This is a genomic window from Bdellovibrionota bacterium (assembly GCA_040386775.1).
Taxonomy (GTDB): Bacteria; Bdellovibrionota; Bdellovibrionia; order Bdellovibrionales; family JAEYZS01; genus JAEYZS01.
Genome location: JAZKEU010000013.1, coordinates 1 through 41,690, shown reverse-complemented (window position 1 = coordinate 41,690; position 41,690 = coordinate 1). Strand labels below are relative to the sequence as shown.

Annotated in this window: 43 protein-coding genes, 1 tRNA gene and 1 other RNA gene; 19 read left to right on the top strand and 26 right to left on the bottom strand. The window is 38.4% G+C overall.

Going from position 1 to position 41,690, the window contains the following annotated elements:
• From V4596_08220 to V4596_08200, 5 genes are all read right to left on the bottom strand, one after another.
• A partial coding sequence (locus tag V4596_08220) for a cbb3-type cytochrome c oxidase subunit I (protein MES2769115.1) occupies positions 1-244 on the bottom strand: 244 nt, incomplete at its 3' end.
• Positions 245-257: 13 nt separating this feature from the next.
• Positions 258-1,178 (bottom strand): cytochrome c oxidase subunit II, encoded by a 921-nt coding sequence (gene coxB, locus V4596_08215; GenBank protein MES2769114.1) that lies wholly within the window; start codon positions 1,176-1,178, stop codon positions 258-260.
• A 15-nt stretch (positions 1,179-1,193) separates the two neighbouring features.
• The gene (locus tag V4596_08210; GenBank protein ID MES2769113.1) at positions 1,194-2,048 is read right to left on the bottom strand and encodes an SCO family protein; all 855 of its coding nucleotides are present in this window, start codon (positions 2,046-2,048) and stop codon (positions 1,194-1,196) included.
• A gap of 9 nt (positions 2,049-2,057) precedes the next feature.
• A complete protein-coding gene (locus tag V4596_08205; GenBank protein MES2769112.1) occupies positions 2,058-2,549 on the bottom strand; it encodes a hypothetical protein in 492 nt (163 codons plus the stop codon).
• 208 nt (positions 2,550-2,757) lie between these two features.
• Positions 2,758-3,543, bottom strand: a complete 786-nt coding sequence (locus V4596_08200; protein ID MES2769111.1) for a SprT family zinc-dependent metalloprotease — start codon at positions 3,541-3,543, stop codon at positions 2,758-2,760.
• A gap of 89 nt (positions 3,544-3,632) precedes the next feature.
• Here V4596_08200 and ffs point away from each other — a divergent pair.
• From ffs to V4596_08155, 9 genes are all read left to right on the top strand, one after another.
• Positions 3,633-3,729: signal recognition particle sRNA small type (gene ffs / locus V4596_08195), an RNA gene on the top strand.
• 54 nt (positions 3,730-3,783) lie between these two features.
• The gene (gene dnaX / locus V4596_08190) at positions 3,784-5,559 is read left to right on the top strand and encodes a DNA polymerase III subunit gamma/tau (GenBank protein MES2769110.1); all 1,776 of its coding nucleotides are present in this window, start codon (positions 3,784-3,786) and stop codon (positions 5,557-5,559) included.
• 11 nt (positions 5,560-5,570) lie between these two features.
• Positions 5,571-5,894, top strand: coding sequence for a YbaB/EbfC family nucleoid-associated protein (locus V4596_08185; GenBank protein MES2769109.1), 324 nt, complete (start codon positions 5,571-5,573; stop codon positions 5,892-5,894).
• 7 nt (positions 5,895-5,901) lie between these two features.
• Complete coding sequence (gene recR / locus V4596_08180; GenBank protein ID MES2769108.1) at positions 5,902-6,507, top strand: recombination mediator RecR; 606 nt, start codon at positions 5,902-5,904, stop codon at positions 6,505-6,507.
• Positions 6,507-7,097, top strand: coding sequence for an ADP-ribosylation factor-like protein (locus V4596_08175; protein MES2769107.1), 591 nt, complete (start codon positions 6,507-6,509; stop codon positions 7,095-7,097). The genes recR and V4596_08175 overlap by 1 nt, the downstream gene beginning before the upstream one ends.
• Before the next feature lie 28 nt (positions 7,098-7,125).
• Positions 7,126-8,070 carry a quinolinate synthase NadA gene (nadA, locus tag V4596_08170; protein MES2769106.1) on the top strand — a complete coding sequence of 315 codons (945 nt, stop codon included), beginning with the start codon at positions 7,126-7,128 and terminating at the stop codon, positions 8,068-8,070.
• 115 nt (positions 8,071-8,185) lie between these two features.
• Positions 8,186-8,620 (top strand): hypothetical protein, encoded by a 435-nt coding sequence (locus tag V4596_08165; GenBank protein ID MES2769105.1) that lies wholly within the window; start codon positions 8,186-8,188, stop codon positions 8,618-8,620.
• Positions 8,621-8,652: 32 nt separating this feature from the next.
• The gene (locus V4596_08160) at positions 8,653-9,369 is read left to right on the top strand and encodes a hypothetical protein (GenBank protein MES2769104.1); all 717 of its coding nucleotides are present in this window, start codon (positions 8,653-8,655) and stop codon (positions 9,367-9,369) included.
• 17 nt (positions 9,370-9,386) lie between these two features.
• Entirely contained in the window at positions 9,387-10,196 is an 810-nt protein-coding gene (locus V4596_08155; GenBank protein ID MES2769103.1) for a hypothetical protein, read from the top strand.
• Here V4596_08155 and arfB read toward each other — a convergent pair whose 3' ends face one another.
• Together arfB and V4596_08145 are read right to left on the bottom strand one after the other, a co-directional pair.
• Positions 10,197-10,598: an alternative ribosome rescue aminoacyl-tRNA hydrolase ArfB gene (arfB, locus tag V4596_08150; GenBank protein ID MES2769102.1), complete on the bottom strand. Its 402-nt coding sequence runs from the start codon at positions 10,596-10,598 to the stop codon at positions 10,197-10,199.
• Between the two features lie 37 nt (positions 10,599-10,635).
• Positions 10,636-11,850 (bottom strand): hypothetical protein, encoded by a 1,215-nt coding sequence (locus tag V4596_08145; protein MES2769101.1) that lies wholly within the window; start codon positions 11,848-11,850, stop codon positions 10,636-10,638.
• A 105-nt stretch (positions 11,851-11,955) separates the two neighbouring features.
• On the opposite strand from V4596_08145, the gene V4596_08140 reads away from it, so the two are divergent.
• Positions 11,956-12,708 carry a hypothetical protein gene (locus tag V4596_08140; GenBank protein ID MES2769100.1) on the top strand — a complete coding sequence of 251 codons (753 nt, stop codon included), beginning with the start codon at positions 11,956-11,958 and terminating at the stop codon, positions 12,706-12,708.
• On the top strand, positions 12,708-13,037 hold the full coding sequence (locus V4596_08135; protein MES2769099.1) for a DUF1904 family protein: 330 nt from the start codon (positions 12,708-12,710) through the stop codon (positions 13,035-13,037). The genes V4596_08140 and V4596_08135 overlap by 1 nt, the downstream gene beginning before the upstream one ends.
• Here V4596_08135 and V4596_08130 read toward each other — a convergent pair.
• Positions 13,034-13,294 (bottom strand): hypothetical protein, encoded by a 261-nt coding sequence (locus tag V4596_08130; protein MES2769098.1) that lies wholly within the window; start codon positions 13,292-13,294, stop codon positions 13,034-13,036. The two genes, V4596_08135 and V4596_08130, sit on opposite strands and share 4 nt — an antisense overlap.
• A gap of 71 nt (positions 13,295-13,365) precedes the next feature.
• Entirely contained in the window at positions 13,366-15,588 is a 2,223-nt protein-coding gene (locus V4596_08125) for a response regulator (GenBank protein ID MES2769097.1), read from the bottom strand.
• Between the two features lie 240 nt (positions 15,589-15,828).
• On the opposite strand from V4596_08125, the gene V4596_08120 reads away from it, so the two are divergent.
• Entirely contained in the window at positions 15,829-17,880 is a 2,052-nt protein-coding gene (locus tag V4596_08120; protein ID MES2769096.1) for a TonB-dependent receptor plug domain-containing protein, read from the top strand.
• 27 nt (positions 17,881-17,907) lie between these two features.
• Complete coding sequence (locus V4596_08115) at positions 17,908-18,465, top strand: YfiR family protein (protein MES2769095.1); 558 nt, start codon at positions 17,908-17,910, stop codon at positions 18,463-18,465.
• A 5-nt stretch (positions 18,466-18,470) separates the two neighbouring features.
• On the opposite strand, the gene V4596_08110 is transcribed toward V4596_08115, so the two are convergent.
• From V4596_08110 to V4596_08070, 9 genes are all read right to left on the bottom strand, one after another.
• The gene (locus V4596_08110) at positions 18,471-18,836 is read right to left on the bottom strand and encodes a response regulator (GenBank protein MES2769094.1); all 366 of its coding nucleotides are present in this window, start codon (positions 18,834-18,836) and stop codon (positions 18,471-18,473) included.
• 204 nt (positions 18,837-19,040) lie between these two features.
• Positions 19,041-19,460: a hypothetical protein gene (locus V4596_08105; GenBank protein ID MES2769093.1), complete on the bottom strand. Its 420-nt coding sequence runs from the start codon at positions 19,458-19,460 to the stop codon at positions 19,041-19,043.
• Positions 19,461-19,483: 23 nt separating this feature from the next.
• Positions 19,484-19,559: transfer RNA gene (locus V4596_08100), tRNA-Val, on the bottom strand.
• A 141-nt stretch (positions 19,560-19,700) separates the two neighbouring features.
• Positions 19,701-20,192 carry a hypothetical protein gene (locus V4596_08095; GenBank protein MES2769092.1) on the bottom strand — a complete coding sequence of 164 codons (492 nt, stop codon included), beginning with the start codon at positions 20,190-20,192 and terminating at the stop codon, positions 19,701-19,703.
• 2 nt (positions 20,193-20,194) lie between these two features.
• Entirely contained in the window at positions 20,195-21,319 is a 1,125-nt protein-coding gene (locus V4596_08090; GenBank protein MES2769091.1) for a winged helix-turn-helix domain-containing protein, read from the bottom strand.
• 37 nt (positions 21,320-21,356) lie between these two features.
• A complete protein-coding gene (locus V4596_08085; protein MES2769090.1) occupies positions 21,357-22,118 on the bottom strand; it encodes a protein-glutamine glutaminase family protein in 762 nt (253 codons plus the stop codon).
• 118 nt (positions 22,119-22,236) lie between these two features.
• Complete coding sequence (gene lon, locus V4596_08080) at positions 22,237-24,684, bottom strand: endopeptidase La (GenBank protein MES2769089.1); 2,448 nt, start codon at positions 24,682-24,684, stop codon at positions 22,237-22,239.
• Between the two features lie 43 nt (positions 24,685-24,727).
• Positions 24,728-26,029 (bottom strand): ATP-dependent Clp protease ATP-binding subunit ClpX, encoded by a 1,302-nt coding sequence (gene clpX, locus V4596_08075; protein ID MES2769088.1) that lies wholly within the window; start codon positions 26,027-26,029, stop codon positions 24,728-24,730.
• A gap of 25 nt (positions 26,030-26,054) precedes the next feature.
• The gene (locus tag V4596_08070) at positions 26,055-26,657 is read right to left on the bottom strand and encodes an ATP-dependent Clp protease proteolytic subunit (protein ID MES2769087.1); all 603 of its coding nucleotides are present in this window, start codon (positions 26,655-26,657) and stop codon (positions 26,055-26,057) included.
• Between the two features lie 267 nt (positions 26,658-26,924).
• On the opposite strand from V4596_08070, the gene V4596_08065 reads away from it, so the two are divergent.
• The 3 genes from V4596_08065 to V4596_08055 are packed head-to-tail and all read left to right on the top strand — an operon-like array spanning position 26,925 to position 29,367.
• Positions 26,925-28,484, top strand: a complete 1,560-nt coding sequence (locus V4596_08065) for a leucyl aminopeptidase (GenBank protein MES2769086.1) — start codon at positions 26,925-26,927, stop codon at positions 28,482-28,484.
• Complete coding sequence (locus V4596_08060) at positions 28,484-28,909, top strand: SufE family protein (protein MES2769085.1); 426 nt, start codon at positions 28,484-28,486, stop codon at positions 28,907-28,909. Before V4596_08065 ends, V4596_08060 begins: the two co-directional genes overlap by 1 nt.
• A 56-nt stretch (positions 28,910-28,965) precedes the next feature.
• Positions 28,966-29,367 (top strand): hypothetical protein, encoded by a 402-nt coding sequence (locus V4596_08055; protein MES2769084.1) that lies wholly within the window; start codon positions 28,966-28,968, stop codon positions 29,365-29,367.
• On the opposite strand, the gene V4596_08050 is transcribed toward V4596_08055, so the two are convergent.
• Entirely contained in the window at positions 29,368-30,594 is a 1,227-nt protein-coding gene (locus tag V4596_08050) for a clostripain-related cysteine peptidase (protein ID MES2769083.1), read from the bottom strand.
• Between the two features lie 196 nt (positions 30,595-30,790).
• On the opposite strand from V4596_08050, the gene V4596_08045 reads away from it, so the two are divergent.
• Positions 30,791-32,272, top strand: a complete 1,482-nt coding sequence (locus tag V4596_08045; protein MES2769082.1) for a hypothetical protein — start codon at positions 30,791-30,793, stop codon at positions 32,270-32,272.
• Between the two features lie 96 nt (positions 32,273-32,368).
• Positions 32,369-33,004: a hypothetical protein gene (locus tag V4596_08040; protein MES2769081.1), complete on the top strand. Its 636-nt coding sequence runs from the start codon at positions 32,369-32,371 to the stop codon at positions 33,002-33,004.
• A gap of 66 nt (positions 33,005-33,070) precedes the next feature.
• On the opposite strand, the gene gshA is transcribed toward V4596_08040, so the two are convergent.
• The 5 genes from gshA to V4596_08015 are packed head-to-tail and all read right to left on the bottom strand — an operon-like array spanning position 33,071 to position 38,105.
• Complete coding sequence (gene gshA / locus V4596_08035) at positions 33,071-34,306, bottom strand: glutamate--cysteine ligase (GenBank protein ID MES2769080.1); 1,236 nt, start codon at positions 34,304-34,306, stop codon at positions 33,071-33,073.
• A gap of 23 nt (positions 34,307-34,329) precedes the next feature.
• Positions 34,330-35,073 carry an EI24 domain-containing protein gene (locus V4596_08030; GenBank protein MES2769079.1) on the bottom strand — a complete coding sequence of 248 codons (744 nt, stop codon included), beginning with the start codon at positions 35,071-35,073 and terminating at the stop codon, positions 34,330-34,332.
• A complete protein-coding gene (locus V4596_08025; protein MES2769078.1) occupies positions 35,054-36,091 on the bottom strand; it encodes a tetratricopeptide repeat protein in 1,038 nt (345 codons plus the stop codon). The genes V4596_08030 and V4596_08025 overlap by 20 nt, the downstream gene beginning before the upstream one ends.
• Complete coding sequence (locus V4596_08020) at positions 36,088-37,176, bottom strand: ArsA family ATPase (protein MES2769077.1); 1,089 nt, start codon at positions 37,174-37,176, stop codon at positions 36,088-36,090. Before V4596_08020 ends, V4596_08025 begins: the two co-directional genes overlap by 4 nt.
• On the bottom strand, positions 37,173-38,105 hold the full coding sequence (locus V4596_08015; protein MES2769076.1) for an ArsA-related P-loop ATPase: 933 nt from the start codon (positions 38,103-38,105) through the stop codon (positions 37,173-37,175). Before V4596_08015 ends, V4596_08020 begins: the two co-directional genes overlap by 4 nt.
• Before the next feature lie 106 nt (positions 38,106-38,211).
• Between V4596_08015 and tig the strand changes: the two genes are divergently transcribed.
• Positions 38,212-39,519 (top strand): trigger factor, encoded by a 1,308-nt coding sequence (gene tig, locus V4596_08010; GenBank protein ID MES2769075.1) that lies wholly within the window; start codon positions 38,212-38,214, stop codon positions 39,517-39,519.
• An 8-nt stretch (positions 39,520-39,527) separates the two neighbouring features.
• Here tig and V4596_08005 read toward each other — a convergent pair whose 3' ends face one another.
• The gene (locus V4596_08005; GenBank protein MES2769074.1) at positions 39,528-40,865 is read right to left on the bottom strand and encodes a S41 family peptidase; all 1,338 of its coding nucleotides are present in this window, start codon (positions 40,863-40,865) and stop codon (positions 39,528-39,530) included.
• Positions 40,862-41,690 (bottom strand): peptidoglycan DD-metalloendopeptidase family protein (locus V4596_08000; GenBank protein ID MES2769073.1); only part of this gene is annotated, 829 nt, incomplete at its 5' end. The genes V4596_08000 and V4596_08005, both read right to left, overlap by 4 nt.

Here is a 41,690-nt window from a genome sequence, read left to right as displayed (position 1 = left end):
AGACCATCACCGATCCGTGAAGTGTCATCACCTGATTGTAAACATCAGGAGAAATGAACTGCGTCCCTGGCATCATCAATTCCAATCTCAATAATAGAGCGAACATTCCACCGATAAAAAACAAAAGCATCACTGTGATGAAATACATGATTCCAATTCTCTTATGATCGAGAGTTGTTAACCAAGACCACAAACCTTTTTCTGCATTCAGGTAATTTGTACCTTCTACGTGACCGTGTGCCATTTTAGCCTCTTCCTTATTTCAACGTCTTTAAATATTCGACAATTTCATTAATCTCATCTTCTGTAATCAAGCCTTGGAATGAAGGCATAATCACGCCTTGGAATCCGGCTACATATTTTTCCTGAGGATTTAATATAGAGCTGCGAACGTAGCCTTCATCAACCAATGCAGATGAACCATCAGAATGTTTTACCGTCGATCCCCAAACTGCTTTAAGGGAAGGACCCACTTTAATTGAGCCATCAGTTGAGTGGCAAGCCACACAGCCTTTAGAAACAAAGTGATCTTTACCAAGCTCTGCAGGAGTCATTGTTGATTTATCTTTTTTAATCCAAACATCGTATTCCGCTCTAGTCACTACACGAACTTTACCGATCATGCCTGAATGGGCAGTACCGCAAAACTCTGTACAGAATAGTTCGTAATCTCCAAGCTTATCTGACTGAAACCACATCTTAGATCTCTTTCCAGGAACCACGTCTTGTTTCACGCGGAAACTTGGAACGTAGAAGCTGTGGATTACATCGACAGAAGTCATGTTCAGAACCACTGGCGTTTCTACAGGAATAACCAATTCATTAGTTACTTTTTTCCCAGTAGAATAAGTCATGTCCCATGCCCACTGCCTTCCTGTGATACTGATCTCCATCGCATCTGCAGGGAATGTTCTCATTTTGCTGTAAACGTGCCAGCCCCAATAGAACATACCTAAGAATATAACAAGAGGTATGAAGCTCCAGATAAATTCCAGCAAGTGGTTGTGCGAAATGTGCGCTGTTTTATCGTTATCAGAACGACGCTGGTACTTAATGATGAAAAAAGTCATTCCACCTAGCAAAATTATGCAGGCAAGCACACTCGACCAAACTGTGAAGTCGAATAACAAGTCTACTTCTTTTGCGATCGTCGATCCTTGTATCGGCATGTAAGACATTACTGAATTTCTCCCTTACTTAGATTCCTTTAGCATTCTTCTCCAGTTTGGAATTAAGAAAGCTAAAAAAATGAGCAAGCAAATAGCTGCTCCATATTTCATAATATTAAATGCATAAAACGCGTATGTTCTTTTATTTGGATCGTACTTGAAGCACATCAATACCAAATGATCTACGATCTCACCGATCTTACCACTGGATGCTTCTACCATTGAAAGTCGAATTGTTTTTGGATCAAAAGATATTCCATGAAGGTAGCGAGAAATTTTGCCCTCAGGAGTAAGCACGATGGCTGCCGAAGAGTGGGCATATTGCTGAGAAGCCTCATCCCACTTATAACCAAAGCCCACTTGTTTTGCTAAAGCCTTAATCTGCGAGTCCTCACCAGTTAAAAAATGCCATCCCGATGCACTTTCTTTTCTACCGTAAGCCTCTATATAAGATTCTTTTTTTCCTGCTGCTAATTTATAGTCTTCTTTAGGCTCAATAGAAACAGACAGTACCTCAAATTTATCCCCAACAGCCCAGTCCAAACCTTTGAGCCCGTCGTTCAATCCATTCAAGTGCATATTGCAAAGACTTGGACAGTTAAAATAAACCAAAGATAAAATGATTGGCTTATCCTTATTATAATAGTCACCCAATGTTACTTTTTTGCCAGTGTCATCCGTAAAAATTAATCCTGGATCCACTGTTGCACCGTTTTGCTCTTTGATTCCAACGTTTTCTAATTCTCTTGGCACTTCATTGGATACCGCGCCAACTTGCTTCCAAGGAGCATTAGCATTTTCTGCAAATGCAAAGCTTGAAGCAGCGAGAGACACTGCTACAAAAACCTTAAAATGTTGGGCCGACGATAGTTTTTTCATGTTTTTAAATTACGCGCCTTCTTTGAAAAATTGCTTCCAGTCCGATCTTGAAGTTGAAGGAAGATTTGTATTGAGCGATCTTAAGTAATGTACGATATCCCATCTTTCGTCTTCTCTGATGTGATCAATCTTCATGATCCCTTGCTCAGTATTTCCCTTTGAAATCATTCTGAAAATTTCGAGCTCAGTTCCTTTGTTAGGGAGATCTCCGCTCTTAAACATTTCTAAAAATTTATCTGTTTTTCCCTCTTGGTAGAAGAATGCACAATTCAGTTTGTAGCTTGCTTCTCCGCGAGCGATAGCCTCAGGAGTGCTCTTGATCCAAACTTCTTTTCTCTCAATATATTGTTCTTTTGTAAGACCGATCGCAGGAGTTTTGGTTTGATCTACTGGTCCTGGCTGAAATGCTAAAACGTAAATAAAAAATACTGTTGTGGCTGCCATACATCCAATAAAAGCAATCATCCCTGTCCAGTTTGCATGTGGATTTTTTGTAATCATCGTTGCTCCTCAAAGCATAAATCTAAAATGTGCGACCCTTGTCCGCGCAAAATTGCAGTCGAAGTTATGAGCTCCGAATATGCTCTGTAAATTTGCCCTATCATTTCGTTGTCATGTAGAGATTAAGATGAAACATTCCACAATAAAATTCAAGGTTTGATTCTAAAGAGTGAAACATTTAGCAAAAATCATCCAGCGCAAAAATCAGCTATCGAAGATCGGACTTCCATTTTGTGCTGTGCAGCTCCGACGTTTCGTTCAAGTGATCAAAACTGTAGTAGTGCTTTTTAAGCCACAGCTTTAGTTGCTTATAATCTGGGCAAAATATAGCAACTTCATTCCAAAAACGCTTTGAATGATTCGGATGTTTTAAATGCGCAAGTTCATGGATTACTACGTAATCAATAACATTGATGGGCGCTGAAATGAGTTTCCAGTTTAGCTGAATACTGCCCGACGGCGAACAGCTTCCCCAAAGAGTGCGCTGTTTTCTGAGCGATACCTTGGTCGGCTTAAGACCTGTGATTTCAGCAAGTTCTTTCACTCTTTTTGGCAAAACCCTTTCAGCAGCTTCTTGATAAAATTTAAGAATGTTTTTTCGGAATTGAGGATGTGGGTATTTTGCAAAATCATCCTTCCAAATTTTTGTAGGAACTTTGAGGATTAAATAAGGTTTTTTAATTTCAACACCGAATTTTCCATCTGTTTTTTCGTACTTTAGAAAATAATTTTCGCCCAAAAATCTATAAGCTTCTCCCTCGATAAAACTCAGTTGAGGGTACTGAGATTGAATAAAAATTGTTTTTTCTAAACACTTTTTTAACCAAGCTTGGTTGCTATCAATAAAACCGTGTACGCGAGAAAGATTTTCCGATTTTCCAAGCCTCACTACTACCGTCGAATTGGGCAGAATTGAGACCTTAAAGCCCCTCATGCGAGGCACTCTTTCGAGTTTGATTTTTAGGTTGATTTTTACTTCGCTTTTAAGACTCATTTTCACCCTGATGCGCAGCTTCATTTTAACGCTATCGCATCTCTCTAATAATTAATGACAGGTCCAAATATTCTTGAATATATGTCAATTGGTTGGTCCTGTACAATGCACGACTCTATGAAACCCGCCAGGTCCGGAAGGAAGCAACGGTAATAGAGACGTCATGTGATACGGGGCCAGCCACTTACTAAACATTATTTAGTACTAAATATTAGTGGCACCAATCTTAAAAGGACAAAGATGTCTTATCAAGTCATTGCAAGAAAATATCGTCCGCAGTCCTTTCAAGATCTAGTTGGTCAAGATCACATCAGTCAAACTTTAATCAATGCTTTAAAAGCTGACCGCTTTCCGCACGCACTTTTGTTTTCTGGAACACGCGGAGTTGGAAAAACCTCTTCAGCTCGTGTTTTAGCCAAGACCTTGATCTGTCCCAATTCTCAAGATTTCAAACCTTGTAATCAATGTACTGCCTGCCAAGATATCACTAACGGCTCTCACATGGACGTTATTGAAATTGACGGAGCATCCAACAACGGTGTGGACTCAATTCGCGAACTTCGTGAGACCGTCGGATATATGCCATCGAGTGGAAAGTTTAAAGTTTACATCATCGATGAAGTTCACATGCTTTCGACGAGTGCCTTCAACGCACTTTTAAAAACTCTCGAAGAGCCTCCTGCTCATGTGATTTTCATCATGGCGACAACAGAAGCTCAGAAAATTCCAATTACAATTTTATCTAGATGCCAGAGATTTGATTTTAGAAGAATTTCTACAAGACTCATTCAAAGCCACCTTGAAAAAATATGTAAGGCTGAGAATGTGAAGTTTGATCAAGAAGCTCTTTGGACACTTGCAAGACTTGCAGATGGCTCAATGAGAGATTCTTTGAGCTTACTAGATCAAGTGATTAACTTTACAAACGCTCAAGTGACTTTAGAAAAAGTAACGGACGTGCTAGGAATCACAGATAGAAATCTTTTGGCTTCCACTCTAAAATCTTTAATCGATCGTGATCTCAGTGCGATTGTGCAAACTATCGAAAAGATTTTTTCATCTGGCTATGATCCTATTGTATTCTGTCAGAATCTCTTAGAAGAAATTAGACACTTATTATTCGTGAAAGTTTCCGAAAAGCCAACGGAGCTTTTGGATTTGTCGGATGGTGAAATTCAAAGTTTAAAGCAATTAAGTTCAAACGTTTCTCAAGAAGATGTTCATCTTCTTTTTGATATGTGCCTGAAGGGTGCTCAAGATCTTATGCGCGCTCAGAGCCCAAGAATTGTTCTTGAGATGTTACTTATGAGAATGGCCCAGGCGCCGAGAATTGAAGATATTGATAGCTTTGTTTCTGGTGGACAAGATAAACCCATCACAAAACCTTCAGGACCAACACGCGTAGAGCATAAACCTGTAGATAGTAAATCAGCGATTGCGCAGGCACTTCAGGCTACTAAGGCTTCCGCGGTCGAAGTTAAAAAATCACATTCTACTCTATCTTCGTCGACCTTGGTTTCGGACGTTAGAGTACTAACGCCCGACCTTGGGGATTCTAAAAGATCGGATGTTGGCACTCCAACATCCGAAACTTCCATCGTTTTTAACAAAGATAAATCATTGTCTGAGAATTGGATTTCTTTTGTTGAGAGATCGAAAAAAATTGTTCCTAGCGTTGGGGCCTTGCTTGAACACTCGGCTCTTTCTTATCTTGATGGGAATAGAATGGTTTTGAGTGTTCCCGAAAAAGAAAAATTCTTCTACGAACAATTGAAGGATTCAAAACAAGCACTCAAGGTGAAAGATTTAGTACAAAAAATCTGGAATTTGAATGTTCATTTGACAGTGCAAACTCATGTGGAAACTGAGGCGACAACAGTCTCCCCTCAGGCTGTGAAAATACAACAAGAGAAAACTAGCGCCCAACAAACCCGAGAACAGGTTGAAAACCATCCCGCAATTCAAAACTTACAAAAAACTTTTAAAGGCAAAATACACAACATTCGAGAATTATAGGAGATATCCAGATGAAGAATTTCCCAGGTGGAATGCAAAGTTTCATGAAGCAAGTTCAGCAAATGCAAAATAAAGCTGAAAAAGTACAAAATGAACTCAAAGAACGTGAGTTTGACGGCACCGCGGGTGGCGGAGCGGTTAAAGTAAAGGCCAATGGGTCTTACCAACTCACCTCAGTAATCATTGACCCTGCTGTTTTTAAAGACGGTGATGCCGAAATGCTTCAAGATCTCGTGATCACGGCAGCAAATGATGCTTTAAAAACTGCAAATAAAACAACCGAAGACGAAATGTCTAAACTTACTGGTGGAATGAAAATCCCAGGAATGTTCTAATACACTCATGACAGAATTAAAATCTCTTAAGAGACTCATCAATGAATTTTCAAAACTTCCGGGCATCGGCGAAAAAACAGCTCAGAGATTGGCTTACTTTGTTCTAAAGAAGGGAAATGTCTTTTCTCAATCTTTTGTAGAAGCTATTCAAGAAGTAGAAACACAGATCCATACCTGTCACCAGTGCTTTAGTTTTACGGAAAGCGAAAGTCTCTGTAACATTTGTGAAAATCAAAAAAGAGATTCTACAAAAATTTGTGTGGTCGAAGAGCCTTTCGACATCATGAAAATTGAATCTTCACAGTCTTTCCACGGTCTCTACCATGTTCTTCACGGAACGATTGCCCCCCTAGAAGGCGTGCAACCTGATCACTTGAAGATCAGAGAATTGATGGAAAGAATCGATAAATCTTCTACCAAAATCCAAGAAGTGATTTTGGCTTTAGATGCGGATATCGAGGGCGACACAACAGCTCTTTATCTCACTAAACTTTTGCACGCTAAAGAAGTTAAAGCGACAAGACTTGCCTACGGAGTTCCTTTTGGCTCCGATATTGATTATATTGATAAAAGAACTTTGGGTAAGGCCATTGAGAATCGCGTGGAGCTTTAATGTCGTTCATCAATAAGAAAGCTAAGGAAATTCACTGCAAAATAGTTTATTACGGCCCTTCTCTGGGTGGCAAAACTACTAACGTACAATGGATTTACCACAAGACTCAAACCGAACAAAAAAATAAGCTCATCACTCTCAACACAAATAATGAGAGGACTTTGTTCTTTGACTTTCTACCTCTCAATGTAGGCGATATTAATGGTTACAAAACAAGATTTCATATCTACACCGTCCCCGGACAAGTGGTTTACGATGCCTCGAGAAAGCTAATCTTAAAAGGTTTAGATGGCATTGTTTTCGTAGCTGATTCTCAAAAAGAACGCATGGAAGAGAACATTGAGTCTATCAAAAACCTCAAAACAAATCTAAAGCAACAAGGCTATGACATTGAAAAAGTTCCACTTGTCATTCAATACAATAAGAGAGACCTTACGAACGCAGTTCCAATTCAGGAGTTAAGATACGCACTCAATCTTTACAACTCTCCTGACTTTGAAGCCGTGGCCTCAACTGGAGAAGGTGTAGAAGAAACATTTGTGACTATAGCCAAAAAAATCGTCACCATCCTTAAAGGGAACGAAGCCTAGCCGGAATTATCCTAAAGATAGGTAATCTATGTTGGACATTAGACAAGAAATTTTAAATCTCAAGAAAGAAAAGGGTGCCTTAATCTTAGCGCACTTCTATGAGGATGGAGAAATTCAAGAGCTTGCGGATCATGTGGGCGATAGTTATTTTTTGGCTGAGACTGGGATGAATAGTGATGCAAATATTATTCTTTTGGCTGGTGTGGTTTTCATGGGTGAAAGTGTAAAGATCCTTTCCCCTGACAAGAAAGTAATTGTTCCAGATTTAAAGGCAGGATGTTCGCTTGTAACTTCTTCTCCTTTTGCCAAATACAAAGCCTGGAAAGATGCTCACCCAAACTCTGTAATGATGACTTACATCAACTCAAGTGCCGAAGTAAAATCAATCTCTGATGTTATATGTACGTCTTCTAATGCCGAGAAAATTTTGAAAGCTATTCCTAAAGATAAAACTATTCTTTTTGGACCTGATAAGAACCTTGGGGGATGGTTATCTAAAAAATATGGTCGGCCCATGGAGCTCTGGGAAGGGACTTGCGAAGTGCATGTTCTCTTTACAGCTAAAGAACTTTATAAATTAAAAACTGAAAATCCAGATGCCGTGGTCATTGCACATCCAGAATGCAATCCTGATGTATTGGAATACGCTGAGGTTATAGGATCCACATCAAGATTACTCAAAGAAGTGGAAACAAACCCTGCGAAGAAATTTATAGTGGCGACAGAGGATGGAATTTTCCATCAAATGAAAAAATTGCGTCCAGATGTAGAACTGATTCAAGCCCCGACAGGAACTCACTGCGCCTGTAATCAATGTCCTTACATGAAACTCAATACCTTAGAGAAAATAAGAAACAGTCTTGCAACATTATCCCCAGAAGTAAAACTAGCGCCAGAAATGATTAAAAACGCGAGGGTTTCACTTCAAAGAATGGTAGATATCACCCAAGGAAAATCAGTCACTTGGGACTGATCACCAAATCTTAACCAAATTAATCAAATCATTTTAAGACAGGCTCTTAACTTTGGTCTAGGCTGGCCGATAAGCTTTATGTGTAGAGAAACATAGTACAAGTTTGAGGTAAGTAATGAAGAAAACAGCAGCACAAAAAAAGAAGTCAACCCCACTTAACGACTCTCCTGGCAGAGTAGCCAAAAGAAAACAGGTGGGCTCAATCCCGGTTTCTAACCTTACGAACTTATCTCATTTCGAGTCGATTGCTAGGTTTGGACATCTTATAGATGCTTCCTCCACAGGGTTCTTAATACTTATTGATAGAGAAGATTTGGTGCCCAAAGGCTTAAGACAAAACCTCTCCCTTCAATCCATTGAGGGAGAGCCAATTATGCTGATGATCAATCCGATGGAACTTGAAATCAATGGCCACATTGCTAGAACAAGATATGTGGGCAAAGGAATATTTGAAATCGCCGTCGATTTTTCTCAAGACGCGCCGGAATACTGGAGAGAATGTCTTTTTGATCTTCTGCCAAGCTCTGTTGTAACTAGCGAAGAAGAATGATAGTCCTATCTCCCTAATTGGAGATAGTTCGCGTGAGCAGTCAAAAACAAATACTCGAGATGTTGTCCGTTCCCCATAAGGATAGAGATATTCAATGGGAAGCTAATTTTCTTAAAACCCTTCCAGCTGCAAATATTTCTTTGATGGCCCAAGCACCTCAAGCTGGACCCGATCAATTTCCTTATATGTTTATTGAAATCAAAGAGGATAGCACAGAGCCTGCCATCAATCTCTTGAAGTGGATTTCCGAAAATGGAATCGGCCTCGCTATCAATCCTACAAAAAGCTTTCCTGATTTCGTTCTGACTTATGGAATGATTTGGAATTATATTAAAAATGGACTTTTCCTAGAGAACTCTCTTCCAAAAGCGCACGCTCATAGTGATAGTCATGATCCAAATCACAAACACGGACCGAATTGCAATCATGGTCACTCTCATGAACAAGAACAAAGTATTGAAGCTGGCGTAGAGTTTTATATAGGCGCTCCAAGCGAAGGATTCTTACCCAAGCCTGTACGCACGGTCTTAAGAGAGTTTTTAAAACAACAGGGAGTTATGGCTCCTAAAATCATTATGATTTCTCCAGACAAGGTTAAATTTGATCTCTGCTTCTCCATTGAATCTTTTGGAAGTCCAAAGGCTGAAGAACATGAGGGAATTTTACAAGCTTTGTCATGGTTTTTACCTGCCCATTACAGCCTTGCATTCGTCTCAGAAAACGGGATACCTTCATTCGAAGAACTATAAAATAAAGGATTCTACGAATGGCTAAATTTCTTTTAATTATTCTAGCAACGATGTTTGTTCAAAATTTGCAGGCACAGAACTTGGTGGGTTATACTTTTTCTGTAGAGAATAAATCGAGTCCATTTCAGCTAGAATTAAATCCTTTCGCTACTGATGGCTGTACAAAATATAAAGATGGAACAAAAGAAAACCCTACTCTCTGGCAACATTGCTGCATAGACCACGATGCTTCTTATTGGTTGGGCGGGACAGAGGCTGAAAGATTAAAAGTAGATCAAGATTTTTTTGCTTGCATTAAGGCTACTGGAGATTCTTCTCCTGCAAGAATTATGTATTTAGGAACAAGAGCGGGTGGCGGTCCATTGGGGCAAAACACTTATCGCTGGGGCTTTGGATGGAATAGAGTTCGAGATTACAAAACTCTGACAACCGAAGAAAAAAATATGGCCTATGCGATGTACGGCGAAAACCTTCAAACTCTTAAAAAAGAAATCAGTGAAAATAAATTCCCAGTCGTTATCCCTGAAAACTATAACTATGTCTCACCATTCCCATATTCATTCTGCGAAGAAGAAATCATCAATCATTTGTCGCCCATCCTTACTCGTCAAACGACCGTGACAAAATTTGATGATTTTGAAATCGGATCAACTTACGTGATCAAAATTGGTTTAGATATCTGTGACGATGCACTAGAGTTTCATTTTACAAGCAAAACAAACCCTAAAACTTGCAAGCAAGATTATGCTTACTCTAAAAGCATGAATAAGTTTTCTGAGGTGCAAGTTTCAAACAAATGCTTAAAGAGAATCAAAGGCCTGAAGTAGTTACCAATCTTTATTGGTTCTAGATTTTTTCACTTCAGATCTAATTTTCTTGGATTTGATTCGTTTTTCTTTTTGAGACCGCGAAGGCTTAGTGGGCTTCCTTTTTTTATGCACAAAAAGAGCTTTTTCTATTAAGGAATCTAATTTTTCTAAACATCTTTTTTTGTTTTTTTCTTGGTCACGGTGTTCTTCCGAGCGAATAACAACTTCCGATTCTTGATTCAATTTGAGTTTAGTTTGTAGTTTTACTTTTTGATCTTCGGAGAAAGCAAGAGTTGCATCTACATCCCAGCGCAAGATTGCCGCAGAATTAGTTTTATTGACGTGCTGCCCTCCTGGCCCACCACTTCTGGCAAACTCGAAAGTAAATTCATTGTATGGAATTCTGCTCACCCACTTCATAACTCTATTATTAATTAATCTTTAAAAATGTCTATCTTTAAAACTCCATCACAAATTTTCCGTTACCACCTTCCCAAGAAAGGTCGTCGACATCTAAGGTTCCAGCCAACTTTAAATAAGCTTGGGAATTAAATCTAGCGGTCCAGAATACATTCCCACGATGATTGATTTCTGTATCTTTTTTCGAAACAGGATCTTTTTTATCTGTATGATGAATATCAATGTCATAGCCGAGAGACCAAAATCCCGCGGAGTCTTTGTCTTTATTAAAGTGAAAAGTGGCGTAGGGAACCACATCCAAATATCGAGCAATACCCGTTAATAAATTAGCATCTCGATAAACAATATAGGAACCTGAATCCAATTCAAATTGTTCAAAGTTTATATTGTTATAATTCAATTGTAGTTGATTACGCTTTAAATCGAGAGTGCTTATGGGAGTATCCGTTGATAATACCTCCTTGAGGTCGTTGCGATGATCCAACTGATAAAATAAAGCGAGAGTTTCAGATTCACTGATGGGGTTAAGATATCGCAAAGTGCCCATCCATCTTTGATATTCGTAATTTATATCTTGAGTAGGAAATATCCATTCCACGGAAGTCTCGTTGAGAAAACCATATTCGAAATATTTTATTTTTCCAAATTTCTCTTTTGTGTAGCGACCTACAAATCCAAATGTATAGGGTTTCTTATTGAATCTATCATCTTGAGAGTTCCTTTTATTTCGATCAAATTGTACCATGTTATAAAAAAATTTAACTTCATGATTCAGTTGAGGCAGATAGGAAAAAGAAAATCCAACGTTGTCATTCACTTTAGAAAAATCTAACTCTGCAAAAGCTGAAAAGTGGATTTTCTGTAAGGGCTTAATAACAAATTCTGCTACTGAATGAGCTTGAGAATTTTCGAAGTCTTTTTGTTCTAAATAGTTGTATTTGAAATCAATCTTATCCGTTAATTTTTGCTTAACCTTTAGGCGCGCATCTTTCATAAACTCTCTACGACTTAACGATCCGAGTGAGATTAGGAACTGCTTATCGGTTTCTTGGAACAAAACTTCTTCTGTAGGCGTAATGGAATATGTCAGTATATCTGACGTGTATTCTGAGTCTATTTTGTCAAAATAATCAGGTACTTCCATCTCTTTTTCGGAAAAAGATCGATATTCATATTGTCTGTCAAAAGATGCAAAGCCTGGCACTGTAATTAAGAGAATAAGGATATATAGATAAAGCATATATATTTTCATACTTTTTATTAATCCTACTGGGATAAAAGCTACAACAAAAATTTACCTATTAAGATATCTACAATAATGTTGACTCAAATACGCCTCTTAAATAGCTTCACCCTAATGAAATTTGTGGGGACAATTCTCGTATACATTCTATTACTCTGCCCGGTGCTCGGCTGGGGCTCTGCGCGCATTGATGATATCAGAGCTCTTAAGACTGATAGCCCAAGTCTCCTAAATTCATATTTAGAATTGATGGAAAGAGAAAAACTCATCCACCAAACTGATATTCGCCTTAAAAAAAGAAAACTTCTAAAAAGAAACGGCGGCCTTTGTGCCTTCACAGCTCAAGTGAATGCCATACAAGCTGTAAGCCAGTACTATGGCGTTTCAAAAAGTAAATTCCTCCAAAGACCTGATTATTTTTTATTTGAGATCATCGAAGAAGCTAGACGATTTATGGTTCAAGACCCTCGCTACGAAGGAGCATTTCTTTCGGATGTTGATAAATACACAGAAGAGGTTCTTGAGGAGCATGGTTTGGATGGAATTATCCGACTTGATTATACGGATAAAAAAGTGGATTTAGATCCTACTCAATTCAAAAATTACTCTTGGAAACTTCGTGTTCTTGGAATGTTGAGTGAGAATGGTGAAGAGGGCCACACTGTGGTTGCTCTAAAAATTGATAAAAAAAATGAAATCATTTACATCTCCGATCCAAACTACCCGAATAAAGTGATCGAGACCCCATTTAAAAAATCTAAAAAAGGTTTAGAACTCTATCTATCTGAAGATTTCCCTGGTTTCCAGCCAGCAATCGTAGACGAAATGATCGAAGTGAATGTCCTTAGAGATCGTGATATCGAATAATGCCACACATTCGTTTAAAATGTATTTCTGAAAAAAATGTTAAAAGTTTAAGTAAAACCTTACCCAAAGAACTAGCTAGGGCCATGGATACCAGTGAAGATAATTTTTCTTTTGAGCTGGTTCCCAATACTTTCTATACGAACGGCAAATCTACAAAATCGTATCCATTTATAGAAGTGCATTGGTTTGAAAGATCACAAGACATTAAAGTGAAATCCACAAAGATCATTACAGACCAAATCAAAGCTCTAACAAAGGCTAAAGACATCGTTGTAGTCTATATCCCCATTGAAAAATCAGATTATTTTGAGAACGAAAAAAATTTTTAGAGAAAAAGAATTTCAACTTTAGATTTGTGGCAAAGAACTGAAGATCCATTATCAAATTTTAATTTGATGGCTTTTCCAGAGTTTAGAATAGAAAGTCCGCTGACCTCTTTATCTTGATTAGAAATATCATGGAACTGAGCTTTCATTTTTTTGAGATCAAGAGTACTTTCGTCTTCGCAATGATATTTAGCATCCGGCAGGGCCGAATAAGAAACAGAGCAAATTAGCAAACCAAAAATCAACCCCAAAGCTTTCATATGCCAAACATAATTCCAACTCAAAAATCACGCAACTTGCAACTCTCAAATTGTAATATTTCAACGCTTATCTAAAGGCTCTCTTTTACTTTTGATTTACCAAGAATTCTTAAAATTTCGTGCTTTGCTTTTTCACTACTAAAATTTTCCTTGGTTAGGATACTTTCCATTTTATTATTAAGTCTTTTCTTATCTTCTTCGGTCAGGTCCTTTGCTGTCACTATGATTACAGGAATATCTAACCAGGCCTCATGGCTTTTGATTTTATCTAAAACTTCAAATCCATCCATATCTGGCATCATTAAATCCAAGAATATAATTTCAGGTTTATTACTTTTTAAGAATTCAAGCGCCTCTGCTCCACTATCAACAGTTTTTACATTCCAACTCTCTTGAACAAGAGATCTTTCCATAACTTTTCTGTTATTCTCATTGTCATCTACCACCAAGGCCAAACACGGGGGGTTTTTGCATCTGTAGTTAAGAAGCAATCGTAAAAACCTTTCGTTATCGACAGGTTTTTGTAAAAAGTCAGCAGCACCTATCGTGTAAGCTTTATTCTTTTCTTCCGTTGTAGTGCTAATAATAATAGGAATGCCTGCCAATTCTTTGTCGCTTTTTAAAATAGACATAACATCCCACCCGCTTAAATCCGGCAAAGTAATATCTAAAAGGATAAGATCAGGTTTATTTTTTCGGGTTGATTCAATTCCTTCTTTCGCATTATAAGCACTTAAGATTTCTACTCTAAATTCTTCAAGATTCTTAGTAAAAAGGTCATGGACAAAAGCTTCGTCATCGATGATCAGAATTTTAAATTTTTGTAAATCATCTTTTGAGCTGCCCTTGTTTTCAATTTTATTTTTTAAGTGATGATCCAAAGACAATGGCAGTATCATAGTAAATGTAGCGCCTTTGCCCAACTCACTTTCCACAAATATTTTTCCGCCCATCAGTTCTACAAAGTTTTTACTGATATGCAATCCTAACCCAGTCCCTCCGTATTTCCTTGTGGTTGAAGTATCGGCCTGCGTGAACGGGTTAAATAATTTAGCAATCTGCTCAGCAGTAATACCGATTCCCGTATCCGAAACGGAAATTCTTACGGCAGGCAACCCATTGATAACCTCAGGAAGTATTTTTAACGCTACCGTTCCGTTTTCTGTAAATTTGCAGGCATTGTTGATCAAATTTAATAAAACCTGCTTAAACTTAGTAACATCGGAAGTCATTTCTGTTAGAGACTTTTCTATCTCTACGCTCATTTGGTTATTTTTACTCGCAGCAAATGGTTTAATCAGCGAAACTATCTCTTCAACTTCTTTTTCTAAATTAAAATTTTCAACATAAAGCTCAACTTTCCCTGATTCAATTTTAGCGATGTCTAGAACATCATTGATCAACGACAAAAGGTGCTTCCCGGCCTTCTCAATCTCGCCAAGATCTTTTTGATAATCCAAAATTCCTTTTTTATGGAAAGATCTTCTGAGTAATTGCGTATACCCCAAAACTGCGTTCATCGGGGTTCTCAGTTCGTGGCTCATATTAGATAAGAATTCAGACTTTGCCTCGTTGGCTTTTTCTGCGGCATTTTTGGCACTCGTAGTTTCTTCTTCACGCTTTTTAATAACCTCGACCATCTTTTTAAACTCAATTTTTAAATTCAATATTTCCGAAATCTCTGAGCTTGAAATTGGTATGTTTGCAATATTTTGCCACTCACTATGTGCAGTAATTTTGCTGATGAATTTTAATAAGCTATTGATTGGCCCTGTAACGTCTTTTTGAAAAAATCTAGCCAACAAAACAGATATCCCCACTGCAAAAACAAATACTGCAAAAGTAAACATAGCAATTGAAAGGTATATGTCATGCAAATATTTTTTTGTATACTTGATATAAAGCGTCCCAAGCTCGTCATTTAAAGCTTTGATTTTTTCAGAAAATATAAAGTCTTGTTCATTGATTTGATTTACTTTTCCATCGCCCCTAAAATCTTCGAGGTAAGTTATTTTTTCTCCAGATTTTTTTTCTAAAACCGCTCCCAGAAAGTTAGGGTCAGCATTCAATACAGAAAGAGTATTCTGTATTTCATCATTGTCATTGAACATCATGGGAGTCTTTAAGTTATGTGCGACAATCTTGACAGTTGCATTAATCTGCTTTTCGTAGAGACTGGAGACTTCATTAACAATGTAATATACGGCAACTGTTGAAATAAATAATATTACAACCAATACGTTCAGGAGCTGCATCCTGATAAGTCTAACTTGCAAGCTACTTGCTTTACTCATGCTTTACTCAACTGAAAATCCTTTTAATTAATGCTTAATTATTCTTTAAAAAGGTAGTGAGGTCTACATAAACCTTTAAATAAAATTTATATATTTAAATAAAAGATATTGGGTTAGACTTTTGAAGCGGGACAAATATCCCGCCAAAGACATTTTTAAAGTTATTTAAGAAATTGTTTGCTTAATTAGAGTTTCTTCTCGAAAATTTATTTATCAAAAAATAAAAGCATGGGAGCTTTCATGAATTTTAGAATTGTATTTAATGTTTTGTTATTTATGAGTTTGTTTTCAACAGCCACTTACGCTCAGGACGAAGCCCCGGCAAGTCCTCCTACTGCAGCTGCTGATGATTTCAGCGCCCTTTCGCTGGAAGACCTTATGAAAATTGAAGTAGCTCTACCATCTAAAAAAAAACAGTCTCAACAAAACGCAGCCGCAATTGTCTCGATTGTAACTAGAGCGGATATTGAGCTCTACGGAATGAGAGACCTCTCTGATGTTTTGAGACTTGTCCCCGGCTTTGAATTTGGTATGGATAGTTTTGCGAACGTAGGATTGGGTTCTCGTGGACTATGGGTTCATGAAGGAAAAGCGCTCATTATGATTAATGGTGTTATGGCTAACGATCTTGGCTATGGCAACGTGAATTTTTTGAGTACTTTCCCAGCCGCAATAATTGAAAAGGTTGAAATCATTCGCGGACCCGGCAGCGCCGTGTACGGAGGTCTAGCAGAAGCCAACGTAATCAATGTTATCACACGTTCAGGAAAGGACCTTGATGGCGTAGTTGTCAATGCGAACATGGGATCCATGGGAGGCGAGCTTACTAAGAGTGGAAATCTAGCCTATGGTAAAAAAACAGAGGACATGGAATACTCACTCCATTTTGGTAAGTCTATGCGTCCTTTTTCAAGCAAAAAATGGAGTGATTTTTATGGGGGCAGTATCGATCTCGACACGGCAAACAGCGGTCGTTATTGGCAGCATCTCATTACCGAAATGAAGTTTAAAGACAACCTTACCATTCGTTACAATCAATTCTCTTTAGACTTTGGATCTCAAAGTGGCTATGGTGCCGTCGTTCCGCCTCTAAACGGAATGTATACCGAGAGATTGAATGTCGTGAATCAAGGGTTGGATATTCAGTACACAATACCCGTTAACTCTAAAATCAGTCTTATACCCACACTCACCTACATGGAGGGGGTGCCCATGGGAGCTGCGACTCACCCAAATATCCAATTGGATCCCGCGGTACAAGAGTTTAATGGCCCAGGCAATACTATAAAAAACTATAAGGCCGAATTAAAAGCCAACTACGACCATGAAGACTCACAACTATCTATCGGCGCAGGATACGCCATGGATTGGGCCGAAAGTATCAGCACAAATGGAGATCCAGGACTTCACACTTCACCAACAGAAAATAAATTCGAAGTGGGCAATGAATCAAATTATGCTTTTGCACAGTGGCTTCAGACGATGGGGAAATTTAATTTAACAGCAGGCGGACGTTACGAGGACACTGTCTTTGGAGATGCCTTTGCTCCTAGAGTAGGAGTTACCTATACTGATGGTGATTTCAACTCTAAATTACTCTATGGCCAATCCTACCGCGTTCCTCTAACCTTCCAGGCGTATACAAGATTAAGTGCTACAGATCCCAATGCTCTAAATCCAGAAAGCTCAGAAACATGGGAATACGAACTGGGTTATTTATTACAAAAAAACCTTTCAGCAAAACTTAATATTTTTTATTTAAAAGTTAAAGATGTAATCACTTACGTTGGCGCACAAAATCTATATGCGAACCAAGGGGAAATGATAAGCGAAGGCGTTGAGGGTGAAGTGCAGTATCGCCTTCCTAATGTCGGAGGTTTTTTCAATTTCTCTTATGTACAACCACGATCTGAAAGTTCTTCTGCCTATATCACAGCGGACAAAGAGCATCTTTTGGGTTTACCGAATTTAAAATTAAATTTAGGTGCTTATTATATTTGGAATGACTTTCAATTCGGTCCTTCATTGACATATTTATCAACTCGCTATGGGCAAACTGAAGTATCTGCAAACAGCGGTAACACCGATTTCAGCTATAGATCCTTTGATGCTATTATCTTGACCAACCTTAGCATCAACTGGCGCGAAGTGGCCAAGGACATTGACTTGAGATTCACCGTGCATAATATCTTTGATGAGGATTACCTTTTGGTTCAACCTTATTATGGTGGGCATGCACCAATGCCAGCCTATGAACGCGAATTTATGCTAAATCTTGAAGCTCGTCTGTAGAATTTTATAAAAATTGGGAGATCTGTTTTGAAATCCAGCATAAAAAAATCTTTTGTAACTCGCACAGCATACATTTTTTTTGTTTTGTTTATTGCTATGGTATCGAGTTCACAAATACGTGCGGAAAGCCTAGCAGATCTCGATAGAGTGCAAGCCGCGTTCATTTACCAATTTACAAACTACATTGAATGGCCAGAGTCGAAGAAAGAAGAGAGTGCGGATTTCAATATCACGGTACTCGGAAACTCGTCTATCTTTCAGCACTTATCGGAAATTTCTAAGAATAAAAAAATTAGAGACAAAAAAATCAATTTACACCAAGCTCAAAGTTTAGCCGACCTCAAAGACAGTCAATTGGTCATATTGGTTTTCACCGAAGAGAAAATTTTAACCTCTCTGGTGAAGAAAACCAAAGGATCTTCTACTCTTATTATTAGCAAAGAAAAAGGGTTTGCCGAAAAAGGTTCTATGATTAATTTTTTCCTAGAAGACGGTAAACTAAGATTTGAAATGAACAGAGAACGAATCGAGTCTGAAAAGCTAAAGGTTAGCTCTCAACTTTTAAAGTTAGCAAAATTAATTTAATATTTTTATTTAAGATATTTATTCATTAGATCAATCAAAAGCATAAAATCAATTGGTTTGCCGTGGAAATCATTGCATCCAGCGTCCATGGCTTGTTTCTTTTGGTCAGGCATAATTCCTGCCGTCAGAGCGATAATAGGAATATCTTTTGTGTTTGGATTTGATCTAATTTTTTTTGTGGCATCAATTCCAGACATGATTGGCAAATTTATATCCATGAGAATAAGATCTGGCTTTCCACTCTCAGCGACTGCAACAGCCTCTTCCCCATCTTTTGCAAACAGAATCTCAAAATTCTCATCTGTGAGAAACTCTGTCATAATAGCAATATTTGTTGCATTATCTTCTACCAAAAGAATTTTACGTGCCACGATCTACCTTCTCTGATTTACTTTTCTATATTCTTAATATCCTAATCTCTTCACTCTCGCTGTTGATACTGTCTTTTGTCAAGAGAGCTTGGCTAAAGCCTAGTTTTAACCAAATATGCTTAAATTAAATCCGTTTGGGAGCGTACTAACAGTAAGAGAGTTCGGAGCAGTGTTATGAAAGGACTAGCCTATCTCTATATTCTGCTATTCGGAAAATTCGCCATGCCCAGTTATTCGAAGAGTAGACATCTTTTTAACGGCTAATTGGGCAGTGTTCTGATCACTATTAAGCAATGCTGTTTGTGCATCTACGATGGCCAGCTGTAATTCTAAAACTAAGTGGAGATATCTCAGCTCCGCTTTTCTCTGTTTTGACTCCGGCATACTAGCGATCATCGGTGGACGCAGTGAAAGCGCCTCATAAACGAGGCTTTCCAAATCTTTAAGATTCTGAATGGTTTCGGGATTTTTGCTCGCATCAGCGACAGTCTGTGAAATAACTCTAAATATTGGTCCAATCTCTTTCATCACGCTTTTCAAATCCCTTGCTGGCTGCGGGATGGCGTCCTGAGAAAAACCGAAAGAAGGAAACACTAAAAAAATGATTAAAAATAATTTAGGCATGGAAATCTCCTGCGACGGGAAAATGGTAGGGGATGCCGGGCTCGAACCGACGACATCCACCTTGTAAGGGTGGCGCTCTACCAACTGAGCTAATCCCCTGAAATAAGCATCTAAAAAGATTGTTAGGCGCTAATTAGGAAAGAGAGTTTTAAGATAAATCCTCTCAATTGTCGAGCATGATTTGAAGGAAAATTAAGATTCCCCTCAAATCATGTAAAGTCTAATAAATACGTATATTTACTATCTCTCTCTGGTTTTCTTAATAACGAAAGGCTGCGGAGGAGAAAGCTTATCATTGCTATCTAGGACCCTTACGGATGCCCACATCTGCTGAGTTTTACAAAGCTCTGAGAAGTCAGTGCTGTTATCAAATAAAGCGTCTGAACATAAATTGGCGATTTTAATCTCTACATAGTTTGTCGGATCGGCAATATATCTTAGGTTTGCCGTAAGAACTTTGTCGCTCCCCACAACGCCCAATCCATCTGCAATAACTTTTTTATTTAAGCCGAGCATTTGAACAAGGATAGTCCCATCTTCTAATACACCCTTAAGCGGTCTCAATCTAAAGATTTTTTTCTTGAGCTCATCTTTCCAAACTCCTTTACCGTCATCTTTTGGGAAATCGATAACCTTACCAATCGGAAATGGCATATCTCCGCCAGATGTCCTCTGCGCAAAACTTAGTGAACTCATCAGCGAGATAGCAACAGCAATAATAAACAACTTCATAATCATCTCTCCTCTACATTCAATCTTACTCGGGATGCTTTGTTGAAAAAGTATCCACTCTTTGCGCGAAATATATACTTCGGCTTGTTATAGTCTGGCTCAATCATTTTTCTTAATCTTTTAATGGTAACGTAAATCTTATTGTCATGGATTACAGGAGAATATTCTTGATTCCAAATTTTCTTAACAATGGCTTCCTTAGAGAAGGTCTCTCCTGGATATTTCATAAAGAGGTGAAGAAGCTCTAAAAGGATAAATTGGTTGTTGAAGTCTACTTTCCCTTTTTTTCTTTCAGTGACTGAGTTGCTGATAAGATCAAAAATCAAATCGTATTCGTCCTGATTAGACACACCTATTTCCAACAATCTTTTTTCAGTATCTTTTGCTAAACGAACAAAACTATTCGCATCGATAGATTTTTTAAGCAATTGCAAATAAATTTTTGCAAGCTCCACGTCGCCTTGTTCTTTGTAAGTCACGCCAATGGCATACAAAAGCTGTAAATAGAAATAATGATTCTTTTCTGTTTTCAAATAGTCGTAACACTCCCAGAGAACCTCTAGAGATTGTTCATGCCTTCCTGTTTTTCTTAAGATTACACCATTTAAAATTTGGGATGAGATTTTGAGTTCTGGAAGAGACAATACTTCAAAAAATACTTTTAGATTGTAAAGTTCCTGGAGAGCCTCTTGATATTTTCCCAATTGAGAATAAGTAATTGCAAGGCCAGCTATAGCATAACACATGTCTTTTTTGTTTTCATTTTGAAGGCCTAGAGTCAGTGCTTTTTGGAAATAATCTAAAGCTATGTCGTATTGCCCTTTGTAGGCACCACAAATGCCCAGCGTGTAGTAGGTATAAGATGACATTTCAAAATCATCATTCATTGCAATGTCTTGAAGTTTTTCTTTTGTAGATTGAATTTTTGCCGCATCTTCTTGTTCTGCGTAAATTCTTAATAGATCATTTAGACACTTTAAATAATCATCATATCTTTTGGATTCGAAATAATCCTGAGACAAAGGTTCAAATTTAGCAATAGCATTATCAAAATCACCACGATCTCTATATAGCTTTCCTAACTCGTAATCCTGTTCTAAATTTTTAGAGTCTAAAATCTTAGACATCAGTCCCTACCCCACACCTTCAACTTATAATCCTAAATTACTCTCTTTTCCAAACAGGCAAGTCACCTAGCTCTTCTGCTGGATTCTTGCCTAATAACATTAGATTTTCTTTTTCTGCATTAAAAAAATCCTCTTGATGTTCTTGAGCCTGCTCATAAGAAAGTTGAGCCCCTCCTTCGCATGGAGAATACGGATCAAAAGCTGCATCATCGCAAATTGAAAATTGTTTTTTTGCTGGCCCCATAAGAGCAGACCATTGCTGAACCGTTAAAAGATTATTAGGCTCAAGGGCAGGATCAAAAATATAAATCGTTCCCTGGTGACCGTAAGCAACGGCAACATGGTACCACCAAGTGACTACCCCTTGAGATGAATTCTTTGATTCTACAACCAAGTTTCCAAAAATAAAAACCTTCGAAGGTTTTGAAAATCCTTTAAGTTCTAATCTTTGCGCAGCTACTTCTGCTCTCGCATAACAACCATCGTATGGATAGAGCCAAGTTGGTCTTCTGGCAAATCCTGTGTCGTCTCTCATAAATCTTTCGTCTCGAACTTCGGAAAAAGCTTTGTTGATATCTCCATGGCTCCAAGGTGCTACGGAAGACATAATGATTTCTGAAGTTCTTGCAGAATAAGCATCTGTATTTTTTAAAAATTTATGTTTTAGATTTCGAAGATTGAATACTTTTCTTGCAGCATCTTGGTAGTCTTGATCTGGATGTCTTATAGCAGAAACTTGCGCTGATACATTGATACTGAATATGCTTAAAAGTAGAACAAATAAGATCGCTTGCTTCATGAATTATCCCCCCGGATGTGCGAGATAAAACCCTGATTATTTACTTATGTCAAAAATCAAAATAAAAAAGCCAGAGATTTCTCCCTGGCTTTGTGTGTCTACTATTTTAATTACCGGGTCAGTGGAATGAGTGACCTGTAAATTGTGCCTTAAGCCCAAATACCTTGTCGTTTCTCATCTTGAAAAGATCTTGTGGCTTCGAGATATCAAGAGCGTTTACAAGCACTTGATCCACGTGATCCACTAAAATCACTTTCAATTCCTTAAGAACTTCTTTTGGAATGTCCTTAAGATCCTTTTCATTTTCCTTAGGACAAATGATCGTCTTAATTCCGCCTCTGTGTGCCGCTAAGATTTTCTCTTTTAGACCACCGATTGCTAGAACTCTTCCTCTCAATGTCACTTCACCTGTCATCGAAACTGTTCTCTTCACTGGAATTCTCATGATTGCAGAAACGATTGAAGTAGTGATCGCGATACCTGCCGACGGTCCGTCTTTAGGAATTGCGCCCTCTGGGGCATGGATATGGATATCGATGTTAGCAAAGAATTCTTTGTCTAAGCCGAAGAGTGGTCCACGTGATCTCACATAGCTCATCGCCGCAGAACAAGATTCTTTCATCACATCACCCAATTGGCCAGTCACTGTGAACTTCCCTTTTCCAGGAACCATCGTAACTTCCATCACTAAAAGATCTCCACCCACTTCTGTCCAAGCCATACCATTTGTAAGACCGATTTCGTTTCCTTCTTCGATCTTTCCATGTTTGTACTTTTCCGCACCCAAGAGGTCAGTGATCACTTTTGGTGTAAGTTGGAATGGTTTTCCTTTTACATGCTTAGGAATTTTAATTTTTGCTTTCGCTTTGTCTGTTCTTAAAAGTTCACGCGCAGTCTTTCTTGCAACACTTGCAATTTCTCTTTCTAGAGTTCTCACACCCGCTTCACGCGTATAGTGACGAACCAAGAATCTTAAGCCTGCTTCTGTGAATTCTACTTTATCGTCAGTCAAACCGTGCTTCTCTAATTGCTTAGGAGCAAGATACTTTTCTGCGATGAAGTATTTTTCGTTTTCAGTGTATCCACCCAATTGGATGATTTCCATACGATCAAGTAATGGTCTTGGGATCGTGTGAAGAGAGTTTGCAGTTGTGATGAACATGATTTGCGATAAATCGTATTCCACTTCCAAATAATGATCTTGGAAAGTAGCGTTTTGTTCTGGATCTAGAACTTCAAGCATTGCAGAAGCTGGATCGCCTCTGAAATCGTTACTCATTTTATCGATTTCATCTAAAAGAACTAACGGGTTTCCTGTATCTGCTTTCTTTAAAGCTTGGATTAATTTCCCTGGCATTGCTCCAACGTATGTTCTTCTGTGACCACGGATTTCCGCTTCATCACGAACACCACCCAAAGAAATTCTTACGAACGATCTATTGAGTGATTTTGCAATCGATCTACCAAGAGAAGTTTTACCCACACCTGGAGGACCAACTAAACAAAGGATTGGACCTTGAAGTTTACCAGTCATCTGTTGAACAGCTAAATGTTCTAAGATTCTTTCTTTTACTTTTTCTAATCCCCAGTGATCTTCATCTAAAATTTCTTCAGCGAAAGCCATATCATGCTTCACTTCGGAGTAATTGTACCATGGAAGACCAAGTACCCAGTCAATGTAGTTTCTAACTACAGTGGCTTCAGCACTCATAGGTGACATCATTTTTAATTTCTTAATTTCTTTCTTAACTTTTTCGTGCGCTTCTTTGCTCATTTTTTTAGTTTTGAGCTTTTCTTCTAGTTCACGAACTTCTTGTTGGAAATCATCTTTCTCGCCAAGTTCTTTTTGAATGGCTTGCATTTGCTCATTCAAATAGTATTCCTTTTGAGAACGTTCCATTTGTTTCTTAACTCTGTTTCTGATTTTTCTTTCTACTTCTAAGATTTCAATTTCACCAGTCATTAAGTTAAGAAGTTTTTCTAATCTCAACGCAGGATCATTGATCTCTAGGATTTTTTGCTTATCTTCGAGCTTCAAGTTCAATTGAGCAACGATGATATCTGCTAACTCTCCTGGAGCTTCGATAGTTGAAACTCTCATTAGGATTTCTGGCGGAATTCTCTTGTTCAATTTCACGTATGTTTCGAAAGTTGTCTTCACCGATCTCATCAAAGCGTTAGCTTCAACTTTGTTATCGATTTTTTCTGGAAGATCTTCGAAATCTACTTGGAAGTAATTTTCATTCGCTACGAATTTGTTAATTTTTACTCTGCCTTTACCTTCGATAAGAACTTTTACAGTTCCGTCTGGTAAACGAAGAAGCTGAATGATACTGCCGCGTGTACCGATTTCATAAATGTCTTCAGCTTCTGGTGAGTTTGTTTTTGCATCTTTTTGCGCTGCTAGAATGATATCCGTTCTCTGATTCATAGCGTGTTCAAGAGCATTGATACTCTTTTCACGACCTACGAATAGTGGCATCATCATGTGCGGAAAAACGATGAGATCTCTGAGCGGTAACAGTGGTAACGATTTTGCGTCCTTCTTACTTCCCTCTTGAGCCATAGAAATTCCTTTCTGGTCATAGGAGGGAAGGCTTGTTTAGAAGTTACGCGGACTCTTCCTTGATTTTCTTAACGTCGGTTTTTACGTCGTCGTCTTGGCCATCTTGGCTAAGTTTATAACTAGGGGCCTTCCCATCAGTTATGACTTCTTTATCAATTATACATTTCTTAACACCCTTCATGGAAGGAATTTCGTACATAACATCCATCATTGCAGTTTCGATAACGCTACGTAGTCCACGCGCTCCAGTTTTTCTTTTGAGTGATAACTGGGCTATAGCCTTGAGTGCTTCATCTGTGAAGATTAAATCAACACCTTCATAAGACATTAATTTTTGATATTGTTTAACCAAAGAGTTCTTTGGCTTTGTCAAAATATCTATCAATGTTGCTTCTGACAACTGGTCTAGTACGGCTGCAACCGGCAAACGTCCAATGAATTCAGGGATTAAACCGAATCTCACTAAATCGTCTGGTTGTACTTGTTGGAACAATTCATCGATCTTTTTTGTTTGATCTTTCATCGATGGAATTGAAGCCGCAATACCAATAGATTTTTGCGTCATTCTGTTTTCGATAATTTTTTCAAGCCCGACGAAAGCCCCGCCGCAGATGAATAAAATGTTTCTAGTATCTACTTGAATAAATTCTTGCTGAGGGTGCTTTCTACCACCTTTTGGAGGTAAATTCGCAACTGTACCTTCTAAGATTTTTAAAAGAGCCTGTTGCACACCTTCACCGCTCACGTCTCTTGTGATTGATGGGTTTTCTGATTTTCTAGAAATCTTATCAATTTCATCGATATAAATGATTCCGCGTTGTGCTTTCTCTACATCATAATCCGCAGCTTGTAATAAATTTAACACTACGTTTTCTACGTCTTCCCCTACATAGCCAGCTTCAGTCAATGTCGTTGCATCGGCCATGGCAAATGGAACGTTCAAATGTCTAGCTATTGTTTGGGCAAGTAGTGTCTTACCAGTTCCGGTTGGACCAATGAGCATGATGTTTGATTTTTGCAATTCGATTTCGTCTTTTTTGGAAGCAGAATTGATTCTCTTATAATGATTATGAACAGCTACAGATAAAGCTTTTTTCGCTCCATCTTGACCAATCACATATCCATCAAGGAATTCTTTGATTTCTTGTGGCTTTGGAACTTTGAATCCTTCGCCTTCAACGTGAACTTCTTTTTCTCTTTCTTCGGCAATGATGTCATTACATAGATCAATACACTCGTCACAGATGTACACACCAGGGCCCGCAATCAGTTTTTTAACTTCTTTCTGACTCTTTCCACAAAAGCTGCAAGATAATCCAGTAGGTGCCTTCTTGTTTATGCTCATTATTTATCCTTCTTCTCTTTTCTGCTTATTTCTTTTCTTTTCTAAAGTCTACAACGTGATCGATAAGCCCATAACTTTTTGCTTGTTCCGGGCTTAAGAAATGATCTCGTTCCATTGATAAATGAAGAAAATCTTTCTTGTTGCCTGAATGATGAACGTAAATATCAGTTAACATTTCTTTAATTCTCAACATTTCTCTAGCGTGAATTTCTATATCTGTTGCTTGGCCACTGATACCGTGACCAGAAATCAACGGTTGGTGAATCATCACTCGAGAATGTGGCATAGCGTAGCGTTTGCCTTTTGTTCCTGCAGTTAAAAGAAGTGATCCCATACTTGCAGCCATACCAATACAGTATGTAGCGATATCGCACTTCACGAATTGCATAATGTCATAGATACCTAGACCAGCGCTCACACTTCCACCCGGGCTATTGATATAGATTTGAATATCTTTCTCCGGGTTTTCACTTTCGAGGAATAACAACTGCGCAACCACTAGGTTTGCGATCTCGTCGTTGATGGGGGTTCCGATAAAGATGATTCTCTCTTTTAATAGACGAGAATAAATATCGAAACTTCTTTCACCTCTAGATGTCTGCTCTACGACCATAGGGATTAACGGCATTAAAAACTCCTTCAAAGATGTCCAACTTCACGCGTTTAATGTGGTCACTATATCAGGCTTTGGCAACCCAATATCTAACCCACATTTATTCTATCGGATAAATCCGCCAGATGTTTATAAATGGCTCCTACTTAAAATCATCTTGTCCTTTGAATAGTAGGTTGATAGACGTGATGAGTCGGAGTTAAACTTAGGTCTAGTAAGCTAAATTTACAGTCTAACGATCGAAAACTAGGCAATTACAGCAGGAACTAACTAGGAGCACAAATGGCACTCGAATTCTCATTTATTACCACCCAGATTAACAGTCAGATGAATAAAAATATTACACAAGCCCAAGACTCGACTTTGGTCATCTTCACAAATGACTTCGGGAAGACAAAAAAGATCAGTCTCAATTTGAAAGGTTTACCAAAGGACTGGGAGGCAAATATGTCTGAGGCATTAACGTACGCTCCGTTCAAAGGCGCCCTTGGTGAATCTTTATTTTTTAGACAATATGCCTTCCTAGGTTTTACAAATTTACTTCTTGTTGGCTTAGGAGATGCAAAAAGAGTTACTCATGAGGTAATTAGAAGAGCCTCTTCGAATGCTTTCAAAAATTTAAAGGCAAACTCAGCAAAGTCTGTAACTATCGCTATTGAAACACTTCCTCTTACTACAAAAACTAAAGAAGAAAATTTAAAAGCTGTGTTCGAAGGTTTTTATTTGAGCGAATATACTTTTGATATTTATAAATCTTCACCCAATAAATCAGATACTGCAAAAGATTTTGCAAAAATGAAAGTGAATATTTTAACTTCATTAGCTGGAACTGCAACTTCTGCTAAAAACGCAGAAAAAGAAGCCCGCATTGTCTCGGAGGCAGTAAACTTCGCGAGAACAATTGGTGATACTCCAGGAAACCAAATGAATCCTCCCATCCTTGGAGAGACTACAAAAAAAGCAGCCACTGGCACAGGACTCAAAGTTACAATTTGGGATGGCGCTAGAATTAAAAAAGAAAAAATGGGAAATCTGCACGGAGTTTCGCTCGGCGGCGGAGAAGATCCACGCTTGATCATTATGGAATACAAAGGTGGAGCAAAGTCTAAAAAACCAATTTGCTTTGTTGGAAAAGGATTAACTTTTGACTCGGGCGGTATTTCTTTAAAACCCGGCGCAGGTATGGAAGAAATGAAATACGACATGATGGGCGGAGCTGCCGTCATTGCAACAATGCTTGCCATTGCAAAATTAAAACTCAAAGTAAATGTGATCGGGATTGTTCCATCTTCTGAAAACATGCCAGGACCATTTGCAAATAAGCCGGGCGATATCACTACTGCCAGAAACGGAAAAACAACTGAAGTAAACAACACCGATGCGGAAGGTAGATTGATCTTATCTGATGCACTTGTTTATGCTTCAGAACAAAAACCAGAATTCATCGTTGATGCTGCCACATTGACAGGCGCCATGGTGATGGCACTGGGTGATGTGCACACCGGATTCTTTTCTCGTGACACAAAGTTAACTCAAAAAATTGCAAAAGCAGCAGCAGCTTCTGGGGAAACCCTTTGGGAAATGCCAATGCATGAAGAACATCTAAAAGATATGAAAGGCACCTACGCAGATCTACAAAACGTTTCTCAAAGACGTGGCGCAGGTAGCGCGCAAGGTGCAATTTACTTAGGTGAGTTTGTTGAAAAGGATATTCCGTGGGCCCACTTTGATATTGCAGGAACTGCTTATAATAATGGCCATAGACTTCCTTATACACCTGCAAAAGGGGCCTCGGGAGTTATCGTGCGCACATTTGTTGAACTTGCGAAACAACACAAATAATGAGCATCACAGAAAAATCAAAATATATTGTTGAGGAGTTTGAGAAATTTCCTTCTTGGGAAGAGAAATATTCTCACCTCATTAAAATCGGAAAAGACTGTCGTATTGATCCTAAATATCAAACTGATCAGTACAAAGTAAAAGGCTGTCAGTCTTCTGTCTGGATGTTTGCCGAAATGAAAGATGGAAAAATCTATTATCAGGGCGATAGTGATGCCGCAATTGTGAAGGGACTCGTAGCTTTGGCCCTGCGAGTATATTCTGGAGAAACAGCTCAAGAGATTATGCAGTCCAATGCGGAATTTATGGAAAAACTAGGTCTTAACACGCATTTATCTCAAACCCGAGCTAACGGACTCGCTTCCATGATCAAGCAGATTAAGTTGTTTGCATTTGCACTGTCCCAAATATCAGGCCGCAGTTGAATCACCAGTAATCTTTTGTTAGAAAACCCTACAAATACTATTCCTAGGGGGAAATAATGAAATTACTTTTAGCTATCGCAACTCTATTTGTTGCAAGTGGAGCATTCGCTTCTAATATCGAAATGTACGATAACGGTGCTTCAATGGCAGTTCAGCCCGTTGAACTTGTTGTTGTGCAAGGAAATGATCTTTGGGTTCGTTCTTCAATTCGCCCTTGCCCGGCTTTACCAGGTGGAGCTCAAGCTGAAGTTTACGAGTGTTACACAAGCAGAGAAAAATTGAGCGCTCATCTTAATGATATGAACATTCTTTCTCTGCCTGATTCTGATCTTTCAAAATACATTACATCACTTGGACAAAATTTTGATTGTGCAAACAGAAGCACTCCATCTCACATCAAGTACAAAGGTGTTGATGTGATCTGGTTCAGTGGCATTCTGCTTTCTAAAACACGCTAATTATTTTTTGTTATTAAAAAATAAATCAAGAAGATCGGCCCAGCCTGTCTTCTTGTTGAACTCTAGATTTTTGTATCGAGATACGTGGTCACTGTAGTACAACTCATAAGTCGGCAACCACACAGATAATCCATGCGCACGCGCTTCTTCTGCGGAATGAACATTCTTGATAACAACCTCATTAAAGGCACTTTTTACATCTGTAAGTACAGATTTATTTACACCCAATGCAGAGCTATTTTCCAATCTAGAAATGAAATCATAAATGTCTTTATAATCAGGTCCGCCCGCAAAGTTGTGCGTTCCGCTAGCTACTGTAAATAGAGCTTTTGTTTTTTCCGCACCCAGTCCCATAAGTTCATTGCGAAGGTTTGCTAAGGAAGTAATCAAGATATCCAGCTTACTCATATCAATAGTCGAAAAAGTTGTGCCATGAGGATTTACTTCGTCGTCTGGATAAAGTTTTAAATATTCTTCGGTTAAGATTGAACCCACTTCTCCGCCATCCATTGTTGGATTTTTTACCCATCTTGCAAGGAGTTTATCGTAAGGCCATCCCGCCAAAGGTTCGTTTTCTTGTGAACTTGCAAAGAACGATACTGAATCCGTGAATTCAGCTGCAACCTCAATCATCGACATTAAACACGCGTCGTTTCCGTAAAGATCAACTTTGTGCCCAATTAGAGATGCGAATTTCTTCATGACCTGACCCATTTGCTCCGTAGAAATAAAATTTCCAGTTATGCCATCAAAAGAAACGTCATGAGTTTCAAATGCGCTAGGTCTTGAACCTTCCATATTTAAATGGATGTTGTGCCAACCTGTTCCGTGATTCCAAACGTTGATGAAGTATTTTTTTGCAGGATAGTTCTCTACAGTCCATGCGATAAATTTATTGAGTTCTTTGTAGTCGCCCATGTCAACGCGAGGAAGTTTTTGGATAATATCGTGACTGCCCTTGTTTACATAAACTCTTTCTGTTTGCTGTCTATTCAAAGAAGCAACTTGTACGACAATATTAATGTCTTCCGTTGAGCCTACTTTTTCGATCGATTCGAGATTCGAGTCTGTATAAGGAGACAGCATTTCGTCATGGCCGTTCATAAAGATTAAGAAGGTCCATTCTTTAGCTTCTTTCGGCGCGGTTACTTTAGCCGTTGCATCTGATGTTTGTAATTGGATTAAAACCAACAATGCTACAATAAGAACATACAAAATCTTCTTCATTATCATTCCCCCCGGATGAATGTGACTTTTTAACTCGTCATAAATGTTAGGTTGCTTCCCCACGAATTCCCTAACTAAAAGTCCAGTTCCATTTCAGAACTGGACCATGGTCTAGTCACTTAAATATGCTAAAAGAGTGGGCTAGAAAGACAAGCCAATTCATAAAATTAGATAAATAATGCGCCGATGTATAGGCATGAGATTTTTGCTGGTTTTGATGACATTTTTAATATCTTTGAAGGCTTTCGCTGAAAAGCGCGAGGGCACCGTATGCTATTTCTCGCTCAATAACCGCAAAGAAAAAGAGTACATGAAGACTTTTGCCGACAAAATCAATCAGCAGATCGGTTCCGATATCAAGGTTTTGGAATACATGCCTGATGGAGATGATCCTGAAGCAGCTTTTGAAAAAATGGTCCAGCAAAATGCAAAATGCGATGGATTAGTTATCTCAGGCCATCACTACGGTGAATGGGAAGGTGCTAGCGCCGAAGGGGCCTTAAGAATTAATTTCCTAGAGAAGATGTCTTGTAATCCAAAATATGCCCACTGGTTTAAAAATTTAAATTCTTTCCATCTTCAGGGATGCCGAACTGCGGGAACTGGAAAGATCGAATCTAATAATCCAAATGATCATACCTCACGAATAAACAGTTTGGCGGCTGTGGACAGTATCGAAGAAGATGGTACCGAAAATCTTAACTATGGGTTTACCAATATTTTATCTCAGAGCAACCCGCTTTCAGCCAGGTATTTAAAAATATTCCCAAGAGCAACTATGTTTGGGTGGATCGATAGCGCTCCTGGAGTATTAAAAAAAAGCGAAACTTCTTTGCTTTACCATATTGTCCATATGGCTAAAATTAATAACCCTTCATTAACATATACTGATCCTACAAAAGAAATATCCCGGGAAAATGCCGTTGAGTATGCCACAGCCATTTTAAATATGATTCAAAAACCAGATTGGGACAATTGCGAGAACGTCTCGATTGCTGGTTGGGAAAAACATGCCCCGTTAGCAAAAGGTTTAAAATCTTTTGAGTCTTCTGCCCGTAAAAATCCGCTGCTGTATAAAGCTAGAGAATTAGGTTGTAGATTAAAATTTCCCAAAGACCCTGCAGAAAGAATACAGGTCTTAAAGAAAATTTTATCTGATAAAAAATTAGTAGCAGAAAACTTCAACGCTCTTTCTGAGCTTATGCAAGGACCTTACGCGCGTGAGGCCTCTGCACTTATGAAGAATAGCGATCAACTTAAATCCTTTTTAGGGGATGAGATCAATACACCAAGAGTTGGCTTGTTTGTAAAAATTGATTATTACACAACTTACAAAAAATTATTCGGAACCAGTATTGCTGCTGAAAATATAATTACAAATGAGAGCATAAAAAAATTAACTGAACCTTACGTAAAGTATGAAGGAGAGGCCCCTACATCAGTGAGAGATTTAGCAGATTTTAAACGCACACTCACCAGTTCCCTTGCCAAGAATGCCTTCGTAACGGAGTCCTTTATGATGAAACTTTATGGTTATCAAACAAAGGATTCCAATCAGATGTTCAAGGTTCTGTATGATAAGATGCGATCGTCGGCGAATCCTCGCCAATCAGAACTGGCACCCTTAGTAGCCAAACTAAAACCTCTAGCAGACAGCATCCCAAAATCCACACCTTAGTCCAGTAATCTGCCGTGAAATTAAACTTGTGTAAGAATCAAACCGAAACAGTATATGTAAGGTATTTATTTAATTGGGAATTAATTAAGACAAACAATGAAAACATATTATCGTTCCAAAAAATATTTTTTCTTCTTAGTGGGATTGTGCCTGCTCTCTTGGTGCGCATCTCGTTTATTTATTCACAATAGATCGCCCGCTGCCGTTGAGAATCAAAATCTTTTTAATTTCTTTGATAAAGGCGACGCTCTTCAAACTGCCTTACATAAAGATATAGTTACGAGTATTCAAGTTGCGAAGGCTGAAAGAAATTTCCAAATCAATGTTAGAAATTTTTTAGTGAAGAATGAACAGAACAGCCAACGCCTTTGCGAATATTTTGATTCCTACACATTAACATTTGAAGCAGAAGGCATGGCCTCCAGCGGAGAAAGACCAACCATGGTTATCACTTCACCTTGCGAACTTTCTGCCAAAACAAATCTTCCCGTCCCTATTACAATTCCAGTGGAAGATATTTACAAATTAACTCCAGACGATACGGATATAAGTTTTGAAGTGAATCCAAAAGCTTCGTTCTCATTCAGAAATGTCTCTGAAATGTGGCCAGGTTATTGGGTACTTTCAAAAGTCCAATTCTCCCATTCAAATCACTCCAGCCGCGAAGTGATCATCGACAGAAGAGAAATCTACACTCTCTCAAAAATCCCCGTAACCATGTCCTGGGAATAAAGGTGAGCCGCACCTTTTCCAAAGGTGTGCGTCACGTATAACGCAGATGTGTGGAAAAGGTGCGGCTCACCTTTTTATTTTTAGGTTTAGTTGTTTGATTTCGTATCCTATTGCTAGGGATGAGAGTTTTGCTACCCAGCCGTAGACGTTTTCGATGGGGCATCCGCCTTGATCTACTTTTAGATCTGATACGCACATTTTTTTGTAAACGGCTCCTGGGCTGTTTAAGCTATCGTCTGGACCTTTTTCACTGTGAGTTCTGAAGAATCCTCCGGCAAGATCGCAGCCTACGATGTAAACTACAGGTTCAGCGACCACTCCCTCAGCCATGACTGCCGTTGGAACTCCTTCTTGGAGGATGACTTCTGTTACATCTCCGCCGCCTTTGGCTGCGTTCATTTTTCCGCGACCCTTACTGTTCAACATACGAATGTCATCACCAGATAACGCTCTCATTACTCCGAGGCCATAAGTTCCGGAATTATTTTTTACGAATACAGTCGGCTTGTCTTTAATTCCTCGTTTGTCATAATTTTCTTGAATGCGTTTAAGCATTGCTTCCACTTTAAGTGCAACAGCCTCTCTTGAGTCCACGTCGTTCACATCAAAATCGGGAGCCACTTCTGTTTCTACCGTTAAAATCCAAGGATCAATTCCGATGATGTCTGAAAACTCTGTAGCGAGCTGATTGAAATATTTAAAGTGGTCGCTTTTCTTTCTTTGATGCCATCCCAATTCTCGCGGAGGATTGATTGGAGTTTTTAATCCCTCCGCCCAAGCTTCGTAGGCATTTGAGAAATCATTATTACTGATAATGAGATCGGGCTTAAATCCATCTGTTCCAATGAGCTCACCGTCAATTTTTTTAAATGGATGAACTGTAACTTTATTCCCACTGGAAGAGTCTACTTGTACCTCATTGTCTAAAACTTGTGGCAAACAAACTCTTATTTCATAGCCTGCATCCTCCACCATTTTTAAAATCCATCTTACATTTTCCCAATAATAAGGATTTTTAGTGTGTTCTTCTGTGAGCAGGGCAATTTTTTTTACTTTTCCGCCGTAGTAAGAATCCAAGTATGCCTTTGTGATTTCTGGTGCATGCTCTTTATCTGTAGGGCAAATATTATTGAAACCCGCCGGGTAAATATTCGCATCAACGCTTACGATTTTATGATGGGAGTCTCTGATATCTATACTTGTATAGAATGGCAGCTGGAGTTCTTTCTTTTTACTAGAGAGCCAGCTGTCGATTTTTTCACAGTTCTTACAAATTAAATCATGTATTTGTTTTTGAATCATTTTTTACCTATCTAATTTTTTGCTTATTTTAATTTTTTTGCCGATTGGATTCTAATATAGAGCACAGAAGATCCCAACACCGCAGCAGGCAGTAAAATAAAATGAATAAATGGAATAACAACTATGACTGCCATACAAAGCGCAAACCCGCTGAACTCGATCCAATGACTAAAGAAAAATTTAAATCTTTGTCTTAAACCCTGTTCGTCGTGTTCCATTGCGTAATCCATGCAATCGAATGTGAGTATCATTAAACTAAAGTAAAGGGCTATTGGCGAAATAATTGGAATAAAAGATGCAATAAAAAGCATCGCAGATATTGCTAAGATAAATCCAAGCTTTAATAGCGAAACTCTTAGCATTTTTGCAAAAGTGAATATGTTCTCTTTAAGTCCTTTTTTAGCTGAAGACAAGTATCCTGACTCAATAAGAACTTTTTGAGAAAGAGATGTGCACACAGGTATAGCCAAAATTGAAACCACAAAGAAAGTCGCAAAATACAAAATAAATCCTAATAAAATAAAAGATAGGACATACACTAATGATTTTAGCAAAACATTATAATCATTGAGATTAGCCTTAATGACCCAAGACAAAATGTCATCAACATACATCATGCCCACAACCAATCCCACAGTAAATAATGTGAGCGACATCAACGCAGGAACAATTCCCAGGGCCCGCATATTTTTATCATTCTTTAAAAGCTTTATGCCTTCCAAGAATGACGTAACTCCATTCTTGAATCTACTGACCATTCTTTTCATCTTCGTTCGCCTCATTCTTTATAGGAACAAATCGTCCTTCTTTTTTAGGATCCTGAAGTTTTTGCGCTTCTAGGGTTAAACCTTCACCAATGGGCCGTTCATTGATGATGGCATCCAATCCTGTTTTAATTTCCTTAAGTTTTGAGAAAATCTCTTTGTAGTCACTGCGCTTTGATTTTTTCTGAACTGAAGACTCTGTTTCAAATTCGTCGATGTGGTGAGCAAGAATTGTACTCATGTCTTTTTGTCTCATCTGCCTATCTCTTTGAGCGACAACTTCATCGTCTCCCGAATCAAGACCGATGTTTTTAATGAATTCAAAACTACTTTGGAAATTTGTCACCATCTGTTTAAGTGCGTACTCAGTATAAGGCTGAACTTCTAGTTCTAATACCAACATCAAATACTCTTGGGCATAGCTGATAGATTTTAAGTAGCTAGAAAAATCCTGGGCAAGGATGCCTGGATCACTAGACTTCGTAGGTTGATAGTTATTAGCAATCGTTCCCATTTGGAATAAAGTTTCGGCATAGTATTCTTTTTTGGAGTTGAATGATTTTTTGTTTTTCTTAAGATCATCAATGTATCTTTTTACAATAAGATAGTAATTGTTTGCAGTGGCTACATCTTGAACTCTTTCATAAGAAATTGCTAATCTCGATGGAATCTCAAGAAGCGCTAGCTCAGAGTTTACAATTGCTTTTACTCTCAAGGCATCTTGATAAACAGCAATGGCCCTCTCATACTCACCTAGCATTTCATGGCAAAGGCCAGATTGATAGAGCGAATAAGCAAAGAGGCTGTCTTGCACTGTTTTTCTGAGATCAATGACTTTAGAAAATGTTTTTAAACATTCTTTTGGCGATCCCTGAATACGTTCTGACTTACCCCTTTGATACAATTCATCCAAGGTCTGAGCAGATCTAGAAATTTCATGTTTTTTTTCAGTGATTTTTGACTCTGGAGTTGACGTGCATGAATTTAAAAATACTAATCCCACTAGCAAAAAATTTTTCATAATTTTCCATCCATAAAATTCATACCTTTAAATAATTTTGATAATTTTTCTAAAGACATAAGCTCGTCTTGTTCTTGTGTAATCTGCGGAAGACTCCAAAACTCCACCGCTCTAAAGCCACGCACTTCTTTTTGCATCAGTCTTTGAATCTGCGAGCTATAAAATTCTTTTAAAGAGTTATAAAACGAAATAAGTTTTTCTTGATTGCCGGTTGCTGGCTTTAAATCTGTCCATTCTGGCAAGACCTTATTGATGATAATGTGATGAACTTGAAATCCTCTTTTTTTAAATTCACGAACCACTTCCTCTGCTTCTAGAAGTTTTGAGTCATCAATATTCGTAACGATAACAAATTGAGTATCATTGCCCATCATTAAATTCTGCGTATCGATTACGGTTTTTTGTATCGCCTCTCTCCAGCCAGAAACCGTGGCGAAGAAAACCTGGAGCTCAGAAATAAACTCTGCTCCAGTCAAACGCTCAAGTACATTGATTGCAACGGCAGTTCCCTTTCCGATGAAAGAAAACATTCCGCTTTGTTTCTTGTCATAGATTTTCATAAACCAATCGACGATGGGTCCTTTAAACAAATTGAAAATGACCTCTGGAGATTGAATAAAGTCCAGAGTATGTTGCGCTGGTGGCGTATCTAAAACAATAAGGTCATAAATCCCACTCTTGAAAGCCTTGTTCAGCGCCTGAAGCGAAGTGAATTCTTGAGAGCCACTTAACGAAGTTGAAAGCTCCTGGTAAAGACGATTATCCAGCATTGTCTGTGCTTCGGTTTTTGTCGATGAGTTCTCGTGAACAAATTCATCGAAAATCTTTTTTGGCTCAATCATTGCTGCCCAAAGCTCACCACCAGAAGATGATTGGTCGAATTTTTTAACTAGTATTTCATTTCCATTCCAATGATCTAATCCCAAACATGTTGCCAGTCTCTTGGACGGATCGATCGTAAATACCAAAACTTTCTTACCCATCTCTGCTGCTTTGTAAGCAAGAGTGGAGGAAACAGTCGTCTTTCCTACTCCGCCACTTCCGGCACAGATTAGAATCTTACTTTTAAAGAGGCCTTCAATCATTTTGAGGTTCCTCCAAAGCTTTTCCCCAGCTCTGCAATGAATTCATATTTATTTGAATTGTGAAAACAAAATTCTATCGGAATATAATTTGGATCTTTATCTGCAACTTGTTTTACGCAAGCAGCCTGCTCACTAGATATTTTTGCAAAGTACTCTAATAATTCTTTATTGGATCCAGTAGTATTTTCTGCTTCATTGAACATTTCTTTTTCAGAGATTGGGAAATTCAAAATTTGATTGCACACAATCGTAGAGTTTAAACCTAAGTCTTTTTTGAGATTATCTTTGAGCTCTAAGCCCTCTACCGTAGGCAAATCCTCCGGCTTAATCACAATGATTTGCTGACAAAGATGAGGATCTTGAATCACCTGCATCATGTTTTCACTTTGAACGCCCATAGGACCTTTTTTAATAACTTGCGCGATTCCTTTGGGGGCCTTGAGAAGAGCTCTGTGGTGGCCCGTCGAATAAGAATCAATAATGATATGATCGTATTCTAACTTTGGTCCCACATGGCGCGGGCCACTTGTTGCTTTGCCTAAAAGTGCTAGTTCTTTTAGTGCGGGAGCTGCTTGAATTAATTTTTGCATCATTTGGTTTCCAAAAAACAGATCGTACAGTTTTTCAGACTTGATGTAGAAGCTAACGTATTCTTTTAAACAAGCCTTGAAATCCCAAATGGCTATGAATAAATTGGGTCGAATCTCTTGAGCTTTGTAGTTTACAGTTTTCCCTTCTCTATCGAGTTGAAAAAATTTCTCAAAAAAGCTCTTCTCACCAAGCTCAACCAGCAGCACTTTTTTCCCTTTTTTTGTAAGATGATGGGCAAGGCTAGCAGCTACAACGGATTTTCCCACTCCGCCTTTGCCGGAAATGAAAATAATAGGTTTATATTGTCTAGGTTGTTGTTCTGAATTGTCATTTTCCACAGCTTCTGATTATGACGCCACTGTAAGGAAAATGGCAGCTATTCCTCTTGATTTTTAAAACGTTTTCGCATACGGTCGAAGCCTTTGAAAATAGAGGAGAATTCGAATGAAACCTACGGTTGAAAATGTGTCTAAGTTAGAAAGAAAAATGTCTTTCCAAATCCCACCTGAAGAGGTAGCAAAAGCTTTTGAGAAGTCATATAGAGAGCTTCAAAAAAACGTGGAAATCAAAGGATTCAGAAAAGGCAAAGTTCCAATGACGAAAGTTAAAGAACTTTATGGCGATAGAGCACAATCCAACGTCATTCAATCTCTCGTAGAGGAAAATTTCTTCAAAGCGCTTGATGAGTCAAACCTAGATCCAATCAATCAACCGCAGTTGGACATGAAACCTCTTGAAGAAGGAAAGCCTTTCACGTTCTCTCTCACTTTCGAAGTTCATCCTGAAGTCGTACTGAAAAAATATGAAGGTTTAGAAGTTCAAAAAGAAAAACTAAACCTAGACACTTCACATGTTGATAAAACACTAGAAAATATCCGAAAAAACCAAGCGCAAACCGTGACAGTCTTAGAAGACCGTCCGGCACAGATGGGCGATGTGGCCATTGTGAACTTTGATGGATCTGTTGATGGCGCACCACTTGAAGGCGGAAAAGGCGAAAACCATCCTCTGGAATTAGGTTCAAAATCTTTTATCGAAGGATTTGAAGAGGCCGTAGTTGGTATGAAAGTTGGCTCTGAGAAGACAGCACACTTGAAATTCCCAGAAACTTATCATGTTGCTGCAATTGCTGGAAAGCCAGTTGAGTTCAAAATAAAATTGAACGAAATAAAAAAACACGAATTACCAGAGTTGAATTCTGAATTCGTAGAAAAAATTGGCTTTAAAACTTTAGAAGATCTCAGAGCAGCAATTCTAAAAGATTACACCACTAGCGAAGAAAAAAGAATTCAAGAAGATTTCAAAAATCGTCTTTTAAAAGAATTAACTTTGGCAAATCCAATGGAAGTCCCAACGACACTTTTGGATAGACAGAAGGAAGCCTTGAAGCAAGACATGCACCAGAGAATGGGACAAATGGGCATGAATGAAGAGCAATTCAAAGATTACGCATCGAAGTGGGATAGCGATTTTGCGGAGACAGCAACTTTTATCGTGCAGTCTAGCTACCTTGTAAATAAAATTGCCGATCAAGAAAAATTAAATGCTTCGAGCGAAGATGTGAATAAGAAAATCGAATTCTACATCAAGCAAACTGGAATCGAAGAAGCAAGAGTAAAACAAATCTACGATCAACCAGAAAACCGCAAAAGATTAATGAACACCATCACAGAAGAAAAAGTGATTGAGTTCATCACCTCCAAAGCAAAAGTGAATGAAGTTCCGAAAGAAAAACTAAAAGATATTAAGTAGTCGAGCAGTTATTTCTTAAGTGTTGCCGGAGGATTGGGTGACGATCCTTCTGCTTTTCTAAATACTCTTGATGCCTTTAAATAGTTGAAGGCTTGTGCTATTTGGAAGTCTTTACTTAGCAACTCGTCTCTGCCACTTAAAGTTCCCACTTGCGGAGCTTTTACAATGTTTGTTCTCTCTGTTTTTCCTTTTAGATGACGATTAATATCTGATTCTCTTTTTACATTTCTTTTCACTAAAGCTTTTTCGTACGCCTCTGGATCAACATCGTCAACAGTGATGTCAGGCTTGATTCCCTCGGCTTGGATCTCTGTTCCTTTAGGCGTGTAGTATCTTGCGACCGTTAATTTTAAGCCCGAACCATCACCGAGTTTTACAACAGATTGTACAGAACCTTTGCCAAAACTTCTTTGGCCAAGAACGAGCGCTCTGTTATTGTCTTGAAGTGCGCCCGCCAAAATTTCGCTGGCACTTGCTGAATATTCATTCAATACCAAAATCATTGGGAAATCATCTGACTCTTTGTCTTTTTTAGCTTCGATCACTTCTTTTTGTTTTGGATCTCTTCCCATAGTGCTGACGATAGTTCCCTCATCCAAGAAGGTATCTGCCATCTTTACTGCTTGATCCAGCAATCCTCCCGGATTGTTCCTTAAGTCAATAATGAGTCCCTTGATCTTCCCATATTTTTGAATGTGAGCTTTTGCAATTCTATCGTAATCAGAATGCGTATTTTCTATGAAACTTGTAAGGCGGACATACAGATATCCATCTAGCATGTCCGTTGATTTTACAGATTTAATACGGACGGTTCCTCTTTTTACGTCAAAGATTTTGGATTTATCAAAATCTTTTCTCATAATACCTAGGTGAATCACTTCGCCCATTTTGCCCTTCATTCTCTGAGCTGCTTCAACGAGGCTTAAGCCTTTTGTGGATTCGCCATTGATAGTGACAATTTTGTCGCCAGCTTTGAGACCCGCATTCCACGCAGGTGTATCTTCGATTGGAGAAATGATAGTGAGGATTTCGTCCTGAACGCTGATTTCAATACCAAAACCGCCAAATTCTCCACTTGTTTCGTCTTGAAATTCTTTAAAAATATCTGGAGGTAAATAGTTAGTATGCGGATCAAGCTCGCTGAGCATGCCCTTGATACCACCTTGAATGAGTTTGGCTGCATCCACATCTTCCACATAGTAACGCTGTATAAGATTTAAAACTTTCGCAAAGATCTGAAGGTCTTTATATTTTTCTTCTGCATAAGACTTCATATCTGATCGGGAAATGATTTCCGTTATCACAAAAATTCCAACTACGAGCAGTAACCACTTCCATTTTTTCATCTTGTGCTCCTTGCTATACTTCTATTTTTAGGTTCCAGCCATGCAATAGGATCTACCGGTTCAGAGAAATGTCTCATTTCAAAATACAAACCTTCACCAAAGAACGGGTGACTCTGAACAGACTTTGCTAACACTTGCCCTTCAATAACTTTATCGTTCAATTTTACTGTAGGATTCCCTATGTAAGAATAAACTGAATAATAGTGATCAGAATGATCAACTACCAATGTGTATCCACTGCTCTTGTTTTTTTCTAGGTGAACGACCTTGCCCTTGGCCACGGATCTTGCTTCTGCTCCTGCGTCTGAGCTTATGAATAACCCCTTATGCCTAATCTGAGTTTTGTATTTAGGATGAGAAAAATATCCATATTTTTGAAATATGCTGCCTTGAATTGGATAAGCAAGCTTGCCCTTCTTTTCAAAAAATAATGGCTCAAATAGAACAGACAAGAACTCTTCTTTTTTAATGTCATCTTTACTCTGAGTTTTCTTTGTTCGGATCTCTTTGAGCTTAATTAAAAGCTTTGATTTTTGACTGTCGATATCTGCCAGCATTTTATTTTTTTTCTCACTGCCAAGTTTGAGCTGAGCTTCCTTGACCCCAATTTGTTGCTCCAAAAGAAGGAGAGACTTTTGCTTTGCCAGTAGCTCCACTTGCTTGACCTTGAGAGTCTTTACATTTTTAAAATAGGTTTTTAAAAGCGCATAATCTCTGTCTGTAAGATTTTTTAAAATTCTTAAATTTCTATCTAACCCCGAAGGACTTTGACTCGAGAAAACCACCTTTAATATACTCATATCTTGGAATTTCAAAATATAAATA

Excerpts from the sequence above, each read along its gene's own strand:
- coxB (MES2769114.1), bottom strand. The coding sequence starts at position 1,178 with ATGTCTTACATGCCGATACAAGGATCGACGATCGCAAAAGAAGTAGAC.
- V4596_08210 (MES2769113.1), bottom strand. The coding sequence starts at position 2,048 with ATGAAAAAACTATCGTCGGCCCAACATTTTAAGGTTTTTGTAGCAGTG.
- V4596_08205 (MES2769112.1), bottom strand. The coding sequence starts at position 2,549 with ATGATTACAAAAAATCCACATGCAAACTGGACAGGGATGATTGCTTTT.
- V4596_08200 (MES2769111.1), bottom strand. The coding sequence starts at position 3,543 with ATGAGTCTTAAAAGCGAAGTAAAAATCAACCTAAAAATCAAACTCGAA.
- dnaX (MES2769110.1), top strand. The coding sequence starts at position 3,784 with ATGTCTTATCAAGTCATTGCAAGAAAATATCGTCCGCAGTCCTTTCAA.
- V4596_08185 (MES2769109.1), top strand. The coding sequence starts at position 5,571 with ATGAAGAATTTCCCAGGTGGAATGCAAAGTTTCATGAAGCAAGTTCAG.
- recR (MES2769108.1), top strand. The coding sequence starts at position 5,902 with ATGACAGAATTAAAATCTCTTAAGAGACTCATCAATGAATTTTCAAAA.
- V4596_08175 (MES2769107.1), top strand. The coding sequence starts at position 6,507 with ATGTCGTTCATCAATAAGAAAGCTAAGGAAATTCACTGCAAAATAGTT.
- nadA (MES2769106.1), top strand. The coding sequence starts at position 7,126 with ATGTTGGACATTAGACAAGAAATTTTAAATCTCAAGAAAGAAAAGGGT.
- V4596_08165 (MES2769105.1), top strand. The coding sequence starts at position 8,186 with ATGAAGAAAACAGCAGCACAAAAAAAGAAGTCAACCCCACTTAACGAC.
- V4596_08155 (MES2769103.1), top strand. The coding sequence starts at position 9,387 with ATGGCTAAATTTCTTTTAATTATTCTAGCAACGATGTTTGTTCAAAAT.
- arfB (MES2769102.1), bottom strand. The coding sequence starts at position 10,598 with ATGAAGTGGGTGAGCAGAATTCCATACAATGAATTTACTTTCGAGTTT.
- V4596_08145 (MES2769101.1), bottom strand. The coding sequence starts at position 11,850 with ATGAAAATATATATGCTTTATCTATATATCCTTATTCTCTTAATTACA.
- V4596_08140 (MES2769100.1), top strand. The coding sequence starts at position 11,956 with ATGAAATTTGTGGGGACAATTCTCGTATACATTCTATTACTCTGCCCG.
- V4596_08135 (MES2769099.1), top strand. The coding sequence starts at position 12,708 with ATGCCACACATTCGTTTAAAATGTATTTCTGAAAAAAATGTTAAAAGT.
- V4596_08130 (MES2769098.1), bottom strand. The coding sequence starts at position 13,294 with ATGAAAGCTTTGGGGTTGATTTTTGGTTTGCTAATTTGCTCTGTTTCT.
- V4596_08125 (MES2769097.1), bottom strand. The coding sequence starts at position 15,588 with ATGAGTAAAGCAAGTAGCTTGCAAGTTAGACTTATCAGGATGCAGCTC.
- V4596_08120 (MES2769096.1), top strand. The coding sequence starts at position 15,829 with ATGAATTTTAGAATTGTATTTAATGTTTTGTTATTTATGAGTTTGTTT.
- V4596_08105 (MES2769093.1), bottom strand. The coding sequence starts at position 19,460 with ATGCCTAAATTATTTTTAATCATTTTTTTAGTGTTTCCTTCTTTCGGT.
- V4596_08095 (MES2769092.1), bottom strand. The coding sequence starts at position 20,192 with ATGAAGTTGTTTATTATTGCTGTTGCTATCTCGCTGATGAGTTCACTA.
- V4596_08090 (MES2769091.1), bottom strand. The coding sequence starts at position 21,319 with ATGTCTAAGATTTTAGACTCTAAAAATTTAGAACAGGATTACGAGTTA.
- V4596_08085 (MES2769090.1), bottom strand. The coding sequence starts at position 22,118 with ATGAAGCAAGCGATCTTATTTGTTCTACTTTTAAGCATATTCAGTATC.
- lon (MES2769089.1), bottom strand. The coding sequence starts at position 24,684 with ATGGCTCAAGAGGGAAGTAAGAAGGACGCAAAATCGTTACCACTGTTA.
- clpX (MES2769088.1), bottom strand. The coding sequence starts at position 26,029 with ATGAGCATAAACAAGAAGGCACCTACTGGATTATCTTGCAGCTTTTGT.
- V4596_08070 (MES2769087.1), bottom strand. The coding sequence starts at position 26,657 with ATGCCGTTAATCCCTATGGTCGTAGAGCAGACATCTAGAGGTGAAAGA.
- V4596_08065 (MES2769086.1), top strand. The coding sequence starts at position 26,925 with ATGGCACTCGAATTCTCATTTATTACCACCCAGATTAACAGTCAGATG.
- V4596_08060 (MES2769085.1), top strand. The coding sequence starts at position 28,484 with ATGAGCATCACAGAAAAATCAAAATATATTGTTGAGGAGTTTGAGAAA.
- V4596_08055 (MES2769084.1), top strand. The coding sequence starts at position 28,966 with ATGAAATTACTTTTAGCTATCGCAACTCTATTTGTTGCAAGTGGAGCA.
- V4596_08050 (MES2769083.1), bottom strand. The coding sequence starts at position 30,594 with ATGAAGAAGATTTTGTATGTTCTTATTGTAGCATTGTTGGTTTTAATC.
- V4596_08045 (MES2769082.1), top strand. The coding sequence starts at position 30,791 with ATGAGATTTTTGCTGGTTTTGATGACATTTTTAATATCTTTGAAGGCT.
- V4596_08040 (MES2769081.1), top strand. The coding sequence starts at position 32,369 with ATGAAAACATATTATCGTTCCAAAAAATATTTTTTCTTCTTAGTGGGA.
- gshA (MES2769080.1), bottom strand. The coding sequence starts at position 34,306 with ATGATTCAAAAACAAATACATGATTTAATTTGTAAGAACTGTGAAAAA.
- V4596_08030 (MES2769079.1), bottom strand. The coding sequence starts at position 35,073 with ATGAAAAGAATGGTCAGTAGATTCAAGAATGGAGTTACGTCATTCTTG.
- V4596_08025 (MES2769078.1), bottom strand. The coding sequence starts at position 36,091 with ATGAAAAATTTTTTGCTAGTGGGATTAGTATTTTTAAATTCATGCACG.
- V4596_08020 (MES2769077.1), bottom strand. The coding sequence starts at position 37,176 with ATGATTGAAGGCCTCTTTAAAAGTAAGATTCTAATCTGTGCCGGAAGT.
- tig (MES2769075.1), top strand. The coding sequence starts at position 38,212 with ATGAAACCTACGGTTGAAAATGTGTCTAAGTTAGAAAGAAAAATGTCT.
- V4596_08005 (MES2769074.1), bottom strand. The coding sequence starts at position 40,865 with ATGAAAAAATGGAAGTGGTTACTGCTCGTAGTTGGAATTTTTGTGATA.